The following is a 57,671-nucleotide window of genomic DNA, read 5'->3' on the forward strand; positions in this document are numbered from 1 at the left end:
TGTAGATGCTGGTTTATCATTGTCTGCTCTTACACTTCTCAACTCATCCGTATTATCTCGTAATCTTTTTCAAAAATCAAATAGGATTCCTATAGTGTCCGCAGAAACTGATTGATTACCGCGACTCATACCATTTCACTTTAATAATGATACAAATACGTTGGTAAGGGCATGGCAATGCCATGCCCCTACGAGAAATTTATGTGTATCAAAGTTTTCGTGAAGTGGTATCACTCAAGAAGACAGTCAGTGAGCAAGGCGAGAAGTTGCTAGGTGATAAGCATATTCAGAGAAAGCTGATGAGCAAGGTGGTAAATCTGCTGTTCCAGCAATTGTGTAAAATAATTTCCGTAACCTGATGTCAAAAACCCTTCATTTGGATGAAGGCTTTTAAAGTCTTGAAACTTTCAGTTACCCTGAAGTTAGTTGCCCAACTAGCATTGACTGTCCCATAAATAGACATAGATGACTCAACAAACTTCTAGAATTTGTATCCTTGGCGGAGGCTTTGGTGGTCTCTACACAGCCCTGCGCTTAAGCCAGTTACCTTGGGAATCTACGCAAAAACCCGAAATTGTTCTGGTAGATCAAAGCGATCGCTTCCTATTTTCTCCCTTACTTTACGAATTACTCACTGGTGAACTGCAAACCTGGGAAATTGCCCCACCGTTTGAAGAACTTTTACAAGGTACAGGGGTGCGTTTTTATCAAGGAGTTGTGTCTGGAATTGACATCAACCAGCAACGGGTAAATGTACATGAAGGGCCGGAAATCCCTTACGACCGATTAGTGCTGGCGCTAGGAGGTGAGACACCGCTAGATTTAGTACCTGGTGCAACAGCCTACGCCTACACATTCCGCACAATATCTGATGCCTATCGTTTGGAAGAACGCCTGCGATTTTTAGAAGAATCGGATGCTGATAAAATTCGGGTGGCGATCGTTGGAGCTGGCTACAGTGGTGTAGAGTTAGCCTGTAAGTTAGCCGACAGATTAGGGGAAAGAGGACGCTTTCGGATCATTGAAATCGCTGACCAAATTTTGCGAACTTCGCCAGAGTTTAACCGGGAAGCAGCAAAGAAAGCAATAGAAGCCCGTGGCGTGTTTCTTGATTTAGAAACCAAAGTGGAATCAATAGAGCAAAATACCATTTCCCTAGAGTACAAAAACCAGTTAGACACGATTCCTGTGGATTTGGTAATTTGGACTGTAGGAACTAGGGTTGCGCCTATAGTGAAATCTCTTCCTCTCAAGCAAAATCAGCGTGGTCAAATTAGCACTACATCCAATCTGCAAGTCTTTGATCATCCAGAAATCTTTGCCTTGGGAGATTTAGCAGACTGTCATGATGTCGAAGGACAGCAAGTCCCCGCTACCGCACAAGCGGCTTTCCAACAAGCTGATTATACCGCTTGGAATATCTGGGCAACTCTGACTAATCGCCCCCTACTTCCCTTCCGCTACCAACAGTTAGGAGAAATGATGGCACTAGGAATAGACAACGCCACTCTTACGAGTTTAGGAATTAAACTAGATGGGCCCTTGGCATACATCACCCGGCGGATTGCCTATTTATATAGATTGCCAACTTTAGACCATCAACTCAAAGTTGGTTTTAATTGGCTAGTCCGTCCGATCATAGAAACGCTTTCTCGGTAACTTAAGGTTGGGCATTAGGGAGCCAGTGCGTTGCTTTGGCGTCATTGAGCATTGGGGAGCTAGCGAGGTCTTCTCCCTACAGCCCTTCGGGCATCCTACGGCGGGCGCTAGCCTCTCCCAATGTGAGAAGGCCGCACATAGCGCAGCGTAAAGCCTTCTCTACGAGAGCCTGCGCCAACGGCATAGATTCGCTTAGAGTGAGTCCGCATACCCCTACGGGGAAGTAAGCTAGCAAGAGCGGATCGTAGAGAGCGTCTGAAGGTTTCCCCCATGAGTGATTAGCGTTATTGGGCATTGATGCCCCATTTCCTATTCAATTTTGAGTTAGTCGAGTAATAAAGCTTTTAACAAGCCAAAATCTAAAATTCAAGATTTAAAATCTTTAGACTTTGATGGAACAACCGAAAGTTATTTTTTTAGATGCTGTGGGTACACTTTTCGATGTTAAAGGCGGTGTGGGTGAAGTTTATAGTCAGATAGCACAGGAATTTGGCGTTACAGTTTCAGCCGAAACATTAAATACAACCTTTATCCAAAGCTTTAAAGCAGCGCCGCCGCCGATATTTCCAGATGCAGAACTGCAAGATATTCCCCAACGCGAGTTTGATTGGTGGCGGATAATTGCGCTGAACACTTTTGAAAGTGCAGGTGTTCTCAAGGAATTTTCTGACTTTTCGGCTTTTTTTAGCGAGCTTTACATTCACTTTGGCACTGGCGAACCGTGGTTTGTCTATCCCGATGTCTTACCAGCTTTAATCAACTGGCGGCGGTTGGGAGTTACCTTGGGGGTGCTGTCCAATTTCGATTCCCGGATTTACTCAGTATTGCAAAGTTTGGGATTGAGAGAGTTTTTTACCTCCGTTACCATTTCTACCCAGGTACGTGCAGCTAAACCCGATCCTCAAATTTTTGCCATTGCCTTAGATAAACATAAATGTTCCCCAGAGGGAGCATGGCATATTGGCGATAGCATCATAGAAGACTATCACGGAGCCAAAGCCGCTGGGCTGAGAGGCGTTTGGATCAACCGTCAGTAGATCGAAAACTCACTTTGAGACAAGCGCGATCGCTGTGAAATCCCCTCTTAATCGACAAGTTTTTATTATGTCGATAGAATTTCCGCAGCCGAAGCATTTTCAAGAGGAATATATATGGTATCAACAACTTTAAAGAAACCTCATCTATGTTGATAACCATTGATCTGAATTTAACTCCATATTATGGAGAGCCATCATCATCAGAAATTCCTTATATTTATTGAAGTCAAGCCTGCATATGGAACTTGTTCGTTTTATGCGCGATCGCTTGTCTGAAAGGAAGTTTTCGATCTACTGATATTCGTTCATCCCCATTTCATTCTCATTCGCCACTCCCTTATTCCTCATGCTGCCCCAACACTCGTATGATCAAAATATCAGGAAAACATAACAGCCAGATTTTTACCGCAAAATATGGGCAGTATTTGGGAAATCGATTTTTACTCTCGTCCGATTCTGGACGCTAATCAGAAAAAAATTTGGGAAGTCTTAGTCTGCGAAAGTCCCTTGGATATTGGCACAAAAGCAGATTCTTTGTTTCGCTATGCTGAATATTGTCCCAGTACCCAGGTAAATTCGGGCTGGTTGCGGACAGCATTGCAGGAGGCTATTAACCAAGCTGGAAAAGCACCAATTAAAATCCGCTTTTTCCGCCGCCAAATGAACAACATGATTACTAAAGCTTGCCAAGACTTGGGCATTCCCGCCCAGCCTAGCCGCCGCACTTTGGTTCTGAACCAATGGTTAGAACAGCGCATGGAGGAAGTGTATCCTCAAGAACCAGGGTATCAAGGGGGGACTAATCCCTCAGTCCGCTTGGAAAAACCTTTGCCGCAACGTTTACCAGATGCTTTGGAAGGACAGCAATGGGTATTTGTTACCTTAGATGCTGCGGATTTGGCAGAAATGCCAGAGTGGGAAATTGGCTTTGGTGAAGCTTTTCCCCTAGAGTTGGCGCAAGTTTCACCCGAAGCCCGTATTCCTGGTATTTTGATTTTCTCACCGAGAGCGTTGCCCTTGGCAGGCTGGATGTCTGGTTTGGAGTTGGCTTTCTTAAGATTTGATACCAGCGAAGAGGCGAGATTGCTTTTAGAAACTGGTGTAACTGAAAGCTGGATTGTGGCAAATATCAAAAAACCTCAAATCTTAGCAGAAGCCAAGGGTTTTGAAGAAGCCAAGCAAAAAGCTAACGGAGTGCATTTTATCGGTATACAGTCTGATCCTAAAGCAGAATCTTTTGCTGGTTTTTGGCTGTTGCAAGAGGTTAATCTCTGAAAATGGGGATTGGGCACTTGTACTGAGCGTTCGCGAGTGCGTCTCGTAGAGAAGCCGTAAAGCCTGCGGCATAGCTTCGCTTAAGGCGCAGCCTCTCCAAGAGTTGTATTGGGCAAACAGGGCATGGGGGGAGAATGACTAATGACTAAATCCGTCGAGAGATGGCGATGATTTGGGATAATTAATTGCGTCCATCAGCGTTGATCTGCGGTTCCAAATCGCAACTGCAAAGACACGCTGATGATTTTTGGATAGTTATCTGCGTCCATCAGCGAAAAGTCTAATCGTCGGCTTTTGGCGATCGCACTTTCTCCAACGTGCGTTGATATGCGGTTCAAAATCCACAATTCACTAAGGGTCATGGGTTCTGAAAATTTGTCACAAGATACACTAGCCGAACAGTTGCTGGAACTAGCTATAAAATCTGGAGCAGAAGCTGCTGAGGTGTATCAGTCGCGATCGCTTTCTCGTCCAGTGTTTTTTGAGGCAAACCGACTCAAACAGCTAGAAACCAACCAATCTGAAGGTACAGCACTACGGCTTTGGCGAAACGGGTGTCCGGGACTCACGGTGGCTTACGGTTCTGTCCTAGCCGAAGTAATGGTGGAAAAAGCTCTGGCACTGAGTCAACTAAATCAACCAGAAACAGTAGAATTAGGCTCTAACTTTCAACCTTCCTACCCAGATTTAGGGGAAAGTGTGCCGATAGAGATTTTGATCAGCTGGGGCACAGAAGCGATCGCACTCATCCGCGATGCCTATCCAGATGTAATTTGCAATGGTGACTGGGAATGTGATGTTGAAACCACTAGACTAATCAATACCAAAGGTTTAGATTGTCACTATACCGACACTACCCTCAGCTGCTACATATCAGCAGAATGGGTGCGTGGCGATGATTTTTTGAATGTTTCCGATGGACAAACTCAGCGGGGTGAACTCCACTCTGAGAAATTAGCTAATCAAATTTTACAGAGGTTAATTTGGGCCAGAGAAAATGTCTCACCTCCTACCGGTCGCGTCCCGGTTTTGTTCACTTCTAAAGCCGCCGATATGCTTTGGAGTACTGTGCAAGCAGCTTTGAATGGCAAGCGAGTTTTAGAAGTAGCTTCGCCTTGGGCAGAACGCTTGGGTAATCCAGTAGTTGCACCCAGCCTCACCCTTTACCAAGATCCGGAAGCGGGCCCTTACAGTTGTCCTTTTGATGATGAAGGCACTCCTACTCAATCTTTAGTATTTATTCAAAACGGGACTTTACAGCATTTCTATGGCGATCGCACCACTGGACACCAACTGAGTACTGACACCACTGGAAATGGTTTTCGCCCTGGTTTAGGTAGCTATCCCACCCCTGGTTTATTTAATTTTCTCATCCAGCCAGGTTCGGCATCACTACCAGATTTGATTCAACAACTAGATGATGGCTTGATTGTGGATCAAATGTTGGGTGGTGGCGGCAGTATTTCTGGAGATTTTTCAATCAACGTTGATTTAGGCTACCGCGTGCAAAATGGTCAGGTAATTGGGCGGGTTAAGGATACGATGGTTGCAGGTAATGTCTACACAGCCCTCAAGCAATTGGTTGCACTGGGCAACGATGCTGATTGGAATGGTTCTTGTTATACTCCATCTCTGATAGTAGAAGGGCTATCCACCACGGGGAGAAGCAATTAAATAATTCGTAATGACGCTCCTACGTCGCTCTAACCGAACGCGAGTAGCGTCTCTAAGAGTTGATATCCCGTTGGCGTACCCCTTCCCTACGGGACGCTCCGCGAACGGGGAAGCAAGCTACGCCTTGGTGTCGCAGACAAGCCTCTCTAAGAGTTGGCTTTACGCTACGCTAATGTAATTCGTAATTGAGGACAGTGATTGTATAGTAGCGAATTATACTCATTGGCAACTTTTCAAACATCCTCTCAGATGGCACATTTGCTGCCTACATTATTATTGTTGAATTTAGCAGACCCCTATCTTTTATTGTGGAAAAATGAATCAGATTCAGGAGTTACATAAACAGGCAATGGATTTAGCCGAAGCAGCCTTTACTGCTAAACTCAGAGGAAACGTGGAGCAAGCCAGTCAAATGTCTCAACAAGCCTTTGACAAAGAATCTCAAGCTGCTGCACTCATTGCCAACCAAATTGATGCTGAACCAACTCGTTCAGTGTTACATCGTAGTGCTGCAACTCTTGCAATTGAATGTGGGGAATTACAAGCAGCAGAACGTTTGATTGCGATCGCATTATCAGAAAATCCACCCCAAGAAATTGCCCAAGAACTAAAGGATTTATTCATTAAAATAAACTTGCGCCCGTATTTTAAACGTCAGGGCTGAGTTTTGATGAAGAAATTTGTCGCTTTTTTCTTGTGAATTCTTGCAAGATATAAATATTGAGTCTTAGAGGATGAATGAACAAGTATTATTGCTAACATCAAAAGCTCAGAAACCTAACCCCCCTAGCCCCCTTCCCTACAAGGGAATGGGGGTTTCAAAGCCTCTCAGGAGTGGGGGAGAGGTTTGGAAGCGGGGTTTTTGGTATACTTTACGACTTTTCAAACATCCTCTGAAGGATTAGTTTGCTCGATTTTTTGTTTAACTCTAGCTCTAACCCTGCTATCATCTGCTTTACGTATACCTGAAACTTCCAACCGGACTTTATTTTGAAACGGAAGTTCACCTGCTTCCTCTTCGCTACCTAACCAATAATAAAATCCAGTGCCTTTACGCGATCGCTCAATCACTGTAAACTCAGTCAATTGTCTGATGAGCATAAAGGCAATACCATAGGCTGCTTGTTCTGTGGTGAACTCTTCATCATTCCAGCAGCGCAGCATTTGCTGTGTAACAGGTTGCCAATATAGTCTGAAGGTAGTGTTAAAGTTCCCGTTAACAGTGAGTACTACACCCTGCAAATGACTTTGATCATCCAAACATACTGCATTTCCTACCAAATAACATTTACATCGTACTGCGAAATTAAAGGATCTATAGTCAGAATTGGTAGATTTTCCAGTTGGCTTTGGGCAACCAGTATTCGGTCAAATGGATCTTTATGATGACTTGGAAGATGATAAACTCTAACAGCGTGGCTTATATCTATTGGTAAGCTTTGAATAGAATTAATCAACAATTGCTCAGAAATAAACTGCTCTGGAATTTTTGGCAAAATTAACTTACCTAGCTTGGCTTTAGTCGCTATTTCCCAAGCACTAGCTGCACTGAAAAATAGCTCGTTGTTGCTATCACTGATATTTGTCCTAACCATAGATGATAAACGAGAACTATCAATGATCCACCACAGAAAAGTATGAGTGTCAAAAAGTAATCTCATCCTTCAAAACTAGCCAGTATATCATCAGGTAAAGGAGCATCAAAATCTGGAGCAATTGTGATTAATCCCTTAGCACTTCCTGGTATTCGCTTGGGTGGATTTTGATTAACAGGTACTAAACGGGCAATTGCTACTCCATCTTGAGTAATTGTAATTTCTTCGCCCCGACTCACTCGATTCAGAAGTTCAGAAAAAACAATTTCTGCTTCTTGAATATTAATGTTTACAGTCATAGCAAAGCTTCTCCTAAAAGCTAAAGCTTGCTTTTATTATTCATTTCTATTCTACAGAGGAGCAGACAACTAAGCTATAAATCCTCTGTAATGCTACTCCAGCATTAATGCAATACGCTTGGGTTAAGGCTAAAAACTCAAACTGGCGTAGGTTGGGTTGAGGAACGAAACCCAACATTATCTAGGCTTTGTTGGGTTTCGCTGTTGCTCAACCCAACCTACTATTCGAGCATAAAGGCCAGGAAAATGTACCAGGAGTAACAGAACAAACTAAGTAATGCAGACTATAAACTCCTGGTTCCAGGTGGTCGGCGTAGGCGTAGCCCGCCGTAGGCATCGCCCCTTTCAAATTTTCGCACTTCAATTACAATGCGTAGGCACAGCCCAACCCAGGCATCGCCAAAAATTATTAAAAAATGAATTACTTCCCATCTTCCAGTATTAATGTAGACTCAGCAGTACGCCCAAATTCTTCTGGTGCATATTGCAGGTGAACTTCTGCACCAGGCCAGGAAAACGCACCAGGAGTAACAGAACGGACTAAATAATGCAGGCTATAAACTCCTGGTTCCAGGTGGTCGGCGTAGGCGATAATGCGATCGCGGTACACATTCTTAAACCCAAGTTCCCAGTTATCGGCTTTTGCTTGTAATGCAGCTGTGGTAGTTTGAAAACTTGCATCCACCGCCTCAAAACCTGATGGTAGCGGATCTTTAATCACCAGATGATCCACAGGATGATCGGCAATGATTTCTAAACCAATATCAAACACCTGTCCAGAGGCTAAAGTCAAGGGTTTATCGAAAGCGTAAAGACCTGTTTTTTGTAAAACTTTCTCTTCATTTACTTGACTAATTTCTCGTGTTATGCGTAAGCCGTTAAATCTGCCTGATTGATTTCCCTGCAAGCGATAATTGTAAGCAACCAGATAGTGTAAAGTCCCATTACCTGATTTTTGCAGCGTTAAATCATTACGACCACGAGGTAATTGATTCATCGGCACATTTAGCTGTAAACTAGGATTTTGATAGCCATTAAACCGATTTTCTCCTAACTTATTACCAGCTAATTGCACTGTGGCAACAAAATTAGGCGGTGTGGGTTGCAGTTGGCTATATTCTACCAAAGCTGTTAATGCTTGGGCATTATTATAGTTAGTTTGCCATGTGCCATCCCGTCGCAATGCGAGAAGACTTTGAAATAACTTATCTATAACTTCGGGTTTACTTTGTTTGGCAATAAATAAACGTAAAGCTTCCGCCTGCGTCGCGGTAGATGAACTCATCCATCCCCAACTATCTGGTAAACTTACAACTGCTGTGCGACCAGTTTCATAGATATTCTGTTGCAGCTTGTTCACTAATTGTTGAGATTCGTCTTGCCATTCTGGGAATTGAGATAAGTATCGCGCCAATTTAATTTGAGTTACTACATCAAAATTATTACGCTGTTCATAAATATCTGCCAGGAAAGTATTGCGTTTTTCCCCAATTTGTGCCAGTGCAATTAAAGCATTAAGTTGCAGTTGCCTTTTACATAATTGCTGTTTGCAAAAATCATATTCTCCAGGATTCGCTAGAACTTTTTGCAAATAACCTTTCAGGCGAGACAGCATTGCAGAATCGGCTAAATTAGGGAATACCTGACTGGCTTTAGCTAAAGATTCAGCCGTATATGAAGAAACCCAAGGGTCAGATTTTTCTTGTCCGGGGAAAGTAGTAAAACCACCATCTGCTATTTGGAGTTTTTGTAATTTTTCAATTGCTTTACTTGCCTGTTGGCTAGGATTGAATTCTGCAAATGCTTGACCATATTTTTGGGCAATAGTTTGCAGATTGGCAGCAATGATTAACTGACTTGCAGCAGGTTCTGTAAACGGCAAATCATCATCTTCTAAAACCTGCTTTGCTGGTGCTTGAATCTCCGTTATCAAAGTACTCGCCAACTGAATATCTAAACCTCCCGCATCAGGGAAGGTATTTTTATCAACATTCAGGGGAATCTTCACCTGTTTTTCAGTGACACCAGTTTCAACGACTTGTTCTGTAATTTCAATTGGCTTAATTTCCAAAGGTACTTCAAAAGCATCTGTGGCTGTATTTAGCTGAGTGGTAAAGCGAACTTTAGCAACTCCCACACTATCCACCACCATTGGAAAGCGATAAGCATGAGTTGCAGATTCAGCTTTCGTTTGCAAAGAAGTAGTTGTGGGGTTTTTGTCAGCAAACTTGACATTACCGCTAAGTTCGCCATTAATTGAGAGATTTCCTGTATTTCCGGTGTTGTTAGTTACAGATAAACCAGCAAGGATGCGATCGCCTGGACGGGCAAACTGTGGCAAGATGGCATTAGTTAGCAGTGGCTTTGTACTGATAAACGTCGCATCGCCGTTACCAAAACGCAGATTTCCATCGGTGGCCACAGCCATCACCCGCCATGTAGTTAAGTCATCCGGCAATTTAAAGGTTATCTGTGCATTACCATTAGCATCGGTGAGGACAGAACCGTTGTAGTAAGCTAAGGCTTGAAAATCTGTGCGAGTGCGAGTATTTGCTGCACCAGTTGAGAAACCACCGCCATAACCCCAACCTTTGGGTTTAGCTACATCTTGTGGTTGTAATATTACATCCGGTCGATTATCGCTAAAGCGGGTAGATATTGGCTGTTCTGCATAAACTGTATCCACCAAATCTGGCGGACGATAACCAGAAAGTTGTAACACCGCTTCATTTACCACCATAACTGTAAACTGTCCTTTGGTGGGGTTTCCTTGATTATCCTTTAGTTCTAGTTGTACTGTTTCCTCTGCACCAGGTTCTAATGATGCTTGTACTGGCTTAACTTGCAGTTTTAAATACTTATCTTCTAAATTAACTTTAAAAGGTATAAAACCAATCTTCACCAACTTATCTAAACTTCCTGGTTCCACTTGGTTTATGGGTTTACCTTGCCTTACTAATACAGCTTCGATGGCTGCATTTGGTAGCATTTCTGGCGTGACTTGAAACTGAATTTTTGGTGTGCCTCCCTGAACTTTGATAATCTGCTGATAAAGGGGTTTGTCTTTAATCACAGCAAAGTACAATTCTGCATCTGGATAGGGAGATTGAATTATTGCAGTAGCAGTTTCACCAGGTTTAAACTCTTTTTTATCTAATTTAACTTCTAAGACATCTTGTTCTCTAGAACCCCAAAATACAGGATTTTCTCCAGTTGCCCAAATTTGTAAATCTGTGGCACTTAATTCGCTTTTGGCATCGCTAAAATTAACTCTAATCCGATATGAAGCAGATTCAGGCGCTATCAAACTTACCGATTGCGGATTGCTAGCAGATGTAATTTCTGCTTGTCCGACTGTTTTATATTCAACTTGATTTTTTGGTGTTTGGCTACCTTCAACTAATTGGGTGACGCTGCTATATTTAATCTGTTGTAATTCCAGGCGCACCCGTTGACCTGTTATCGGTTTTCCTGTAGGGTCAGTAACAATCACTTCAATTGGAAAAGCTTTGCCAGCATCAGCGATAAAATTGCTTTTTAACCCGATGAGGCGATTACTTGGTAGGGCTGTAAAAGTTTTGGAATTCCCTACAGACAGATTAGAAACATCTGCAACTTGCACATCTACCTGGTAAGTCATCGGATATGGTAAATCATTAGCCACATTTACACTTTGACTACTTTTACCATTAGCATCTAGCTGGGCATTAGTTTGCGATACATCACTAGATATAGTAGGAGTTTCTTCCGGCCATAACCATTGCCTACCAAAAGTAAATTCCTCCCAACCTTTAGGAACAAAATTAGCCTGTTGGCGAGTAATAAAGTATTTTGCTTCTCCACCTTGTACAGGCGCACCAAATAAATAATTACTTGTAGCATTAATATCCACTTTATCGTCAATAAAAGCAAATTTTTTATCTAAGTTGAGTTCGACTTTAAAGTTGGGTGGCTTAAACTCAGCTACCCGAAATTCTCCAGAAATTTCTTGCCCGTTTTTTCCCTTAGCCTGGATTGTATGGTAGCCTAAGCGCTGAGTAGTATTGATTGGCAATTCTAGAGAAAATGTGCCAAATTCATTTGTAGTTTGCGTACCTAAATTGGTCTTTTGTCCATCAGGATTTACCAAAGTTAATTGGTAAACAGCATTTTTATCTTGCTGAATTACACCATTTTGTAAGAAGTCTGCAAACCCAGTTAACCAAGCTTTTTCACCTGGTTGATACAACTGTCTGTCTGAGAAAATTACCCCGCGTGATTCTGGCTTAATATCTTGCCAACCTGTATCAATACCATAGCCATAAACGCCGCTATATTCCTCAGTTCTGGCAAATGCCCAATCTTGATTTTCACGGGCAATTACTAATAATTGTGGTGATTTGCTAGAGCTTTCATTCCCAGAATAACATTGCTGTAATCCTTTACGAACAATCCTAAAAGTTCCATTTTCATCAGTTTTACCTGTTGCACAAGGTACAGGTTCCGGGCGAGATTTGGCCTGTAATTTTGATTGATAAATTTCAATAGCAGCTGCTTTAACTGGTGAACCATCTGTAAGATGATTGACGCGAATGAAGCCTGACTCAGGAAACCACTGAGTAAATACGCCCAAATTCGTCAATTCAACCAAGCCATAAGTCGTAGGTTCACGCCACAATTCCTTACCATTCTCCTGATATTTATTAGTGCGGGCTTGCACTCCGTAAGCTAACATTCCCGTAGCTGCATTTATTTTTTCCCGGAGAGGAACAGCAACGTCAACTGATTGATTTTTCTTGCCCGATACCTTGAAGCTTTGCCAATCAGAAGGTTGGGGTAATAAATCATTACTATTATTAAAATAAACTAAATCTGTCGGTTTAACTACTCGATAAGCTGCTTTGTAGTTAGATTCTGGTAGATTTCCCGTACTAATATTTAGTTGTAAATCTTTATCTGTGGGGAAAATATTCAAATCTGATGGTACCCAGATATCCCCAGCTAAATCTCCAGTATCATATTTAACTATGACAGGTTTACCCAAAGTTTGCCCAAACTTATCTTTGAGATTAGCACCCATAGTAATTGTATAAGTCTTGGCAGGTTCTAGCGCATAAGGATTGATGCCGACAATTTTATCTTCGTCATTTATTTGCAGAATTCTCGAAATTTCTTTTGGTGCTGGATTAATAGTAATATTTTCTTTAGCTGAATCTGCTAATAAGACGTTATTAAATTCTAGCTGCGGACTGCCTTTAAGAAATCTTCCAAAAGTTCCACCTGCATCTGGCTGTCCGTAAAAGTTAATTTTCTGAAATGCCAAAGGCGAATAAGTTACTAACTTACTGGCAAATTCTTTCGCTGTAGTTAGATTACCATAAGCAGGACGTATTCCGGGAGAAAATACCAGGCGATAACTGGTTGCTTTTTCGAGATTTTGCTGTGGTATGAGATTATAAATCCAATTGCGTGCTGAAGGGTCAAATTTTTCTAAAGGGTCTTCTTCGTTTTTTAATGGTTTTTCTTCTTTGTTTAATTCTATTTTGAAGCCTACACCCTTGTTTTTTCCTTCAGGTATTAACTGTAAATGCTCTTGTACAGAAGCTAAATCTAATTCTACATTTGAAGTAAACTGTAATTTTTGTTGTAAATCAATTGGTTCAACATCAGCCTTCTCAATGGGATTGACACCAGGGAGATTAGTCAGGTTGATAGATTCGGTATTGAAAGTCCAAGGTAAATCTTTGTCTAGGCGATGATTTTTTAAATCGGCTAAACCTGCTTTGAGAGTTACTTGAAATCTTGTCGCTATTGGCAATGCTTTCTCAGCTTGAAAACCCACCATGCGCGGTGTCAAAAAGCGAAATTGACCGGGTAAAGGCGGCGATAGTGCAAATTTTTGTAATATTTTTTGCTGTTCTGGACTGTCAAGGCTTTCAACTGGGATTAAAGCTTCTTTAAAACGGATGCGGATTTGGTTAAGAGGTTTGGCATCTCCAATGGGACTAATTTGTTCAATCCAGTCTGGTAGTTTTGGTGGTGTGAGTGGGGATACTGCTGGGAGTTGTTCTTTACTTGAGTTGATACCAAAAAAATTACACCCTGTCATCGCTAGTATAAATGTAAAGAGAAGAAGAAACTGTGTTGTTCTCTTGCGACTTGAGGAATGACTAATTTTTTTTAACGCGCCGCGAAAGACGCGAAGAACGCGATACGTAATCTTATGGTGGAAACCCAGTAGAACTCTGATAATCATCTTTTTAGTAATTCAAAATTAAAAATTCACAAATTATAGCTAACAAAAGTTTGCACTCCTTCATTAAGTGGGCAATGCCAAGACTAATAAAGGACGCCAGATAACTAGTTATTTGTACCCAAGCTTTGGATTTAACTATGTTTATTTACATTGATAACTAACTCAGTGTGATTGTTCCAAAAAATAACTACAATTCTTAACTATAAAGAAGTATTTAAATTTCGCAAACATTAATTTACATCTGCTAAGTTAGTAAAAATTAATTATTAAAGATTTGACATATTTACTGATGTAGATATAAGTAAATCGGCGGGACAATTAAGGTAAGTTTTCTTAGACAGGGGATTCCCTGATGAAACTAATATCACGATCGCTAACCAAAATTAAGTACAGTAGCAAAGTTATCCTGGCTGTGCTGGTAATCTCCCTAGTGGTACGCTTACTACCTTATTTTGCACCCATTCGGGCCGCAGATATTGCCCAAAATCAACTGGCAATGCAATTTAGCGATCGCAATGGTTTACCATTAGGAACATTGCTCACCCGTGACCAAGAGCATACATCAGTAGTACCACTAAATCAGGTTTCACCCCAGTTTATCCATGCCATTTTAGCCGCCGAAGATGGTAGCTTTTACCATCATGGGGCGTTGGATATGAAAGCTGTTATCCGCGCTAGCAAAGAAGCCATCCACGCTAAAAGAGTTCTTTCCGGCGCTTCCACTATTACTATGCAATTGGCGCGGATGTTAGATCCCATCCCCCGTAACTTCTCTGGTAAACTGAGTGAGGTTTGGCTATCTTGGCGGTTAGCAGCAGGGATGAACAAAGATGAAATTCTCTCTGCATATATCAATCGGCTGCCAATGGGAGGCAATATATATGGTGTAGAAGCAGCTGCGCGGACTTATTTTTCCATCCCAGCTAGTGAATTGAATCTTGCTCAAGCTAGTTTGTTGGCTGCTATTCCCAATAATCCCACATACTTTAACCCTTATGAGCATTGGCAACGGCTGAAGCAGCGACAAAAATACGTCCTCAATCGGATGGTACAGGATGGGTATATTAGTGGGGCGATGCCTACGGCGGCAAGCTACGCAACCCGAACACACACCGAAAAGGTTGTGTTTCAGTCTCGCCAACGGGGAATTATCGCCGCACCACACTTTTTATTTTGGCTGGCTAATCATATCCCCCCAACCCCCCCTTACAAAGCGGGGAATCAAGCCCCCCTTTTTAAGGGGGATAAATCCGTTATTCGCACCACTATAAATCGCCCTTTACAGCAGTTTGTCGAAGCACAGGTGCAACAGGTAATTTCCTCCCTAGCTGCAAATAATGTCCATGATGCATCTGCGTTGGTAATTGACAACTGCACTGGTGAAGTTTTGGCTTATGTCGGTTCGCCTGATTATTTTAATGAAGCCAAACTGGGACGCAATGATGGAGTGCAAGCGCTACGTCAACCAGGATCTACCCTCAAGCCTTTTGTGTATGAATTAGCTTTAGAAAAAGGTTTAATTCGCCCGAATACCATTTTGCCAGATGTACCCGCCCATTATGCAATTCCTGGCGCGAAACTTTACAGCCCAACAGATTATACCGAACGGTTTCTTGGCCCAGTAAGGGTGCGAATCGCTTTAGCAAATTCCCTGAATGTACCAGCAGTGCGAGTGTTAGAAAAAGTAGGTGTGGAAACTTTCTTAGAACGACTGCATCAACTAGGATTTGAACACCTCAATCAAACACCAGAACATTATGGTTTGGGTTTGACTCTGGGTAGTGGCGAAGTCAGTCTCTGGGAATTAGCCCGTGCTTACCTGACCATAGCACGACAAGGAGATGCTACCCCTTTAGTAAGTACATTTTCCAATTCCCCAATCCCAAATCCCAAATCTAAAATCCGTCTTGAAAAGTTTGCTACGCAGGGAAACCCTCCTTACAACTTTTGTCTCCGACACGCTACGCGAACGCAAAATTCGACGACGATATGGCAACTAATTACCAACATCCTAAGTGACAGCCATGCTCGTGCAACAGCGTTTGGTGTAGACTCGGTGTTAAATTTACCCTTTCCTTCTGCTGTTAAAACTGGTACTTCTTCCAATTTTCGTGATACTTGGACAGTTGGCTTCACTACCGATTACACCGTCGCTACTTGGGTAGGCAATTTCAACGGCGAACCGATGCGACAAGTTTCAGGCGTTACAGGGGCTGCACCTTTGTGGAATCGGATTATGTTACACCTGCACGAACATCAAGAACCAGCAGGTTTTCCATCTCCAGAAGGTTTAGTGCAACTACCTGTTTGTGCAATTTCTGGGTTACGACCAACACCAAATTGTACTTCAGTGGTGCAGGAATATTTCTATCCAAAAGATAAAATTGCCTACGAAGGTGAAAATCAATTCAATTTACCACCAGAGTATGATGAGTGGTTGGCAAAACAACAGCAATCAAATTTTACTTCTACCAATTTGAGAATTTTATCTCCGCATCATGGTGATTTATTCTTACTGTATCCAGGTGAAGAAGCGAAGCAAAAACTCGAATTCAAGCTAGTGGGAAATAAATCTGCGCCTGTAGAGTGGTGGCTGAATGGTGAAAAGTTAGATACAAACTCAGCTAATTCTTTATTTTGGAATTTGCGTCCTGGTAATTGGACTTTGGAAGCGAAAAGCGGGGAAATGAGCGACAAAGTAAGTTTTCAGGTGGAATTAGCTAGTCTTAAACCCACGCGTCGGGGATTTTCTATTAGTAATTCTCAGGTAAAGAGGAATCGCCCCTAATTAAATAACAAGGGAATTAACAAGGATAGAATCCTGACACTCACAGCTACAGAACATAAATATAGCAATCCGATTTGATTGTTGAAAAAATCTAAGTGTATGTAGGGTGCGTTAGGACGAAGTCCTAACGCACCAAAGCCTTCGGACGGTGCTGTACTTTCGTCTAACACACCCTACGGATATTTCAAAAATCAAATATGAGTCCTATATGTACAACTTGATGAGCGTGGTATACCCATAATTGCAAGTACAACTATGAAAGTTGTTGACTTTGTAATACCATTTCACTTTAATAATGATACAAATACGTTGGTAAGGGCATGGCATTGCCATGCCCTTACAAAAAATTTATGTGTATCAAGAGACTTCTTGCATAAATCAGAAATAAGAACCCCACCCCGCTCTTCGAGAGGGGATTAAGGCTGGGGTGTTTGGGACTTTTGCAAGAGGTCTAAGGTTTTCGTGAAATGGTATAATATCATGTCCGCTTGATTGCTTATTAAACCCGAAGAACCCCACCCCGCCAAAGCTATGCTTTGTCTCCCCTCCCGAAGAGCGGGGAGGGGATTAAGGGGTCGGGTGCAATGACTGTGGGAATCGTAACTAATTATGCGGACATGATATAACTTATCAATTTGCTTATGGTTGAAGTCCTGAGGAGATTCATTTTCAACATCATGATCTCTGTATAAGCCAGATTCATTCTACAATAGCCTACTACTGTGATCATAAAGAATAAATTAATATCGAAAGATCTGTCCCGGAAAAATTATCTTCCGCGTGACAAACAGTTTAGTTTGTATTTCAACAAAAAAGTCTTGCACTGAATAATAAACTCGTACCCAAGACAATAAAGTTCTACACTCAATACCTTGGGCTAAAAAGAAGGATGAAGATAGAGGACTAATGTCAGTAAGCTAACAATAACTTGTATTTGAGTATCGCCACTTTTTGCTAAAACATAATATTAAATTCCAGCTTACGTAATTTTACCACCGTAAATTTACTCTAAGAATTTTTTATATAAAATTTAAATATTAGTGAATATACGAGTTACGTTTCACTTTTATCTCAATAGGATGTAACCAAACATAGGAATCCGACTTAATGATAAGTATACTGAGACTAAAGCCTTAATCAATCAAAGCTTTTATCTGAAAAATTTTTCATTAATTAAACCGGAGTTCTATATATGCTAGTTAAATCTAGCCCAGAGGAATATTAATCAATCAAACCCGCAATTCAGATATTTTGAGGTCAAAGTTAGACTTGTCTGCAAATTTATAACCCAGTCTGTTTAAGGGTTTTAGACAACATTTATATATATGTCTTCAAACAACACAGCAATGAGTGTTTCAGATAGTTCCTGATAGTTTGAAGACGGAAAATAGTGTTGTTTTATTTTGAGGATCTGACCGATTTTGGATGTTATTTAATCCGCACTAGTCTTTTGGAGCATTAATTTGAGTTAACAAAGATAGCATTTATTTCCTTGGTTTAGTCTCAGGAAATTTTGGGACTGGTCTATTAACTATAATCACCTTTAATCATCCATTTTAACTAAGATTATTGGCAAATAGACTCAACTCATTGCCAGTCCCATACTCTAAGAACTAGCAGAAGTTTAAAAAAGCTATCTCTGAATTGACACAAATTAATAATAAAATCTTTACTGGTTTTTTTCTTGGAAAATAAACAGTTTAAGGTTTGGAAGTCTGACTAGTGTAAGTAGGGCTACTTAACCAAGTACATAAGTATTGAGTAATTTTTCATTCACTCAGTACTTGATTCTCAGCACTCAGCACTGAGTGCAGCTAAAGCGTTTTTAGCTGCTACAACTAAGGCTCTAAACACAGTCTGAAGTGTAGTTACGTATTTTACTGCTCACATCAAAAGGAAGTTGAAAATGTCAATTCTGTTTACTCATATACAGCCGAGACAGTGGCTCGGACGGATAGTATCTGCGCCGCTAGTTAGTTTGCTCGCCCTGCTTACTACTGTGATGCACTTCGAGGTTATTTCAACGCCAGCGTTAGCCATCCCAGCAGCTGCGTCTGTTGAAACGAAGCTTAAGGTGCCTAATACAATGAGCTATTCGCCCTTCAATATTAGCCGTTACTTGAAAGTGCCGCCCAATTTCTCCATCTCCGTTTATACTCGCATTCCGCAAGCCCGCTTTATGGCAGTTGCTCCCAATGGCAATCTTCTAGTATCGCAGCCCAGTATGGGCAAAGTGCTAATTGTCAGGTCAAATGGCAGCAAAGACCCAATTATTTCTAACTTCGTGACAGGTCTACACAACCCGCAGGACATTGTGTTTCACACGATTAACAACACCACATATATCTATATCTCTGAGAGTAATCAAATTAACCGCTTCATCTACAAATCTGGAGACATAACCGCGCAGAATCGCCAAGTTGTCGTAGCTGGCTTACTAGACAGCAGCACCCCAGAACTCAAAGGTGCTTACGGTCATGAACTGAAAAATATCGCACTCGATACCAACCACAAACTATACGTGTCGATCGCCTCGACATGCAACGCCTGCCTAGCAGATACTGTGAGTAATCCACGACGCGGTGCAATTTATCAGTACAACGCTGATGGAAGCAATCAGCGGCTCTTTGCCCAAGGTTTACGCAATGCAGAAGGACTGGCATTCATTCCTGGCACAAATGAACTCTGGGTAGCCGTTAATAATCGAGATAACATCGTCTATCCCTTCAAGGATGCCACTAACAACTACGGTAAGGTTATCCCGTCCTACGTGGACAACCACCCGCCAGAGGAGTTTACGCGAGTCCGAGATGGCGGTAACTACGGTTGGCCATTCTGCAACCCCAATCCTGACACGTCAAATGGCCCCAATTATATGCCCTTCGACCGCGACTATCAGTTCAATGCTGATGGACATGTTAATTGCAATGCGATGGACAAGATTATCAAAGGTATCCAAGCACATTCGGCTCCGTTGGGACTAACTTTCTTACAAAATACGAACTTTCCCAGCCTGTACTCAAATGGGGTAGTTGTGGGGCTGCACGGTTCATGGAATCGGCAACAGAAAACGGGCTATAAAGTAGCTTACTTTCCTTGGGACAGGATGAAAAATCTCCCAGGAAACCAGATAGATTTAGTAAGCGGCTGGGTAATTGCAGCAACGCAAGAAATCTGGGGGCGACCCGTGGATATGGTAGTGGATCAGCAGGGTAATTTGTTAATCTCGGATGACTACAGCGGCACCATCTACAAGCTCTCCTACACGCCGCCACGCTGACTTGTCATGGGATGTGGAAAAGGGGGAATGTTCGCAAATGATGTTCGCGAACCACTCTCAAGATAAAAATGATTTTCAGGTTTCAGGTATTGTAGTTGAAAGGTATCAGTAACATCTGACTTTTCAGGGGATGTGGAAAAGTCAGATTTGTACATACTGACGAATTTTTTGCAATGATGATTCATTACGAATAATGTGGAGATAATCATTACGCTGCCAAATTGGTATTCCAGGGGCATTACGAGCAAGGTTGATGCGTCTAGTCGTAGCCGAGAATCCAGTAACAAATGATGATAGCGATCGCGGTCTGCGATGTAACATAGGCTTTGGTAGGAGCGCACAGATGTTCGCCCTCATAACAGATGGGGAAAATGTCAAAGTCTATATAAAAGCAACAAACTCAAACTATGACTCAGCAACCAACTGATCTAGACAATAAAGCTGTATTTGAGCAGTTGTGGGGAATTACCAAGGAACTCCACCAAAAACTGGAGGCTCGTTTTCAGTTACATCCAGACCCTTCTACACAAGATTTACAGCAATACCGCAGTCTCGATGGCAATATCAACGGATCGCTGACCACTTTTTTCGGGTCAGAAATTGACTGGCTAGTTCATTCGTGGCTAGGAAACCCTGAAAGCTCAAACTTCAGCACCATGCGTCTCACTACTTGGTTGAAGTCGCATATTCAGGTTCCTCATTTAGCCTTTGAGTTTGGCACACTTCCCAATATTTTCTTTTATATAGATTACATTCCCAGGACTGAGCTTTTAAGCGATTTGGAATATCTCGATCGCTACTATGAGCCAGTTAACCAAACATTCTTGAAGTTGCAAGAGGATTCGCGGCTCAAGTTATTTACCAGCAAAAGTGTGTATATTCGTCTATTTCAATCGCCTGTTAGCTTGTGCTACACCGGCGCACCTACTTTTGATACCCTGGAACTAACTCGCACACTTGCACATGAAACATTGGATCGCTGGCTAACTTGGGTAGATGCAGCTGAACCTGTGCCAGAAAATGTACGGGAGGCTTTGGCGGCTCGTGATTTGGCGCTGCGCCGGATCAGTGCTGAACGTGACTCAGGTAATAAATTTGCAGTACAGATGTTTGGATCGGAATTGACAGATAAACTTGTGCGATCGCTCTGGGGTGGCGATCGCAATCTATAGAATATAGTACTTCTTGTTTGAATGCAGTACACCACGATAAACGGTAAGGGCACTAGCAATGCTGTGCCCTTACGAACGTTTGTATTTGACGCAAACGAGAACGGGTATAAATGAGGGAATTTTGGATAATAACACCGATAATCTCAACTCATTCCGGGCCTTGACCACAGTGTACTAATCCGATCACAGACTCTCGTAGGTGAGTTCCGTATTTGCCCAGTTGGTTTCTGCCAGAAATTCCCTAAATGTGGTTAGAAGTCCAGGAAACTCCTCTTTTCGTAAACGCTGGACATCGGCTTGATAACCTTGTTTGCGATACCACTGAATCAAATCGAACAGTTCCCTTTGCAGCAAGAGTAAGAAAATCCAGGCGGGTGTCTCTTTGTAGACAACTTTCATCCCCTGCGCTTGGGAGAATGCCTCTGCCATCTGCTTTGGAGTCAGCATATCGCCAGCTAGCTCAATTTCTTGACCAATATACTTGGTGGGATGTTTGATTACGTAGGCAGCAACGCGGCCCATGTCCTTGGTTGTAATTAGATGAAGGGGCTTATCTGGCTGAATGGAAAATGGGAAACTACCTTTGAGGATGGAAGGTCGCGTGTACTTCTTCCAAAACTCCTCCATAAACAAGCAGGCTCGCAACATAGTAGTCGGTAAGCCAGCTTCTTTGAGAATTTTCTCTACTTGGTATTTTTGCTCAATGCGGGGGATTCCTGAATTCCTGTCCGCCCCACCTGCGGAATTGTAGACAAAGTGCTTAATGTCAGCAAGCTTTGCAGCTTGTGCAACTCGCCTCGCTCTCTCCACCTCTAGCGGGTCAATTTTAGCGGAGTCCGCAGAAGTAGCATGGCAGTAAACAGCCGAAATTCCTGCAAAGGCTGCTGTGAGGGAGCTTTCATCGTCGAGGTTGGCTTTTACCAGTTCAACTCCGGCATCGTTTAGCTTTGCAAGAGTTGGACGATTAAGGTCAATTTCTCTAGTGATGACTCGCAGGTTGGTAACTCCCTGTTCGAGAAATCCCTTAACGACATTTCCACCTGTGCCGCCAGTAACTCCGATGAGTAAGACTTTATCGGTGTTTGACTCTGTGCGATTGGGGAAATTTGACATTCTCTCTTCTACCTGGAGTTCTTTATTTAAATTAAGTTTATACAAAGACAGGAGAAGCAAACAATAGACCTCTTGCACGAATGCAAAACCAAATTGCTATGCGGCTATTTGGAGCAGAAATGACAGATAAACCTGTACAATCGCTCTGGGGTGGCGTAGGCGTAGCCCGCCGTAGACATCGCATTCTATGAATTGGTGAGGGAATTGTGGACAATAACACCGATAATCTCAACTCATTCCGGGCCTTGGCCCTCCAAGTTACCTGTCATGCAGTCAACCAAACAAGCGATCGCCACCAAGCGCGATCGCTCATGCAAAACTCTATCAACCGCCTAGCTCAACAAATTGCTGCCAGTATCGCTTTCATTGGCTTTGACTGTCGTTTAATTGTCCTGCCAGAATATTTCCTGACTGGTTTCCCGATGGGAGATTCTCTCTTAGGGTGGGCTGAAAAAGCCTGTATAGAAATGGCTGGTGCTGAGTATGAAGCACTTGGTAAAATTGCTCAAAAGCATAAAATCTTTTTGGCTGGCAACGCCTACGAAGTTGACCCCAACTTTCCCGGATTGTATTTCCAAACCTGTTTTATTCTTGATCCCTCTGGCTCAATTGTCTTGCGGTATCGGCGGCTAAATTCCTTATTTGCTCCCACCCCCCATGATGTTTGGGATAAATATCTTGACTGCTATGGTTTGGAGGGAGTTTTCCCCGTTGCCAAAACTGCGATCGGTAATTTAGCAGCTTTGGCATCAGAAGAAATTTTGTATCCAGAAGTGGCGCGGTGTCTGGCGATGCGAGGAGCGGAGATTTTTGTCCATTCCACCTCGGAAGTATATAACAAAAACCTCACGCCTAAAGACGCAGCAAAAATCACTCGCGCCGTTGAAAATTTGGCATACGTAGTTTCAGCTAATACAGCAGGCATCGCTAATATTGCCATCCCCATAGCTTCGGCTGATGGTGGCTCTAAAATCATTGACCATCGCGGAATCGTTTTAGCAGAGACAGGTGCAGGTGAAAGCATGGCAGCTTTCGCAGAGATTGACATAGCCGCATTACGCCGCGATCGCCGCCGACCAGGGTTAAATAATTTACTTGCCCGCCAACGCTTTGAGCTATACGCCGAAAGTTATCGCCTGTCACACTTTTACCCTGCTAATACTATGCTAGAAGGAGAAGTAGACCGCAAACACTTCCTCCAAACGCAGCAAGCCACCATTGAGCGGTTAGCCAAATTGGGGATAATTTGAATTAGGAAATTGGGCATGGGGCATTGGGCATGGGGTATTGGGAATTGGGCATGAGACATTGGAATACAAAGAAAATAACTCCTAACTCCTAACTCCTAACTCTTAACTCCTAACTCCTAACTCCTAACTCCTCCCTCCTCCCTCCTAATGACAAAACCAATAGAAGTCCGCAATCCCCGAACTGGCAAATTTGACTACGTAATTATCCCGCCGCCTCCCAGGCTGCTGGCACAGCAATGTAACCGCAGCCGCAGAGCGCAAGTTCGCTGGCAGCAGTTGGGTTTAGAGGGGAGAATTGAAGCTTTACAGCAGTGGAAACAAGCGATATTATCTGGACGCGATCGCTTAACGGAAGCTTTGGTAAATGATACGGGAAGATTGTCAGTCTCAGTATTAGAAATAGATTCCTTCCTCTCTAGCATTGATCGCTGGTGTAAATTAGCGCCGGAGTTGCTGCAAGAATCTGCAAAAAATACAGCCATTCCGTTTATCGCCTTGCAACAAACATCGGTTCCTTATCCCCTAGTTGGGATAATTAGCCCCTGGAATTTTCCCCTGTTACTGTCTACGATTGATACCATTCCGGCATTGTTGGCGGGTTGTGCGGTGATTGTCAAACCCAGTGAAATCACTCCCCGCTTCGTAGCACCAATGATTACAGCACTCAACGCCGTTCCCAAACTGCACGATATATTAACTTTTGTTGAAGGAGCAGGCACAACCGGATCTGATTTGATTGAAAATGTAGATTTGGTATGTTTTACAGGCAGTGTAGCGACGGGACGAAAAGTAGCAGAAGCCGCAGCTAAACGGTTTATTCCAGCTTTTTTGGAATTAGGGGGAAAAGATCCTGCGATCGTTTTAGAATCAGCCAATTTAGAATTAGCAACCTCAGCAATATTGTGGGGTTCCGTCGTCAACACTGGACAGTCATGTCTATCAATTGAGCGAATTTATGTTGCTGAATCGATATTTGAAAAGTTTTACCATCAACTAATAACCAAAGCTTATCGCCTTGGGCTTGCCTACCCTACAGTCGAAAGTGGAGAAATTGGCCCCATCATTGCCGAAAGACAAGCAGCAATTATTAGCGACCATCTCTTAGATGCAGTGGAAAAGGGAGCAGTAATTCACTGCGGCGGTGTAATTGAAGACTTAGGTGGAGGTTGGTGGTGTCGTCCGACAGTTCTCACCCAGGTTAATCATTCCATGAAAGTCATGACCGAAGAAACTTTCGGCCCGATTATGCCAATGATGCCTTTTTCCACAGTAGAGGAAGCAGTCTCTTTAGCGAACGACTCAATTTATGGATTGAGTGCTGCTGTGTTTGCCGAGTCAGAAGCAGAAGCCTTAAAAGTTGCCCACCAGATAGATGCAGGTGGTATCAGTATCAACGATGCCGGACTCACCGCCCTCATGCATGAGGGAGAGAAAAACGCCTTTAAATTCTCTGGTCTGGGTGGGTCACGCATGGGTGCAGCAGCGTTGAAACGGTTCATGCGAAAAAAAGCTATTTTGATCAAAACTAACGCTACTAATGATCCTTGGTGGTTTGATAATGAAGCTTGACACTCTCAGTTAATAAATTTAAATGTAGTACGGCACCATGAAGAGTGCTGAGTTCCTCGGCTTAGAGTGCTGAGTTAAAAGACCACCCACAAGGGGCCTTGCTCGTACCAAGTAGATAAGTGCTGAGTAGTTTTTTACTTGACTCAACTCAGCACTCAGGACTGAGTGTTGTCAAAAATTCAAGGTGCGTTAGCCTACGGCATAACACACCCTAAAAATTTATGTGGGTTCATATACATTGAATTTTTATCGCCGACTTACTTAATGCATCGACTCACAATAAGATTGTATCGACTTACAATGCTATTGCATCAATTCACAATGGCATTGTATCAATTCACAATGCCATTGTATCGACTTATAATGCAATTGCATCGACTTATAATGCCATTGTATCGATTTACAATGTTAATGCATCGACTTACAATGCCAATGCTAATATTTAGCAGTTTTTGTATGGTGAGCATTGCTTACCTGCTCAAACTGTTATTTTTACCTTGTGTTGTGCGTCTTACCTACGTTTATTGAGAGGTGAATTGCAATGTCAAATATTCGAGAAGAAATGCCCGTACTTGCCCGTCATGAAGGAGATTGGGTAGGAACTTATACATTAATTGATACAGCAGGAAAAATCCTCGACAAGTATGAGTCTCACTTAACTTGTCAATTTCCAGAAAATGGCCCTCATCCCTACTACCAAATCAATCGCTACAATTGGTCTGATGGGAAACGAGAAGAGTATGAATTTCCCGGAAGCTATAAAGATAAGAAGCTCTGGTTTGACACCGATCGCATTCAAGGAAAAGCTTGGGAAGCAGATGATTCAGTTGTGATTTTGTGGTTTGCTTATAAGACAAACCCAGAAATGACCATATATGAAATGATCTACATTAGCCCTGACAATAACAATCGTGCCCGCACTTGGCATTGGTTTAAGAATAATCAAATCTTTCAACGCACCCTAATTCAAGAAGAACGGCTAAAATAGTAATTTCTCTCCTCAGAGATAACCACTCATTTCTTTATTCTCCAGTCCGCAGGCAGTAGTTTTGTAGAGTCTGTTATGCCCCAGGCTAACGCACCATCCAAGATTTTTGGTGCATTATGGACATTAGTCCTAATGCACCCTACCAGATTAGTAAGGTACATGCATGGCAAAAGGTGACAAAATAAACTTTTCTACTCCGAGCGGTTTTCCAGAATTTCTGCCTAGTGAAAAGCGTCTAGAATTATATTTGCTAGATATCATCCGTAGAGTTTTTGAAAGCTATGGATTTACGCCCATCGAAACACCTGCTGTAGAACGTTTAGAAGTGCTGCAAGCTAAAGGAAATCAAGGCGACAATATCATTTATGGAATTGATCCCATCCTCCCACCAAATCGACAAGCCGAGAGAGATAAATCGGGCGAAACTGGTTCGGAAGCAAGAGCTTTAAAGTTTGATCAAACAGTTCCTTTGGCGGCTTATATTGCCCGTCACCTAAATGAGTTAACCTTTCCCTTTGCCCGCTACCAAATGGATGTAGTTTTTCGGGGGGAACGAGCGAAAGATGGGCGTTTTCGTCAGTTTCGTCAGTGCGATATTGATGTAGTTGCTCGTCGTGAACTCAGCTTGCTCTATGATGCTCAGATGCCTGCAATTATCACTGAGATATTTGAAGCAATTAATATTGGTGATTTTCTGATTCGCATCAATAATCGCAAAGTTCTTACTGGTTTCTTTAAGTCAGTGGGAATTGCTGAGAACCAAATTAAATCATGTATTGGTATTGTTGATACTCTGGAAAAGATTGGTGAAAATAAAGTTAAACAAGATTTAGAAAAAGAGGGAGTTTCAGGAGAACAGACTCAAAAAATTATTGATTTTATTAAAATTGATGGTTCGGTTGATGAAGTATTAGATAAGCTGAAGCACCTCGTCGAAAATCTGTCAGAAACTGAGCAATTAAGCCTGGGAGTTACTGAATTAGAAACGGTAATTGCAGGCGTGCGTAATCTCGGAGTTGCCGAAAATCGTTTCTGTATTGATTTATCCATTGCCCGTGGTCTTGATTACTATACCGGCACAGTTTACGAAACAACCTTATTAGGACATGAAGCTTTAGGTAGTATTTGTTCTGGCGGTAGATATGAAGAATTAGTCGGAGTATTTTTGGGCGAAAAAATGCCTGGTGTAGGCATTTCTATTGGCTTAACTCGCTTAATTAGTCGCTTGTTAAAAGCTGGTATTCTTAGTACCTTAGCTGCTACCCCAGCCCAAGTGATGGTAGTGAATATGCAAGATGATTTAATGCCAACTTATTTAAAAGTTTCTCAACATCTGCGTCAGGCTGGAATTAACGTTATAACTAACTTTGATAAGCGCCCCTTGGGTAAACAATTTCAGCTAGCTGACAAACAAGGAATTCAATTTTGTGTAATTATTGGTTCTGAGGAAGCAGCAACGCAAAAGTCTTCGCTCAAAGATTTGAAAACAGGTGAGCAAGTAGAAGTCCTACTGGTAGATTTGGCTGAGGAAGTCAAAAGAAGGCTTGCCTAATTAAAGGAAATGCAAATATTAACTGACTTTTCACGTCATGTAGAAAAGCTAACGCTAAACCTAACCCTTAAGTAAGCTTCCTTACTAGGGAATAGAAGCGACGTTTTTCAGATAAGAGTGAAAAGTCAGGTCTTGGGATGAGTGGAAAAAGAGATTGTGTCTGTCCTACCGCCAAGTAGAATCAATGCTCAGTTCACCTGGAACTAAGCTTAATAAATGAAGGCGGAGGGATTAACCACGACCCCAGTCGCGCTCATGCTCATAGCGAAGATTATTGTCACGAATGTTGCGAAGGTTATTATCGCGGTCATAGCGGCGGTTATTATCGCGGTCATAGCGGCGGTTATTATCGCGGTCATAGCGGCGGTTATTATCGCGGTCATAGCGACGGTTATTATCGCGGTCATAGCGACGGTTATTATCGCGGTCATAGCGACGGTTATTATCGCGGTCATAGCGACGATTATTATCGCGGTCATAGCGGCGATTATTATCGTCACGAATGTTGCGAAGGTCGTTCTCGCGGTTATAATCACCGTCTCTGTGGTAACGACTCTGACGTTCGTAGTTATCATCATCGTTGCGCTGATAACTGTAGTTATCTAACCCAGCAAGATAAGACACTGGTGTCTTAGCATCAGCTTTTGGAGAAATAGCCAAAGCTGATGCAGATGCTATCAAGCCGGCGAAAAAAATAGAGGTAAAGCGGTTCATGATGTGAGTCAAAAGTTGTTGATAGTAATTTATGCAAGTCTAGTCTGTTTAGGAAGAGCAGATTCCACAAGTCTTTGAATCAATCCTATCAGTGTTAAATAACTCGAAAAGTTTTCTTGAGTGCGGTGATTGAGAAAAGTTTTGTCGTCTGTGATACTTTCTGACTTTCTACATCCCTTCAAAAGTCAGCTTTTACAAAAGCCGCCGCTCATCCGGCCTCCCCTAAGAAAGTTGTAAATTTTAAATCCACGTTCCTAAGTGCGATCGCAATCTACTTCACCAAAACTATGATCAGCATGAATCTCAATCACTAGATCAACCGCTGTTGCATCTTTTACCAACGGCTTGATGAATAATTCGGGGTGAAGCGATCGCCTTTCTAAAAAACTGTGACTATAATTTTGCTGTAGGTTAATATTTGATTAACTGACAAATGTTCTTCATTGTAGCATAACCAAGCTGGTCAGTCAACCAGAGGTTAAAATAGGTTTTATGTAGATAATTTGGATTGGGTTGTACCTTAATCAAGCAAAAATATATGACAATTCTCAACGCTCGTAATTTATCCTTGGAAGAAGTCCAGCGTCTGTTTGGCTTTCAAGAACAATACAGTGACTCATTTTCTAATTACTTATCTCTAGAACCTCTCCTCGAAGTGGAACAACAAGAACTTCTGCAAGTTAGAAATGACTTTCGACGCTACCTTACAGCAGGCAAAGTTTCTGAAGGTCAGGTAAAGTTTCTTGCAGTTGCCCCTTTACTAAGATTAGCTGGTTTTTATCGCTATCCTATTGAGATTGTTTTAGAGGAGAATATTGCTGATATTGAAGTTGAAGATGAAGATATCAAAATTAAAGGAAGATTTGATATTTTAGCTATTAGTAAAGCTAAACATACAAAACCTCAAACATATTTTTGGGTACTTTTGATTGAATCTAAAAATTGTCAAGTTGATATATCAACAGGTTTATCTCAGCTACTCACGTATGCTTATAAAAATTTAGATAATCAAAAATCAGTTTGGGGATTAACGACTAATGGTAGAAGTTATCAGTTTGTCTATATTGAACAAGGAAATCCGCCTATTTATTATCTGTTGCCAGAATTAAATTTAATGGAAAGAGAGCGTTCAAGCTATTTGCTACAAGTTTTAAAAGCAATTTGTCAGCTTTAAAAGGGAATTTAAATATACATTTAACAATAATGTAATTACGAATTACGAATTAGTATGAGACTACCTTGGGATGAATGGGAAGCAAGTAACCAAGAAATAGAAAAAGTAGCGAGTAAATTTATCTTTGCTAATTGCTATGACATTCAAAAAGCTAGCATTGTACTACAAGCACAACAAGAAGACTTTTTTATGCCCCGTACCAGGTAACGGAAACGTAGAAACCGCACTACTTCATGTGAAATGACTTGTTTGTGAATCTTTGCCGTTCTAACATGCTCAGGTGTTTAGCTAGTTCATCCCGTAGAGCTTCATCTTTGTGAGAGTAAGAAAAGAAAAGCTGTAACGATACCTCTGGCATTTTTGGTCTAAGGAGTAGGATAAATCACGCTTTAAGCAAATTATAGTGTTTTTAGCTGATTAGCTTGAGAACTAATATCATGTCTGTTTGATTACTTATTAAACTTCAAAAACCCCACCCCGCCAAAGCTACGCTTTGTCTCCCCTCCCCGCAAGCGAGGCTACGGTGTACACACAAGTCGGAAAAACTTCATTCACCAAAGATTTGCGGTGAAGCAGCGCTGCGGGAGGGTTTCCCTCCGCAGGCGACTGCTGAACCCGTTCGCGTAGCGTCTCCGATAGGAGAAGGGTGCGTTACGCTAGCGTGACAAAGCTAAATTGTTGCAATCATGGCGTGGCGATGCCTGCGGTGTTCTCTGACTTGTACTGAGTTTGTCGAAGTGTCAAAGTAGGTTTGTCGTAAGCTGTCGCGCATTTAATTTGCACAAATAGGGCGGGCAAGATGCCCACCCCACAAGAGATTTATTTTTTTAGGGATGCAAATTCAAAGATTTTTAGCTTACCACTTCGTGGAAGCAAGCTACGCGCAGCATCTCCTAGAGAAGTGCGGGCTACACCAACTCATTTGTTATTTCGGCGAACTCATTTGTTATTTCGGCGTCTCCATAACGCACCCTACGAAACAACTAGAAGAATTGAAATCTATGCGGGTCATATTTGTGTGTACACCGTAGGCAAGCGAGGAGGGGATTAAGAGGTGGGGTGCAATGACTGTGGGAATCATAACTAATTACCCGGACATGATATTAGGAGTTAGAAGTTACGAGTTACGAATTAGCCCGATCGCAATACACTTCACCAAAGCTATGATCGGCATGAATCTCAATCACTAGATCAACCGCTGTTGCATCTTTTACCAACGGCTTGATGAATAATTCGGGGTGAAGCGATCGCCAAAAATAATTGACAAATTGCTCTATATCTGCATTGCTCATCCCCGATTTACCCGCAGAAATCATCTGCTGTTCCGCCTGTTTGCGCCACTCCAAAGAACAACGGTAATCGGTGGGATAGAGCAAAATTAAGCTGTCTAATCGCTCCCACAGTGGGAGATAATCGTGGAGGCGACGATTAATATCACGGGCAAATGCTCTATCCTCATCTGTGAGAATTGGCGGTGGTGCAGTATCAAATACATTTGGGTCGATTGGCCGCACACCCACAAACCAACCTTCAAATAGTACAATATCTACACCTGTGACCATTTCTGAAGTAGTGCGATCGCCAGCGCCTCCATAGGCAGATTTATCAAAGCGGGGAACCATAACTGGGCTTTGTGACTGGCGGATTTGGTCTAGTACATTTAAGCCTAAATCTACATCGTGGGTTCCTGGTGGGCCGCGCCAAATTAAGCGGGGATCTTGCTGGGTTAAAACCAAGCGATCGCTGTAAGTTTTATATAAGTCATCCAAAGACAAACTCAGAGTCCGGTATCCCAACTGCTCAAGAATCAAGCTGAGAACCTTGGACATTGTGGTTTTACCAGTACCTTGTCCTCCCAATATTCCCTGAATTAACGGGCGTCTCAACTGTTGGCGCACTGATGCTAGTTTGATCCCCAAAGGCAGCCACAAGTCCCACAACACCTGTAACATCTCCTTGGGTTGTACCTGAAGAGTAGTTTGGCAAAATTGGCTAAAAGCTGGCAGGATAGATTTTAGTAAATGCGATCGCCTTTCTATCACTTCATCGACATTTTCCGGCGTGATCCCAAAAGCTTTTGCTCTTAACGTATCTGCCAGCGCTGCTTCTCTTGCTTCTTGCTGCCAAGTTTCGGTGACTGTTTCTGAAACTAAAATTTCACCCAACCACAAATTCATAAATTCCCCATCTCCCTACGATCCCAGCTTAAAGGCTTCGAGAAACAGGCTGTAGATCAAACCCACTTTGAGGAGATTTAGTGAGTCTACCAAGAGCGATCGCCTTGACAAAAAGCTGCGACTATAAAATATCCTGCTGGTAATTTCCGTCAACAGTACTAAAAAAGCAGCTACTACAATGTCCAATACACCCTGTTGACCGGCTGTAGTGGAAACTGCATTTCCCAGAAAAAAACCGAACAAAAAACTAATTATTAGCAACGATAGTCGCCGCCAAGGATTTAAAAACCATTGCCCTAAGCGTTTAGCAATGGCATCGAACAAGTTATTTAGACGAGTGTTTTGCATCAAAGGGACTTCTGGGGAAAAGTCAAGATATCTTGAAATATATCTATATTAAATTAAGGAGGATATTGGTTTTAGCATCAGCTTGTTTGTTAATATTGTATATATCTACTGGGCTTCCAGTGTTTATTCAAATTTGACCATTTTATCATCTTCAGAGAAGTACAGTTTCTTAGAGGATGCTTGGCAGGCATAAATATTTAGTTTGATCCCCATAAGCAAGCCTTAAGAAGGGGGAAAATAACTGATAGTCCCCCTTTTTAAAGGGAGCTAGTCCGTTACGTGGGTTTCCTGACTTGTATCCCTATGGGGAAGCAAGCCACACCTATCGGATCGCAATAGGAGAAGGGGCTGGCATGAATTTAGGAGGATCTCAAGCACTTGCTATATCACCAGGGACTTTCCAAACATCCTCTTAAAAGGTGGCTTTTCATAGCAGAAGATAAAATATACCACTTAGATTTATCTGAGGTTTGGCAAAGGACGCCTTGTTGAGGCCGCTAACGGTTTCAGGAAACTTTTATTTTTTATACAAATGAATTGGCTGGCTTGGTATCAATTTTTTTATTTTTATCCAAGCCTACGGTCAAGAATCGAAGCAATGGGTGTCTGTATCCCTTGTTTGTCATACATAAAGGAAATAATTTCCTCCAAATGTTTTCTACTCAAAATGATACTTATAATACATTGGTATCCCTAATTTTGGGAAAGTAGATATTAGGCTACTTTCTATGATTGCCTTTTGTGATAATAGGCTACTATTTGGTCAAGCCTAGACAAAATATTTATTTCTAAAAACTATCAATATGAAATCTTCAGTGTATCGTAACGTCGGTGTTACAGCTTGTTGCTTGGGACTGCTTGTTGCTCTGGTGGGATGCTTTGGAATTAGCGTATCCTTTGAGTCCACAAACCCAGATACATCTTCACAACTGCCAACTGAAACTCAAGAGTGGGAGACAACTTCCTCTAAACCCGTTTCACCTGAAAAAAGTATTTCCGCTAACCTATCGACTCCAGGAGCAACCCCAACCAATCAAGTAGAACATAGCAGTAGAGAGAATAGTTATCCTGTCTTGGCAGAGCGTGATAAATCAGCAAGCAAAGCCAACAATCAAGGGACTTTGCGAATGAGCAATCAAACAAATCAGCCTGTGCGGCTGGCTCTACTGGCGCGACAGTCGGTAGCAAAAGGCTCTGGTACTAAACAGACTAACTATGATGTACCGGCACATTGGGATTTTGCTCCCCAAGAAGGTAGTGATAAGGGACTGATTCTATCCTTACCTCAGAATAATTTAAAGCTGGAGAAGGGAGATATTTTAGTTGCCTTTGCAGAAGATGGTTCCCGTCGTTACTGGGGCCCCTATGTTGTCGGCGAAACTGAATTACCTAAGTGGAATTCCCAAAACAGAGAATGGCAACTAGTGCTGAGTCCATAGTCCATATTTAGTAGTACTGAAGAACTAGTACGGCTTGGCTTAAATTCAGTTATCATCAACAAGACTTGGGGCTTAAGTAACTGGTGAAAGCTAGGTAAACTTTCACCAGAGTAGACCAGTGTATTGGATAACTTTCTCTGGCGACTTGGAGCAACTGGCGTTACTGAACAGGAAAAAGTGTAGAGTACTGAGGAGAAGAAAATTGTTGAATTTAAAACTCCGAAGAACAAAAGATAGATAACCAACGACTATTGATTAGTGATTGTTGACTATTGACTAATGAGCATGAAATTGAGTGTTAAGCACACTGTTGATCAGTGGTTCAACAAAATAGCAAAGAATCCAGCCCTTGGTGTAACTGTATCGATTTTGTGGTTGATATTGATTGGCTGGATAGCTTTTGGGTGGAATTTGGGCAACACTGGCTTAGTTGATGAGACAGAACCGCTATTTGCCGAAGCTTCCCGCCAGATGTTCGTCACAGGTGATTGGATTACCCCATTTTTCAATGGTGACACTCGTTTCGATAAACCTGCTTTAATTTACTGGTGTCAGGCGATCGCTTATGCAATTTTTGGGGTGAATGAGTGGGCAGTACGCCTTCCTTCTGCGATCGCTGCCTTAGGCTTAATTTCTTTAGCTTTTTATACCATACAGTGGTACACGGCTAAACAAGACGAATTAGAACAAGTTTCACGTCCGACTCGCCGCTACTTAATATCTTTTATCGCAGCGGCGCTCATGGCACTCAATCCCGAAACTATTATTTGGGCGAGAACGGGTGTCTCTGATATGCTGCTCACCGGATGTATGGCATCAGCTTTGTTATGTTTCTTTTTAGGGTACGCAGGGAAGGAAGGGAGCAGGGAGATCTTAGCAGGGGAAGCAGGGGGAGCAGGGGAAGCAGGGGAAGCAGGGGAGCAGGGGAGCAGGGGAGCAGAATTAATAACCAATACCCAATCCCCCATGCCCCATGCCCTATTCTTAAATAAGTGGTACTTAGCTTCTTATGTGCTGATTGCTGGCGCAATTTTGACTAAAGGCCCAGTGGGAATTGTTTTGCCTGGGATAATTGTTGGGGCCTTTTTGCTTTATGTGGGAAAGTTTCGAGAAGTATTGCGGGAAATGCGCCTTCTCGTGGGTATATTGATAATTATAGGTTTATCAGTGCCCTGGTATGCTTTAGTAATTTGGCGCAATGGCTGGAATTACATTAACTCCTTTTTTGGTTATCACAACCTGGAACGCTTTACAGAAGTAGTTAATGGTCACTCAGCACCTTGGTATTTTTACTTTTTAATCGTGCTGCTGGGTTTTGCGCCATACTCAGTGTATTTACCAGTCTCTATAGTAAGACTAAAGTTTTGGCAGCGATCGCACTGGCGATCCCTTGAACGTTTTCAGCAGTTTGGTTTATTCGCCTGGTTCTGGTTTGCTAGCATCTTTGCCTTTTTCACCATTGCTGTCACCAAACTCCCTAGTTACGTCTTGCCTTTAATGCCAGCAGCCGCAATCCTGGTAGCCCTGTTGTGGAGCGATCTTTTACCAAACATGGAGACAGGGGAACGCAAGGACACGGAAAATCAAGAGGGCATGGGGACATGGGAACACAGCAACACTAGTTCATCCCGTCTTCCCCTCTTACTCGTCTGGAGTGGTTGGGTGAATGTAGTGTTTTTATCATTTTTGGCAACAGCACTGTTTAACATAACCCACATATTAGGTACTGATCCAGCTATAAGTAACTTCCACGAACTAATTCAACAATCTGGTTTACCAGTAATAGCCGGCGTAATTTGGCTGGTTTGTGCGGTTTTGGTTGCGGGTTTTTTATTGAGTCGCCGTTGGAACTACATTACCAGTATTAATTTATTAGGGTTTGTGGCGTTTGTAATTTTTGTCTTAATGCCTGCTTCCTTCTTTATTGATCGAGAACGTCAATTACCCTTAAGAGAGTTGTCAGCAGTCATCCTAGAAACAAAACAACCAGATGAAGAATTGATCATGCTTGGCTTCAAAAAGCCTAGTGTGGTATTTTACAGCCACATCCACGTAAATTATTTAGGATTTCCCCAAGAAGCTGTAGAGCATATTAAAAACCAGGCTGCCAAAGGATTGAAACCTCCCTCAGTGCTGCTGTTGGCTGAACAGAAAAAGTTTTTACAAATGGACTTACAGCCAGATGATTACAAGAGTTTATCGACCAAGGGTGCTTATAACTTGGTTCGAGTTCCTTTTAAGAAAAAGAAAAATGAAAAAATAGATATATCATAATTGGGCATGGGGCATTGGGCATGGGGCATTGGGCATGGGGCATTGGGCATTGAGGAAAGAATTCTTATAACTCCTAACTCCTAACTCCTAACTCCTAACTCCTAACTCCTAACTCCCCACTCCCCACTCCCCACTCCCAATTAACATTTGCCATTGTAACCATTGACAGCTAAAGCTTGATTGATCTGGTTTAAGAGGTCTTCCATTGATATCGATCGCGGTAATATTTGAGTAGCGATCGCACTAACAACAGTTTCTATCGATTCCAAACCATTCTTCTTCTGCTTGTCAATCTCCTTGTAAGCTACCCCAGGCTGAAAAGCGGTTTTTGGGCGATTTAATCGCTGATTAAGTACCAAAATTGGTGGTAATTTGTCAGGTGAATCTCCCAATGTCTTCAGTGCTTTTAGCAGGTCTTTGTGGATAGCTGATTCTCCTAAACAAATTAGCAGTAAGTCAACGCTTTGGTGGCGAATTTGTTGTAACACTTCTGCCCAACAGGGACTTATCGCCGCTTTGAAGCCTGCTGTTTGTAGGTACTGAATTAAAGCTTGGAACCACTCAGACCCCCGTTCAACAGTTTCACTACTAATTGAGCAATTTTTTTCTGTCTGATAACCCTTAACTTGCTTGCGTCTTACCTGTGGAAAATCACGCAGCATTGTTAAATCCACTACCAAGATGTTAGGAGGACAGCAAATACCAGAAGCAATTTGCAGTACTGATAGTAAGGCATCTGTTTTCTCGGTACGACTGCTGTTGTCTTTAGCAAATGGTGTTAAGTAAGGAAATACAGATAGCTCTGGTATCTTAGAAGCTATTAGGGTGGTTGCAACATCGCAAGTAACCAGTGGTATAGCCGCCAAACGTGGGTGCCCAATTAGTTGTTGCAGATAAATTTGGGCAGTGGTACTTTCGACATCTAGCAAAATCACATCAAACTGCCATACTCGCGCCAAAAGTTCTGCCTGATCTAGGTCATCTACTTCAATCACCCGGTGTTCTCGAAGTGAAGAGTGAGGATTGACCGATTCCAACTGGGGATTCACCAACCTGAGAATTCGCAGTGGAGTCTTAGTTGGGATAATTGCGCTTTTGTCTAACCCTAGCTGCAAAACTGCTTGTGCGGTACATAATTTTTCTAGAACTGGTGCTAAAACCTGATGCTCTACTGGCAAACTTAAGAAACCATCGGCTCGGTTAGCAAATGCTTGCTCCTTTTCCGCTCCTGTCGCTGTCACAATTACAGATATATGACGGGTTGCGGTATCAGATTTCAGTAAAGTCAGCACATCCCAGCCTGATAGCAGGGGTAGCAACGGATTCAAAAATATCGCTATTGGTTGCAAGCGCCGAGCTTTTTCGACTGCTTCTGTGCCCGATCGCGCAATCACTACCCGATATCCTAAACCTTTGAGTTGTTCGGTCAAGTCTTCAATATATCGGGCTACTGCCTCGACTACCAAGACCAACCGTTGCGAACTCGCGGGATAATGCTGTGTGGCCGTATTAACATGCTGACGAACTGCTACGGGGTTTTCCCGTGTCTGTTGGTATCGCGTCTTTTCGTCTTCTCTGATTTCCATCTCTGGTTCAGAAAAGCTTGTTTTCGGAGGGCTGGGCGGCAGAAGTAGTGTAAACTGGCTACCTTTTCCTTCACGAGATAAGAAGCTGACATCTCCTCCGTGGAGACGAGCCAAGGCGCGAGTTAATACCAGCCCCAAACCAGTGCCTTCAAATTGGCGGGTGAGGGGATTTTCCAGTTGTTGAAATTTTTGAAAGATTAAGTGTTGCTGGTGTTCAGGAATGCCAATGCCTGTATCCCAAACCGTAAAAGCAATCCATCCTTCCCAACGACTTACCCGCAGCCCAATTTCGCCAGATATTTCGGTGAATTTAAAGGCGTTGGAAAGTAGGTGTACTAGCATCTGGCGTAAGCGCAATTCATCTGCCACCATCTGATCTAAGCCTAGTTCAATGGAGAGGCAGAATTGGGGGGCAGATAAACGGGCATTTTGAGTTGATGAAGCAGATGTCGTTTTGGTAGTTTGAGTGTGGATGGCTTTGGCCTCCGATAGGGCGCGATCGCACACAGCCCGAATTTTCACCGGAGTCAGCGTCAAATCCATTTGTCCCGTCTCCATCCGGGTCAAATCCAAAATGTCATTAACCACACTCATCAGGTGGCGTCCACTTTGATGAATCAGTCCTGCATAACGGGCTTGACGCTCGTTGAGTTCTCCCAACTGCTGATCCACAAGCAAGCGCGATAATCCTAAAACGGCAGTTAGGGGAGTTTTGAGTTCATGACTAATACAAGCTAAAAATTCATCTTTCAACCGATTTAGTTGAATTAAATCGGCATTTTTTGCTGCCAATTCCTTGCAAAGCTGTTGCTGTTCAGTCACATCAGTAGCTAAAACCAACCACAAATCATTGCTGAGTGTAACCTCCTCTTCAGCACTCATGACTTTAAACTCAGGACTATCTAAGGGAATTTTGGCAAACTGCCAGATTTGCTCCTGACCATTTTCCACTTGGACAACGCAGGTACAAGTACCCACCTGACTATCCAAATAGCACCGACTGTATACAGCCTCTGGTGATGCTTCTTGCTGAGTCGGTTCTTGTTCACCACCATCCTCATCCTCCCTACCATTGGGATGAACCTTGATTGCTCGTTGGGTGACATATTCTGGATTTTCGGAGGGTTTAGGGACAAGTATCGCCTCCACTTGTTGCCTAACTCCTTCTGGATCTTTCAAGCCTCCTAATTGCTGCCACCAAGCCGGATTTCGTGCTATTACCTTACCAGTAGCCGTTTGCAACATCAAAGGCCAAGGCAGTCTTTCCAGCAAGTGTACTAGTGGCTGGTGTCCCAATGATTTGGGTTCATTTGCTGTCTGCACACCAGCATCATACTCATGGCGATGCTCACCTGAGCTTTGTAACCCAGCCATCCGTTCCTTAGCCAGCGATCGCAACAGGCGTGAACTATCCAGCAGCCCCAAATATTGACCATCAGAGTCAATCAACGCCCAATCTAAGTTCTGGTGTTTTTCGGCTTGGGGATAACACAAGCGCAAGCTTAATTGCTCTACACGCTCAGAAGCTGATATTGTCTGTATTGGCTCAATTAGACCTTGACCCCAGCTAGAAAGTGATTGGTGTAAATTTAGATTTTTATCGTCACTATGTGCTAATAATTTTGGGATTAAACGGGCAGAATACAGCAATCCGATGGGGCATTGCTGTTGATTCACTACTACCAAGCGATCGCACTGCTCTTGCTCAAAAATCTCCAACACCACTGCCAGAGAACTTGTTTGAGGGCAGCTAGGTACGGTTGCCTGAAAGTCATAAAGCGGGTAATGTAGCATTAACATAGGGCTTTGGGGATCATTCTTCCTGTGGAAACTTCCGGCATCTCCATCTGCCAACTGTTGATGGTCTTTTCGCCTGAAGCCATATCCTCTAAGAAGACTCATATAAGCAACTCTGGTTATTTCAACGCTATTAAAACAACGGGATTTCTCCTAACGGACACTTCCTTGCAAACGAGTGCATTTTTCCAAGAGGCGACGTTTCTCATTTCTAGCAACTAGCTTCCCCAGTGTCTTACTGGTATTTAAACTCCTCATCGATAGCGACGGCTAAAACAATTATGGCCCCAAAGAATCGCTTTAGAACCTTGAGGAATTATAATGATTTAGAATGCGACAATCCTTTAAGTTCGTTTAAGTATCTTATCAAGGAGCAAAATAAAAAAATTTATCTATCTATTTGTATAGATATGCAAATAATAAATTAGCTACTGTGTCTTGCTATGCCAACAGATACTTCATCATCAAAGACTTACTAAGTCCTAGCACTCAGTTGCTGCACTAGTTTGTTGAGTGACTAGTACTATCTGCTAATACAGAGCGTTATTTGGGGGTGGAATCACCAGTTTACTGCACACCCACTATTACCCTAGAAGCGTTTGCCAAACTTATCAGCCCACGTTTCTTGGTCAGGGCGATGAAAGAGATAGATTCAAGAATAGATGTTATTACCGATATTGATTCTGCAACCTGATGTTAACAAATGTTTAGATAATCCAGTTGACTTAGCCAAGCAAAAAGGTTTGAGCACATGGGTATGGAAATTGATTGACGCGATTATTGCCCAATTTTGCTACCTACCTATTGCTGCAACTACCTCTGGAAAAATCAACTACTTACCAAATTGGCCGCAACAAAATCCAAGTAAGGCATACATTGGCAAATACATCTATGTATTTGCGAGTCAGATGCAAAAAAGCCAACAGCATTTCCAGGAGATGACTCCCACAGAAAGACAAGGATTATTAAGACACCTTAAATTAGATTACAGCCTGATTCTTATAAATTATTTTACCACAGACAAAACACTCAAAGAAAAAATTGATAAATTTATCAATACTATATTTTATGCTAATATTCCTGTGCCCCAAATTATCGAAATTCATATGGCAGTAATTGAAGACTTTTCTAACCAGCTAAAATTAGAAGGAAGAAGCAATGAAACGTTACTTGATTACCGCCTAACGTTGATAGATATCCTGGCTCATCTGTGCGAAGTATATAGGAGTTCGATCTCTAAATAAATTAAATTTATCGATGTTAAAGTTGGTAGAAGCTACTGCTATTAGTGACTCCCAATGTGCAAGCAAATATTGTGTTTATATGCTCACGACTAGCCATTAAGTATATGAATAAAGCCAGAAAAACCTACGTTCTCAAGCTTTACGTAGCAGGGAACACCCCTAATTCAGTCCGAGCATTAAAAACACTCAAAGATATTTTAGAACAGGAGTTTGAAGGTGTTTATGCTTTAAAAGTGATCGATGTCCTAAAAAGCCCGCAACTGGCGGAAGAAGATAAAATATTGGCGACGCCAACATTATCTAAAATCTTGCCTCCACCTGTTCGCAAAATTATTGGGGATCTTTCAGATAGAGAAAGAGTACTGATTGGATTAGACTTGCTCTATGAAGAACTGAGTGAAGAAGATTTTGAAGAGTAAAATTTTAATTATAAAAAAATTGAGTACAAAGTTTTAGTAATAAAAAACCAAGTTTCATCCTAATTTGTTATCAAGCAATGAGTGAAAACGAGCAAGTAAAATCAAAGCAACCACCGATAATTGAGGGTATAGAAAAAATTCGGACGATGATCGAAGGATTTGACGATATTAGTCACGGTGGTTTCCCAATTGGTAGAACTACCTTGATTAGTGGCACATCCGGCACAGGCAAAACTTTATTCTCTCTTCAGTTTCTCTATAATGGTATCACCTACTTTGACGAAGCAGGAGTATTTGTTACCTTTGAAGAATCACCCAGTGATATTATTAAAAATGCCCATATTTTTGGTTGGAACTTACCACGCCTAATCGAAGAAGGCAAGTTGTTTATTCTTGATGCATCTCCCGATCCTGAAGGTCAAGACATCATTGGGAATTTTGACCTTTCTGCACTCATTGAGCGCTTGCAATATGCCATCCGCAAATACAAAGCTAAACGAGTTTCAATCGACTCAATAACAGCAGTATTTCAGCAGTATGAAGCGATGGGAGTAGTGCGACGCGAGATTTTTCGTTTGGTAGCACGTCTCAAACTACTGAATGTCACCACTGTAATTACCACTGAACGTGGTGAAGAATATGGGCCAGTTGCCTCTTTCGGAGTAGAAGAATTTGTTTCCGATAATGTAGTAATTGTTCGCAACGTTTTAGAAGGAGAACGCCGCCGTCGCACAATTGAAATCCTGAAGTTGCGCGGTACAACTCACATGAAAGGCGAGTATCCCTTCACGATTACTAATGAAGGAGTTAACATCTTCCCACTGGCAGCAATGCGCTTAACTCAACGGTCTTCTAATGTCAGAGTATCTTCTGGTGTCAAAACCTTAGATGAAATGTGCGGAGGTGGTTTCTTTAAAGATTCAATTATTTTGGTAACAGGAGCCACAGGTACTGGCAAAACCCTGTTAGTTAGTAAGTTTATTCAAGATGGCTGCCTGAATGGAGAACAGGCAATATTATTTGCTTATGAAGAATCACGCGCCCAACTGTCTCGTAATGCTTCCTCTTGGGGAATTGATTTTGAAGAATTAGAAGATCAAGGTTTACTGAAAATCATCTGTACCTATCCTGAATCAACTGGTTTAGAAGACCACTTACAAATTATTAAATCAGAAATTGCTGTCTTCAAACCAGCTCGCATCGCCATTGATTCTCTATCAGCACTAGCTAGAGGAGTGAGCAACAATGCATTTCGGCAGTTTGTAATTGGTGTGACGGGTTATGCTAAACAAGAAGAAATTACTGGTTTCTTTACCAACACAACTGACCAATTTCTGGGGGCGCATTCCATTACTGACTCTCATATTTCCACGATTACCGATACAATTCTGATGTTACAGTACGTAGAAATTCGCGGAGAAATGTCGCGGGCAATTAACGTGTTTAAAATGAGAGGATCTTGGCATGATAAGGGCATTCGTGAGTATAATATCACTGCTGATGGTCCCGATATTAAAGATTCTTTCCGAAACTACGAACGGATTATCAGCGGTGCTCCTACTCGCGTTAGTATCGATGAAAAGGCGGAACTTTCTCGCATTGTTAGACGTTTTGAAGACAAACAGAGTTCCGAACCCTAAATTTAGTATCGTAGTATATTCTTTCCTAAGTTTAGTATCGTGCTATATTCTGTGGTGAAGAAAGGTTTTCTGCCGCTAGATTGATTTTCGTGTGAGGGATGCGGTGAAAGGACAGCAATTATTTTATAGCTTCTTACCTGGTGTAACGGCAGCGGTCTTAACAACTCAGCCTGCTTGGGCTGGTACTGCGAAACTAACTGGGGTACAGCCGGCGTCTTCTCCTAGTGTTTTGACTTCTACTTATGGTCAAAACTTGGTTGTGGACACCATGAATACCAAACTGCCTAACAGTGCAGATGTTAGTGTTCCAACTTTAGTACCTGCTTTTGGTTTTACTCAACTTAGTGTGAAGCCTTTAAGTAATAAGAGTATTCCAGTGTTTACGGCTGGAAATACTGGTGTGCTAATAAAACAACTACTTAAGAAAGATAAAGGTAGATTTTTCAGTTTGACACCTAGCTCTAATCCTTCCCAACAGCTTGATGTCAGCCGTTCTGCTCAAAATAACCAAAAACAGAGTAATTCAAACGCCTATTGGCAGAAATTAAAGCGGATAGTAGTTCCCAACTACACTTCAAAATCCCCTTCTGTCCAAAAAGAAATTTTGTCCCTGTCTTCTGCACAGCAGCCAGTGGTTCAAAAGATAAATACTGTTACTCAGTTGCAAAGATTTTTACAAACTTCAGCCACAAGTGGAGGAGCAGCAAAACTGTTGTCAGCGCAGACGTGTCCACAGGAGTTGGGAAAAAGCAAAACTGACTCCTTGGCTGATTTGCTACTGACCTCAAGCACCTGCTCACAACAAAATGCTATTGGCCTGGTGGCTCAGAGTAATACCCCGATTCCGACAGATTCGACGCCAACTCCCACTGTACCAGGAACCGTAACTCCTGTACCAGGGGGTTCTGTGCAACCTTTCACTGTGCCGGGAACCGTAACTCCTGTACCAGGGGGTTCTGTGCAACCTACCACTGTGCCGAGAACCGTAACTCCTGCGCCTTCAGGTCCGGTGCAAATTCCAGAAAACCTGATTCCTAGCTCAAATCCCTTGCAATTTCCCACCAAAACGGAGGAAGTGAGACTTCAGGCAAATCAGCCGATTACTTTGGCACAGGCTCTGGAGTTAGCACGGCGTAACAATCACGATCTACAGGTGTCCTTATTGGAGCTAGAACGCAATAAAGCGGCTCTACGCGAGGCGCAAGCGGCTTTATTGCCCACTCTGGGAATTAACACTGGTCTTACTCGTGGTCAGTCTTCTAGTAGTCAGCTTCAGGACGAATTAAGCGCGCGAAATGGGTTTCCCTCTAACCAAGATAAACCCAATACATCTTTTACTGGCCAAGCACAACTTTCATATAACCTTTATAGTTCTGGGAGAGTGCAAGCTACCGTCAGAGCGGCTGAAGAGCAGGTACGTTTCTATGAGTTGGCTGTAGAAACTCAGTTTGAGACAATTCGTCTGAATGTTGCCACTGACTACTACAATCTGCAACAAGCTGATGAACAAGTCCGTATTACCCAGTCAGCTGTGCTGAACTCCGAAGCTAGTTTGCGTGATGCGGAAGCTTTAGAGCGAGCTGGGGTTGGTACTCGCTTCGATGTGCTACGCTCTCAGGTGAATTTAGCAAATGCCCAACAAGATTTGACTAATGCTAGATCCCAGCAAGCAATTGCCCGTCGTCAATTAGCAACTCGGATAAATTTGCCGCAGGCGATAAATATCAGTGCCGCTGACCCTGTACAGTTAGCTGGTCTTTGGAACCCAACGTTGGAACAAAGTATTGTGCTGGCTTATCAAAATCGTCCAGAACTGCAACAGCAGCTAGCACAACGCAATACCAGTGAGCAACAGCGTCGGCAGGCCCTTGCGGAACTGGGTCCTCAAGTTAATTTGGTCGCCAGCTACGACCTGCTAGATCAGTTTAATGATAATGTCAGCGTTACTGATGGTTATTCATTCGGAGTTCAGGCAACCCTAAATTTGTATGATGGAGGAGCAGCAAGAGCAAGGGCAGATCAGTCAAAAGCTAATATTGCGATCGCAGAAACTCAATTTGCTGAACAACGCAACCAAATTCGCTTTCAGGTAGAACAAGCCTATTCTACCCAGCAATCTAATTTGGAGAATGTTCAAACCGCTAATACCGCTTTAGAACAAGCTAGAGAAGCTCTACGTTTAGCCCGTTTGCGATTCCAAGCTGGTGTAGGCACTCAAACGGATGTGATTAACTCTGAAAACGACCTCACACAAGCTGAAGGTAATCGAGTCACAGCAATTTTGAATTACAACCGCGCTTTAGCTCAGTTACAACGGTCTGTTACCCTTAGAGCACTACGCTAGTTAGCCGAAACTCAACCGTCAATACTTTTGACTGCTGTTGTGTTTTTTAATACACTTTGCATCTATCCTCAGGGCATCACATAGTCCAGTAGTATTTTTTATTAAAAGCTCCAAGAAGCCTCATTTTTCAGTGTAATTACTGAAAAATGAGGCTCTTTTGGTAATAAAAGCTATATTGAAACCAGTCTTGGCGCTAATTGTATAAATTGAAAACAGTTCCGTGGGCTAACAAGTAGAGAAGTTGCATTGCAACGTCTCTACTTGTTAGGTCATTGGTGGTGCAAATGATCTTATCTAAACCGTATTGGGATAAAAGCAGCTTATCTTCAGGTAAAGTCTCGCCCCCGGAAACTGTCTGAGTCAACATAGCGCTTCTACTGTGTGTGGTTCTAAGAGAGATTATTATTATGTCAATTTCCGATGTGCTTCGTACAGTCTCATTCTTCCACGATTCCAGCGGCAAACAGTTAAAAGTCGGCGGTTATCGACCAGATCCTATTGATTCAAGAGATAAAAAATACAGTGTTGGACGTTATCAACCACAACAGTTACCGCCAATGGTCGATTTACGTCCCCACATGACAAAAGTGGAACAGCAGGGAGAATTGAACAGTTGTACAGCTAACGCGATGGCGGGAGCTTACGAGTATCTGGCGATGCGTCAATTTGGCTCGGCAGAGTATGTGAGTCGCTTGTTTATTTATTACAATGCCAGATTGTCTGATGGAACCGTTGAGCAGGACGAAGGAACTTATTTACGCACCTGTATTAAGGTACTGCGAAAATACGGTGCTTGTATAGAGAAAACTTGGCCTTATAGTCAAAATAGGGTATTTGAAAAACCCCACGAACAAGCTTATGAGGAAGCAGAAAGCTTCTTGATCGATGACGCTGAACGAATTGACTTGGATTTGTACGCAATGCGCCACTGTTTAGCGGAAGGTTATCCCTTTGCCTTTGGTTTGCAGCTGTTCAGTTCCTTTGAGCAAGTTAAAGATAGTGGACGAGTACCGATACCAAATTCAAGCAACGAGAAACTTTGTGGCGGACACGCAATGCTGTGCGTGGGATATTCTGATCAAGACCGCATGTTTTTGGTTCGTAACTCTTGGGGGCCAAATTGGGGAGACAAAGGCTACTGTTATATTCCCTACGATTACATTACCAATTCTGAGTTAAACGGTGATTGCTGGACTATTAAAAGTGTAACCGACCTCGACTTAAGTCAGGATGTCTGGTGCGATGAAGGCTCTTTCTTTGATATGGTTCTCTCTCAGGCTATTAGTCAACTAGGGTTTGCACAGGACGAAGATGAAGATGAATCCGAGGACGAGGATGAAGATGAATCCGAGGACGGGGATGAAGATGAATCTGAGGACGAGGATGAAGATGAATCTGAGGACGGGGATGAAGATGAATCTGAGGACGGGGATGAAGATGAATCTGAGGACGAGGATGAAGATGAATCTGAGGACGGGGATGAAGATGAATCTGAGGACGGGGATGAAGATGAATCTGAGGACGGGGATGAAGATGAATCTGAGGACGAGGATGAAAATGAATAGGAGGCAATACGCTTGGGTTAAGGCTAAAACTCCTTCTCAAAGTCAATTTTTTTAATTTCCACTCCTATATCTAAAGAAGAATACTGAAGGCAGCTAAAGCCACTACCGACTTATCCATTCGTCTAAATCCATTGGCTCTGCGTCTAGTTTTTGGGTCAAAATTGGACTAACATAACTGAGTGTTCGCTCGCCTTGTCAAAGACTCATGACTAAAGTAACATCTCAAGAAATTGCACAGTTTCGCTCTCAATTGGCAGATGATCCCAGCGATATGGAAGCGCTGGATTTGATTGAAGACTGTGATGGAGATTTAGAAGATGCGGCGATGACGCTAGCTATCCGGGCAGGACAACAGCCTGAAAGAGCAAATTCCGAGTGGTTAGATGCTTTAGCTAGAAAATGGCGTGTGGTCATTTGCGAACAAGAATATCGGGAAGATTTGCTTAATACTTCACTTCAGAAGATGATGGAACATCTAAAAACAACGCCGACGTTTCCGAAGATTTTGGCAACGCCAGTTTTGATATATGTTCTCAAACAAGGCGTGAGCAATTTTTGTGAGCCACTAGATTCGCTAAAGTGACCAGCCCATGTACACTTAACTTGTGCGATCGCGGTTTGCAGTTGAGTTCAATACAGACCTAACCCCCAACCCCTTCCCTATTAGCGTTGGGGAGTAAGAATCAAAGCCTCTCCAAATTCCAAACTCCTGTACAGAGGCGATTAATCGCGTCTCTACTCCTGACTCCTACCCAATGCAAGATTGATTCGACCAGGACTGATACGCTGTTAATTAAGGCAAAACTTCTATTAGACAAATTGTAAAATCAATGAATTATCTTGTTGCCGTATTACCAGACCGCATTCAAGCCGAAGCTGCTTACTTAGCTTTAGAAAAAGATGGCATAAACAGTACTATTTTGGGGAGGGGGTATAAAACGGCTGACGAGTTTGGCTTAATTGACCCCAAAGACCAAGCCAAAAAGCAAGCACAACTGATGGCAACCTGGCTGATACCATTTGGCTTTTTTGCAGGTTTTACATTCAGCCTGATCACTGGTTTAGATACTTTTGCCTGGGCGGGTGAAGTTGGTAATCACATCGTTGGCGGACTGCTGGGTGCTGCTAGTGGTGCTATGGGTGGTGTAGTTGTCGGTGGTGGAGTCGGTTTACTCGTAGGTAGTGGTGATGCTTTACCTTATCGCAACCGCTTAGATGCGGGTAAATACTTAATTGCTGTTCAAGGCTCTGAAACTCTCACTCGCCAAGCAACCCGAATATTACGTCAGTTTGATCCAGAAAATATCCAAGGTTATGCTGACACAAATACCGTGTATTGAATGAATCATAGTTTACACATTAGGAGACAGCGACTTGAGTTGCTTCCCTGTTCTTTGGAAGTGGCGCAAGCGGTGATTACAAGAAATAAATTACAACAGTTTAACTTCTGGCGGCTCCACATTCTCCACTATTGGATTTTCTTCTTGATTATCTGACATACTCTCATTCACACAGCACTCTGAGTAGATGGCGACTTTAATGGTACTTCATCAGTCTCGGCACTAAAAGCATCTGCCAGTTCAGGACTAGCGATCGCTACGGCGCTTTCATGCCATTCATGGATGATCGCGTCAATTATCTCCCATGCTGTAGTTGAGGAATCTATCAACCGAAAACCTTCACTCAACTCCTTGATAAAGTCTTGCAGATCATCTTCTTCAAACACACTCAGCCATCCATAAGGATGTTCAAAACCGATTTCCTTTCCCAGTAACAAAGAGAAGGCGACAGTTAATGCCTCAAAAATAGCTTTACTCTGTGTTGCTGCCTTTACGAGAAAAGTCACTTCCTCCCGGCGCAACAAAGCAAAAGACTGATCATTGCGAGTAATTGTCACTGGACGTTCTAAAGCTTTGTCCAGAACTCGCCCAGGCTGACGATTCAACTCAGTGGCTGTAATTAACTCATCTGAGTAAATATTGCCGAAAGTCCCGATAGACATAGGTTATGCGTTTTTAGTCAACGCCGATTTCATAAAATTATTAGTCCCTACGTATAATTGTACGTACTATTCATCAGGGGTCAATAGGGATTAAAACTCTGGGTGCTGGAACTTCTTCCAGAAAAGCCTGAGAGATTTTTAGACTAGAGAAAATGCCGTGTCATAGTTCCACAGAAGTAAGCAAGAACTAAGCGGGGAGTTGTTCTCACTTCTTAAAGTGCCTTATTTATAAAGGTTTTAGACAGGTAGTACTGCTCACGTTTTTTGCTCCCATCGGGGTTGCCCCTGGTGACAGACTCGCTATATCGGTAAAATTTTTAAAAGTAACTTTCAATTTAAAAGCCGCCCAAAATCCAAAATAGTTTAATGTAACATAAATACTTTTGAAAAGATTAAAGAGGAAATAGAAAATTTAGAAAAGATAGCTTAGAAATTAATATAATTACATCAGAGCTTCTCTTGTTTTTTAAAATTGCACCACCAGCATTAGCCTTTAACTTTAAGGCTTATTGTAATATTTCAATAACATTATCTCTATCCTTTAAAACCCTGGCAATAAGTTTCTGTTGCTTCACACCGCGCATACCGGGGAACATTAGCCCTGGTTTGGGTTGATATTCCTTCAGGATTGCTGCAAGTCCTGGTGAGATGTCTACAATTCGGATTTTATGCTTATCTTTGGTGGTAGACTTGCGAAAAGCGATCGCACCAGATTTGATATCAGTCGTCTGGAAGTCGTCAGGAGTGCCAACGCTTCAGTAACACGACAACCACTGAACAGGCAAATCCCAAATAGAGCGCGATCGCGTGGGCTAAGTAATGCCTCCGTGAATAATCGCTTTAGAAAGTTAGAATCAAGACAGTTATAGAGCTTAATTCTCAATTCATAACTTATAATTTTTAAGAATGTTGCCACGAGAAGAACTTTTAAAAGGTGTTGAAAATCGAGATAGTGTAGCTCGTGTAATCGATCAAGCCGATCAAGCCATCAAAACTTGGGAAGTGGTTTTGACAGATTTTCTATCTCCCCCAGAATTGGCGGAAATTCAACGGGTGTTTAACCGATTAACAGAAGTGCAATTGGCGGCGTGGGGTGGATATCCGCAAGCTGAACGCCAAAGAATAGCGATCGCTCGTTCAGAACTTCCTTTAGATCAATCTCAAGTCAGCCTTGTCGCCGTGGAAATTGCTGGTAATTTCCTGTTTGATACCGCCTCTCACCGCGACTTTTTAGGCGCAATGTTGGGAACGGGAATTGTTCGGGAAAAGACGGGAGATATTATTGTCTTGGGAGAACGAGGGGCGCAGGCGATTGTCACACCAGAGTTGGTGGAATTTTTGGAAATGAGTCTTAAACAGGTGCGATCGGTTCCTGTGAAAACTCAGCGGATTGAGGTAACTGAATTAAAGGTTCGGGAACCAAAGAAAAAAGAATTAACTACTGTGGAGGCTTCTTTGCGATTAGATGCGATCGCATCTGCTGGTTTTGGCATGTCTCGCAGCAAAATGGTTGATTTCATTGATGCTGGTGATGTCCGCGTCAATTGGAAGGAAGTTACCCAAGCTAGTTCTCAAGTTAAATCAGGCGACTTAATTGCTATTCGCTCTAAAGGACGTTTAGAAATTGGGGAAATCGCCGTTACAAAAAAAGACCGTTACCGAGTTCAATTAACAAGATATATTTGACACACTCCCACGCCCTGAAGGGCTGGGGATTCTGGGAGCAAAGATTAATCCATTCAGATAAGCGCAACGATGAGCAATAACTTGAGGAACATTCTCAATTTTCCATTGCGCGCCGGAGATTTTAGTTCGACAATCAATCTGTTTAACAGTAGATTCAATCGCACCAGAGCCAATAGAACAAATAGCGATCACTGTGATTATCCTTTCAGCATCTTACATTGAACTTATCTTTATTGGAAGAATAAAAACTGGGATGCTCCCTATCAAAAGTAAACGACACCAAACCTTCTTCTTAGCATCGATGGTTTGGAGTTGATGCCGCTAATTTCGCAAATTTCTAACTTAGAGCAACTAAAAGAGATTTTACGCAGCATTGTTGTAGCAAATACAATTGAAGACTTACGGGATGCTTTATAATCAACTTGCGATCGCAACTAAACTTTAGCCAGAGTTACAATCTCTAGCTGATCTTGATACTTACCCTGTCTTGCTTCATAACTGATAGCGCATGGTTCGCCTTCTAAAAATAGCAATTGTACTACGCCTTCATTGGCGTAGATGCGACAGTCAGCACTAGAAGAATTAGAAAACTCTAAAGTTAAATGGCCCCGCCATGCAGCCTCAGCAGGCGTTAAGTTTGCTATTATGCCACAACGTGCATACGTAGATTTTCCAATACAAATCACAGTAATATTCTCAGGAACCTCTAGTTTTTCTAGAGCAACCCCAAGTCCATAGGAATGAGCAGGTAAAATAAAATAATTGCCATTGGTATCTGTGTGCAGTGCTGTTGGCTCCAAATTTTGGGGATTAAAGTTTTTCGGATCAACTACAGTTCCGGGAATGTGGCGAAAAATGCGGAACTCAGCCGGGGAAAGGCGTATATCGTAGCCATAAGAAGACAAACCGTAGCTAATTACAGGTTGAACCGCTACAGACTCATCTTTTTGTACTTTTCGGATTAAACTTGGCTCAAAGGGCGAAATCAAACCCTGTTGAGCCATTTCAGTAATCCAAATATCGTTCTTAATCACAAGTTCGCTACTAACGTTAATTTAAACAGACTTGATATATTAGCACGAACTGAGTATTTTCTTTAAGGTCGATAACTCCGACGGATTTCTGTAATTTGATCTGCCACATCCAAAAGAGATTTCGGCATCTCTGGCCCTGTGAGAATGATATCGACATGGGGAGGACGTTTTGCCAGAAAGGCTAAAACTTCGGTTTCAGGAATTAAACCAAAGTTAATCGCTAAACTCAACTCATCTAAGACAACCAGAGAATACTTACTCTCACACACTACCTGTTGTGTATACTGCCACAGCTTTTGTAAAGCTTGGTTTTCCGTATCGTCTAAATGTGGTGTATCGATACAACGAGGCAAATCACAGCGAATCCAATCTAAATTTTGTCCTAGTTGTATGGGTCTTTCCTGTCCTTGACGAATACCTCCTTTGAGAAACTGCACTATTAATACTGGCGTTCCTTGTCCAGCTATTCTCAGTGATTGAGCCATAACACTCGTAAAAAAGTTGCGATGGGAGCTAGTGAAAACTTGCACTAGTCCTTCAACTGGATATGGTAAGGTAAGGGGTGAATTTATACTTGGAGTTTCTAGCTGGGCAACCATAGGGTAAAGTTCAAAAAGTTACAATAAATTAAAGATTTGTGCTGGCAGTACTTATTACAAATTTGCCTGTATAATCAATCTGTTTTTCACAGGCGTGGTGGATTTGGCAAATTGCATTCTTAGTCAAACACTACATTTGTGCTGAAGTCAAGAGTTATTTTTGTTTTTTCTCTGAAAGCAGTTGTAAAAACGAAAACACATAAGTTAGAGTTCCAATTATTTAAAAAAGCTAGGTATAACGGCTGAAAATCGCTAAATGTTAGATTTGGCGGTTGTTTGGGCAAAACAGACTTAGCAAGTAGTGAATTTGACAGGATGAGGAGTTAATTGTTGTGAGATTGGTGATTCTGGGAGGTTCAGGATCGGGTAAAAGCACTCAAGCACAAAGGCTTTGCAGATACTTTGATATTCCCCTGATTTCTACAGGTGAGATTTTACGGGAAGCAATATCTGGCGATCAGCCCCTGCCGGAATTTCGATGGTCGGAAGCCGATCCTCGAACTTCTCTTTCGGTTTACGCTAGCCTGAGTGAACTAGGCTACCATGCACGCCCCTACATGCAAAAAGGGGAGTTAGTTCCAGACGAAATGATCATTGAATTGATCCGAATCCGCCTTACACAACCAGATATTAATTGCGATTGGGTCTTAGAAGGCTATCCCCGTACTGCCTTCCAAGCTGAAGAATTAGATTTTTTATTGGATAATTTAGAGCAAAAGCTAGATTGGGCGATTTATCTCCAAGTCCCGGAAGCAGTCATGGTTAGCCGATCCTTGGGGCGATCGCTACCAGATGATCAACCGGAAATCGTGCAACGCCGTGTAGAATTATTCTATGATCGCACCATTCCCATCCTAGAATATTACGACCGTTGTCGCCGCCTATTGACCATCAACGGCGACCAGTCACCAGATATGGTGCTGCAAAATATTTTGACTCTGCTTTCAGTTCCTTAGATGAGTCGGGAGTGGGGGGAGCAAGAATTTTAGATTTTAGATTTTGGATTTTAGATTGAAATTTAATCCCAAATTTAAAATCCAAAATCCAAAATTGAATTGCCCAATGCCCCCAAAATAATGATTTGCAACACTAAGGTAACCTTAAGGCAGTATTGTAAAACTTGAGGCAACTCTAATGGCTTGGCAGCGTCCTGACGGTCGGATTCCCTACGAACTACGTCCGATCAGCTTTTACCCTAGTTTCACCCGCTTTGCCCCCGGTTCTGTTCTCGCAAGATGCGGTGATACTCAAGTACTTTGTACTGTTAGCGTTAATAAGGGGGTTCCGAAGTTTCTCGAAGGAAGTGGTAAAGGCTGGTTAACTGCTGAGTACCGGATGCTACCATCTGCTACGCACAAACGGCAAGAAAGGGAATTATTGAAATTATCTGGACGGACGCAAGAAATTCAACGTTTAATTGGCCGTAGCTTACGCGCAGCAGTGGATTTTGAGGCACTGGGAGAACGCACGCTAACTGTGGATGCCGATGTGTTGCAAGCAGACGCTGGAACTCGGACAACAGCGATTACAGGCTCGTTTGTAGCGTTGGCTCATGCGATTTCTAAATTGTTGCAGGAGGGCGTGTTGGAGCGATCGCCTCTGTGTGGACAGGTAGCAGCAGTTTCCGTAGGATTACTGGAGGGAGAGCCATTTTTGGATCTGAATTATATCGAAGATGTAGCTGCAACAGTAGATTTTAATGTGGTGATGAATCAACACTTGGGAATCATTGAAGTCCAGGGAACAGCCGAAGAAGGCAGCTTTAGGCGCACTCAGTTGAATCAACTACTAGATGTCGCCCAAAAAGGAATTCAGGAATTGTTAATCGCCCAACGCGACGCGATCGCAGACTGGGAAACGCTGTTTGTGATTAATTAGTTTTATTAATTTTTAATAAGAATTAATAAATGTATCCTCTATAGCGTTAATCAACCAAGTATCAAGTAACTGGGTGTAAATAAAAATAATCATCAGAATAGTTAGTAGTTAGTATGACTGACTACTGACAACTTACCGTTGAAGGTGATAATGAGCGTCTGTGTTTTTCCAGCCTACCTAATCCACGATGTTAAATGTTTCAAAAGTTAAAAAGGGGGATTGTAATAAGTTCGGTATTGTATTGCTGGAAGCCAGCAATATGATGATGAAGCCATGAACAAAACCGTTGAAGTTCTACCGGATCAGCCAGCGCTGGTTGCACGAGCGCTAGAATTAATTTTGTCCAAGTTAGAAACTGCCATTGAGCAGCGGGGGCGGTTTACCATCGCTTTATCTGGCGGTAGTACACCTAAACCGTTATACGAAGCCATCGCTAATCAAAAACTGCCTTGGGATAAAATTCATATATTCTGGGGGGATGAGCGTTACGTACCACCAGATCATCCCGATAGCAATGAACTGATGACACGTCGGGCGTGGCTAGATCACGTTGATATCCCAGCAGGTAATATTCACCCCGTACCAACTTTAGAAGCCAATCCAGAACAGGCTGCCGCTAAGTATGAACAACAGATCAAAGAATTTTTCAATTCTTCTGGGGTCGAGTTTCCCTCGTTAGATGTAGTATTACTAGGAATGGGTGATGATGCACATACCGCATCTTTGTTTCCCCACACAGAGGCTCTCAAAGTACGCGATCGCCTAGTTACCGTGGGTAACAAAGACGGAAACCCCCGGATAAGTTTCACATACCCCTTCATCAACTCTGCTCGTAGCGTGATTTTTCTGGTTGCTGGTGCTAATAAACGACCAGCTTTGGCGCAAGTCTTTGCACCTGTAGCCGATGACTTCACTTACCCATCCCGCTTAATTCAGCCCCAAGGAGAACTTTGGTGGCTGCTGGATGCGGCAGCAGGTTTAGAACTCCAACATTGAACAATGGGGCAAACAGGGCAATTCAATTTTGGATTTTGGATTTTAAATTTGGGATTAAATTTCAATCTAAAATCCAAAATCTAAAATCTAAAATTCTTGCTCCCCCTGCTCCTTTCTCCGTGTCCAAAATTCATCGTTTGATCAGCAGTAATTGCTAGAATTTAAAGCTAGGGCCGCCCTCTGCTTGCCAGTCCTACCTATATTTATGATGATCTTGAACAAAGGCTAAATATCGATGATCGTCTGCCCTAATTGCAATCATCCCAACCCTGACGGCGCTGTCCAGTGTGAAGCTTGCTATACACCCTTACCCGCGACTACTAACTGTCCCAGTTGTGGGGCAACTGTGCAGGCAGATGCTGCATTCTGTGGTCAGTGTGGCTATAACCTACACTCCGCAGGAGTTCCACACGTTCATACTGCGGTAGCTGCGACAGTTACTCCCGATATTCCTGTGGAAGTACCGGCGTTAGTTCCACCCGATCCACTGTTAGAACTTTTAGAACCAGATGCCTTGGGAATTAGCGGTTCTACTAACTCCCATCCCTCTAGCTCATCTTTACCACCAACTGCGATCGCAGTTCCCTCAGCAGCGCCACAAGTACCTGTTACAGAAAACAGCGCCCCAGAACCAGCGCCAGCCGTCGCAGCTCAACCCGTAGTCTCTGGACAAAGTATTCCTACTCCACCACCTTTGGAACCAGCGCCAGCCTCTGAAGCCGAACTACCCCCGCCAGCAGCACCAGCACCAACTGCAACTGCTTCTAGAACGCAATTACAGCAGGTTACAGCGCGGTTAATCCACGTTCAAAGCGATCAGTTAATTGAATTGCCGCAAAATCTCTCTGTGATTCATATCGGCAAGCTCAATGACCGGATTCCCCCAGATATAGATGTTTCCGGATTTCCCAATTCAGAAATTGTCTCGCGGATTCATGCAGATATTCGCGTCGAGGGAGATGCTCATTATGTAGAGGATGTGGGTAGTTCTAATGGCACCTACATTAATAATTTGCCGCTTTTACCGGGGAATCGCCACCGCTTGCGACCGGGCGATCGCATCAGCTTGGGTAAAGGAGACTTAATGACATTCCTCTTTCAACTTGCTTAACTGATTCTCGATTAATTGTGATATCAGTCTAGGCATTTTCTGCCCATCCTCCGACATCCTTTTGGAGGAGAAACAAATGAACCGCATCAGACAAGCGACGGATAACTATGTTGTTTTTGATCGCGCCATAGTTTACAGCCGTCGCTTTGATGTGCGAATTGTTGCATTGCCCAGCAACCCCACTACCTTAATAATTACACTAGGATGGATGAAAATACACTCCAGCAGTTAGGGTAATTACCTTCAGGAAAGTGACCGATGAGGGAACCAAGCAAAAATTTTGAAACCTTGCTCACCAAAGAAGCCCCGCTAGTTGTTGAACGTATGGGGCTAACCTGGCTAATTGCAGCAGCGATCGCAACTGCTTTACTGTGGCAAGTACCAGGAGGTGATTATATCTTATATCCGTTTACAATTCTGGCAACCTGGTTTCATGAAATGGGTCACGGCTTAATGGCACTCCTGTTAGGGGGACAGTTTCAGAAATTGCAGATTTTTAGCAATGGTTCCGGTGTCGCAACTTATGGCATCCGGTCGTCATTGGGGCCATTTGTCCCGGCAATGGTGGCAGCAGCAGGGCCAATGGGGCCGCCTCTTGCCGGTGCAGCTTTGATTCTAGCTTCCCGCAGTTTTAAAGCAGCAAACCTCTGTTTGAAAATTTTAGGGAGTTTTTTGCTGTTTTCCACATTAATTTGGGTCCGTTCCTGGTTTGGATTGGTGGCAATTCCCTTGTTGGGTTTAATAATCTTGGGTATCGCCCTGAAAGCGCCTCGCTGGGCACAAGGGTTTGTCATTCAATTTCTGGGTGTACAAGCTTGTGTAAGTACGTACCATCAACTCGATTATCTATTTAGTAGCTCTGCTGGCCCCCTTGGAATTTCTGATACAGCGCAAATGCAGCGGTATTTGCTTTTACCTTACTGGTTTTGGGGTGGGTTGATGGCGATCGCATCTCTGGTGATTTTAGTCCAAAGTCTCCGCGTTGCCTATCGTTCAGAATGAATATTATAGATGAGCGATCGCCCTCTTGCAGTCACGAATTCAACCCTCAGTACCTTGATTGCTGAATTAGGTACAGAATGCCTGAAAGTACAAGCCTTAGTTAACCAGTTACAGTTAACTAGTTTAACTGCTAACCAACAAGCTGAAATTCTCGCAGAACTCCTAGCTGCTGCGATTCATCTGCATAATCATTGTGACGAAGATTTTCAGACGCTAATTACTGAGGAAATGGAGAATTTGCCCGATGATCAGGATTGACTGGTGATTTTAGTCCAAAGTCTTTGCGATCGCCAACCTTTACCTAAGCTGACGCTTGAGCGCGAATTTCATTAGCACAAGGACGACCCTTTTCAACATCAGCAATATTAGCAAAAGTTGTTTCTGCAATATTGTGGAGAGCTTCTGCTGTAAAAAAGGCTTGATGTCCGGTAATCAGTACATTGGGGAACGTCGTCAGACGCTGGAAAATATCATCTTGAATAATTTCACCAGACAAATCCTCAAAGAACAAATCCGATTCTTGTTCGTAGACATCCACACCGAGATAGCCAATCTTACCAGACTTCAATCCCTCAATCACTGCTTGGGTATCAATCAGCGCTCCTCGGCTAGTGTTAATTAGCATCACGCCTGACTTAATATGCTCTATAGCCTGAGCGTTAATCAAGTGATGCGTTTCGGTAGTCAGGGGGCAATGCAGGGAGATGATATCAGAGTTGGCAAATAACTCAGGTAGTTCTACATACTTTCCACCTAGCGCCTCCAATTCTGGATTGCGATAAACGTCATAGGCGAGTAGGTGACAGCCAAATCCCTTCATAATCTGTCCTAAAATCAGACCGATTTTGCCGGTGCCGACAATCCCCACTGTGCGCTCATGCAAATTAAATCCCAACAGTCCATCTAGGGAAAAATTGCCTTCTCGGACACGGTTATAGGCACGATGAATTTTGCGATTCAGACTTAAAATCAATCCCACGGCATGTTCTGCTACCCCGTAGGGTGAATAGGCAGGAACGCGCACAACAGTAATTCCTAAATCCGCTGCGGCTTGTAAGTCTACATTGTTAAACCCTGCACAGCGGAGGACAACCAGCCGAGTTCCCCGTGAGGCGAGAAGCTCTAAAGTTGGGGCATCAACCTGATCATGCACAAA

47 protein-coding genes and 2 pseudogenes (1 of these 49 running past the window's edge) are annotated in these 57,671 nt (G+C 42.7%); 32 read left to right on the forward strand and 17 right to left on the reverse strand.

The window, feature by feature from the left end:
* Positions 1-465: 465 nt before the first annotated feature.
* From V7K30_RS29850 to V7K30_RS29860, 3 genes are all read left to right on the forward strand, one after another.
* Positions 466-1,659, forward strand: coding sequence for an NAD(P)/FAD-dependent oxidoreductase (locus V7K30_RS29850; protein ID WP_335005582.1), 1,194 nt, complete (start codon positions 466-468; stop codon positions 1,657-1,659).
* A gap of 392 nt (positions 1,660-2,051) precedes the next feature.
* Positions 2,052-2,696 (forward strand): HAD-IA family hydrolase, encoded by a 645-nt coding sequence (locus V7K30_RS29855; protein ID WP_335005584.1) that lies wholly within the window; start codon positions 2,052-2,054, stop codon positions 2,694-2,696.
* A gap of 414 nt (positions 2,697-3,110) precedes the next feature.
* Entirely contained in the window at positions 3,111-3,971 is an 861-nt protein-coding gene (locus tag V7K30_RS29860; protein WP_335005586.1) for a Tab2/Atab2 family RNA-binding protein, read from the forward strand.
* Positions 3,972-4,165: 194 nt separating this feature from the next.
* On the opposite strand, the gene V7K30_RS29865 is transcribed toward V7K30_RS29860, so the two are convergent.
* A complete protein-coding gene (locus V7K30_RS29865) occupies positions 4,166-4,333 on the reverse strand; it encodes a hypothetical protein (protein ID WP_335005587.1) in 168 nt (55 codons plus the stop codon).
* Between V7K30_RS29865 and V7K30_RS29870 the strand changes: the two genes are divergently transcribed.
* Together V7K30_RS29870 and V7K30_RS29875 are read left to right on the forward strand one after the other, a co-directional pair.
* The gene (locus V7K30_RS29870) at positions 4,332-5,645 is read left to right on the forward strand and encodes a TldD/PmbA family protein (RefSeq protein WP_335005589.1); all 1,314 of its coding nucleotides are present in this window, start codon (positions 4,332-4,334) and stop codon (positions 5,643-5,645) included. The two genes, V7K30_RS29865 and V7K30_RS29870, sit on opposite strands and share 2 nt — an antisense overlap.
* Positions 5,646-5,961: 316 nt before the next feature.
* Complete coding sequence (locus tag V7K30_RS29875; protein ID WP_335005591.1) at positions 5,962-6,309, forward strand: hypothetical protein; 348 nt, start codon at positions 5,962-5,964, stop codon at positions 6,307-6,309.
* A 218-nt stretch (positions 6,310-6,527) separates the two neighbouring features.
* On the opposite strand, the gene V7K30_RS29880 is transcribed toward V7K30_RS29875, so the two are convergent.
* The 4 genes from V7K30_RS29880 to V7K30_RS29895 form a co-directional block, all read right to left on the reverse strand.
* On the reverse strand, positions 6,528-6,905 hold the full coding sequence (locus V7K30_RS29880; protein ID WP_335005593.1) for a hypothetical protein: 378 nt from the start codon (positions 6,903-6,905) through the stop codon (positions 6,528-6,530).
* Positions 6,906-6,919: 14 nt separating this feature from the next.
* The gene (locus tag V7K30_RS29885) at positions 6,920-7,306 is read right to left on the reverse strand and encodes a type II toxin-antitoxin system VapC family toxin (protein WP_335005595.1); all 387 of its coding nucleotides are present in this window, start codon (positions 7,304-7,306) and stop codon (positions 6,920-6,922) included.
* A complete protein-coding gene (locus V7K30_RS29890; RefSeq protein ID WP_335005597.1) occupies positions 7,303-7,539 on the reverse strand; it encodes a type II toxin-antitoxin system Phd/YefM family antitoxin in 237 nt (78 codons plus the stop codon). Before V7K30_RS29890 ends, V7K30_RS29885 begins: the two co-directional genes overlap by 4 nt.
* A 421-nt stretch (positions 7,540-7,960) precedes the next feature.
* Positions 7,961-13,627 (reverse strand): alpha-2-macroglobulin family protein, encoded by a 5,667-nt coding sequence (locus tag V7K30_RS29895; RefSeq protein ID WP_335005599.1) that lies wholly within the window; start codon positions 13,625-13,627, stop codon positions 7,961-7,963.
* 499 nt (positions 13,628-14,126) lie between these two features.
* On the opposite strand from V7K30_RS29895, the gene pbpC reads away from it, so the two are divergent.
* Positions 14,127-16,562: a penicillin-binding protein 1C gene (gene pbpC / locus V7K30_RS29900; protein WP_335005600.1), complete on the forward strand. Its 2,436-nt coding sequence runs from the start codon at positions 14,127-14,129 to the stop codon at positions 16,560-16,562.
* A gap of 1,906 nt (positions 16,563-18,468) precedes the next feature.
* Positions 18,469-19,842, forward strand: coding sequence for a PQQ-dependent sugar dehydrogenase (locus V7K30_RS29905; RefSeq protein WP_335005602.1), 1,374 nt, complete (start codon positions 18,469-18,471; stop codon positions 19,840-19,842).
* A 141-nt stretch (positions 19,843-19,983) separates the two neighbouring features.
* Here V7K30_RS29905 and V7K30_RS29910 read toward each other — a convergent pair whose 3' ends face one another.
* Entirely contained in the window at positions 19,984-20,163 is a 180-nt protein-coding gene (locus V7K30_RS29910; protein ID WP_335005603.1) for a hypothetical protein, read from the reverse strand.
* Between the two features lie 86 nt (positions 20,164-20,249).
* Here V7K30_RS29910 and V7K30_RS29915 point away from each other — a divergent pair, with 86 nt between their 5' ends.
* Entirely contained in the window at positions 20,250-21,014 is a 765-nt protein-coding gene (locus tag V7K30_RS29915; RefSeq protein ID WP_335005605.1) for a red chlorophyll catabolite reductase, read from the forward strand.
* Positions 21,015-21,197: 183 nt separating this feature from the next.
* Here V7K30_RS29915 and V7K30_RS29920 read toward each other — a convergent pair whose 3' ends face one another.
* Positions 21,198-22,127, reverse strand: coding sequence for an NmrA/HSCARG family protein (locus tag V7K30_RS29920; RefSeq protein ID WP_335005607.1), 930 nt, complete (start codon positions 22,125-22,127; stop codon positions 21,198-21,200).
* Between the two features lie 206 nt (positions 22,128-22,333).
* Between V7K30_RS29920 and V7K30_RS29925 the strand changes: the two genes are divergently transcribed.
* The 4 genes from V7K30_RS29925 (at position 22,334) to hisS (ending at position 27,486) form a co-directional block, all read left to right on the forward strand.
* The gene (locus V7K30_RS29925; protein WP_335005608.1) at positions 22,334-23,377 is read left to right on the forward strand and encodes a nitrilase-related carbon-nitrogen hydrolase; all 1,044 of its coding nucleotides are present in this window, start codon (positions 22,334-22,336) and stop codon (positions 23,375-23,377) included.
* A 147-nt stretch (positions 23,378-23,524) separates the two neighbouring features.
* A complete protein-coding gene (locus V7K30_RS29930; RefSeq protein ID WP_335005610.1) occupies positions 23,525-24,946 on the forward strand; it encodes an aldehyde dehydrogenase family protein in 1,422 nt (473 codons plus the stop codon).
* A 541-nt stretch (positions 24,947-25,487) separates the two neighbouring features.
* Positions 25,488-25,934 (forward strand): DUF3598 family protein, encoded by a 447-nt coding sequence (locus V7K30_RS29935; protein WP_335005611.1) that lies wholly within the window; start codon positions 25,488-25,490, stop codon positions 25,932-25,934.
* 163 nt (positions 25,935-26,097) lie between these two features.
* Complete coding sequence (gene hisS, locus V7K30_RS29940; RefSeq protein ID WP_335005613.1) at positions 26,098-27,486, forward strand: histidine--tRNA ligase; 1,389 nt, start codon at positions 26,098-26,100, stop codon at positions 27,484-27,486.
* Between the two features lie 231 nt (positions 27,487-27,717).
* Here the strand turns inward: hisS and V7K30_RS29945 are convergent, their stop codons facing one another.
* Together V7K30_RS29945 and V7K30_RS29950 are read right to left on the reverse strand one after the other, a co-directional pair.
* Entirely contained in the window at positions 27,718-28,200 is a 483-nt protein-coding gene (locus V7K30_RS29945) for a hypothetical protein (protein ID WP_335005615.1), read from the reverse strand.
* Positions 28,201-28,454: 254 nt separating this feature from the next.
* Positions 28,455-28,574 (reverse strand): annotated as a pseudogene (locus V7K30_RS29950) (glycerate kinase); the annotation flags it as partial.
* A 164-nt stretch (positions 28,575-28,738) separates the two neighbouring features.
* Here V7K30_RS29950 and V7K30_RS29955 point away from each other — a divergent pair.
* Positions 28,739-29,374, forward strand: a complete 636-nt coding sequence (locus tag V7K30_RS29955; protein WP_335005617.1) for a restriction endonuclease subunit R — start codon at positions 28,739-28,741, stop codon at positions 29,372-29,374.
* A gap of 54 nt (positions 29,375-29,428) precedes the next feature.
* Positions 29,429-29,581, forward strand: a complete 153-nt coding sequence (locus tag V7K30_RS29960; protein WP_335005618.1) for a hypothetical protein — start codon at positions 29,429-29,431, stop codon at positions 29,579-29,581.
* A 917-nt stretch (positions 29,582-30,498) separates the two neighbouring features.
* Here V7K30_RS29960 and V7K30_RS29965 read toward each other — a convergent pair.
* Both V7K30_RS29965 and V7K30_RS29970 read right to left on the reverse strand, forming a co-directional pair.
* Positions 30,499-31,551, reverse strand: coding sequence for a glycerate kinase (locus V7K30_RS29965; protein ID WP_335005620.1), 1,053 nt, complete (start codon positions 31,549-31,551; stop codon positions 30,499-30,501).
* 15 nt (positions 31,552-31,566) lie between these two features.
* On the reverse strand, positions 31,567-31,899 hold the full coding sequence (locus V7K30_RS29970; RefSeq protein WP_335005622.1) for a DUF565 domain-containing protein: 333 nt from the start codon (positions 31,897-31,899) through the stop codon (positions 31,567-31,569).
* 803 nt (positions 31,900-32,702) lie between these two features.
* Here V7K30_RS29970 and V7K30_RS29975 point away from each other — a divergent pair.
* Both V7K30_RS29975 and V7K30_RS29980 read left to right on the forward strand, forming a co-directional pair.
* Positions 32,703-33,338: a hypothetical protein gene (locus tag V7K30_RS29975; protein WP_335005624.1), complete on the forward strand. Its 636-nt coding sequence runs from the start codon at positions 32,703-32,705 to the stop codon at positions 33,336-33,338.
* A 279-nt stretch (positions 33,339-33,617) separates the two neighbouring features.
* Positions 33,618-35,612, forward strand: a complete 1,995-nt coding sequence (locus V7K30_RS29980) for an ArnT family glycosyltransferase (protein ID WP_335005626.1) — start codon at positions 33,618-33,620, stop codon at positions 35,610-35,612.
* Between the two features lie 140 nt (positions 35,613-35,752).
* Here V7K30_RS29980 and V7K30_RS29985 read toward each other — a convergent pair whose 3' ends face one another.
* The gene (locus tag V7K30_RS29985; RefSeq protein ID WP_442941121.1) at positions 35,753-39,100 is read right to left on the reverse strand and encodes an ATP-binding protein; all 3,348 of its coding nucleotides are present in this window, start codon (positions 39,098-39,100) and stop codon (positions 35,753-35,755) included.
* Positions 39,101-39,657: 557 nt separating this feature from the next.
* On the opposite strand from V7K30_RS29985, the gene V7K30_RS29990 reads away from it, so the two are divergent.
* The 7 genes from V7K30_RS29990 (at position 39,658) to V7K30_RS30020 (ending at position 47,547) form a co-directional block, all read left to right on the forward strand.
* Positions 39,658-40,239 carry a KaiA family protein gene (locus tag V7K30_RS29990; protein ID WP_335005628.1) on the forward strand — a complete coding sequence of 194 codons (582 nt, stop codon included), beginning with the start codon at positions 39,658-39,660 and terminating at the stop codon, positions 40,237-40,239.
* A gap of 104 nt (positions 40,240-40,343) precedes the next feature.
* Positions 40,344-40,658 (forward strand): circadian clock protein KaiB, encoded by a 315-nt coding sequence (gene kaiB / locus V7K30_RS29995; protein ID WP_099099291.1) that lies wholly within the window; start codon positions 40,344-40,346, stop codon positions 40,656-40,658.
* A gap of 77 nt (positions 40,659-40,735) precedes the next feature.
* Positions 40,736-42,298, forward strand: coding sequence for a circadian clock protein KaiC (gene kaiC, locus V7K30_RS30000; protein ID WP_335005630.1), 1,563 nt, complete (start codon positions 40,736-40,738; stop codon positions 42,296-42,298).
* 103 nt (positions 42,299-42,401) lie between these two features.
* Positions 42,402-44,642 carry a TolC family protein gene (locus V7K30_RS30005; RefSeq protein WP_335005631.1) on the forward strand — a complete coding sequence of 747 codons (2,241 nt, stop codon included), beginning with the start codon at positions 42,402-42,404 and terminating at the stop codon, positions 44,640-44,642.
* 407 nt (positions 44,643-45,049) lie between these two features.
* Complete coding sequence (locus V7K30_RS30010; RefSeq protein ID WP_335005632.1) at positions 45,050-46,207, forward strand: C1 family peptidase; 1,158 nt, start codon at positions 45,050-45,052, stop codon at positions 46,205-46,207.
* 205 nt (positions 46,208-46,412) lie between these two features.
* Positions 46,413-46,790, forward strand: a complete 378-nt coding sequence (locus tag V7K30_RS30015; protein WP_335005634.1) for a hypothetical protein — start codon at positions 46,413-46,415, stop codon at positions 46,788-46,790.
* 247 nt (positions 46,791-47,037) lie between these two features.
* Positions 47,038-47,547 carry a hypothetical protein gene (locus tag V7K30_RS30020; RefSeq protein ID WP_335005636.1) on the forward strand — a complete coding sequence of 170 codons (510 nt, stop codon included), beginning with the start codon at positions 47,038-47,040 and terminating at the stop codon, positions 47,545-47,547.
* Positions 47,548-47,714: 167 nt separating this feature from the next.
* Here V7K30_RS30020 and V7K30_RS30025 read toward each other — a convergent pair whose 3' ends face one another.
* Positions 47,715-48,209, reverse strand: a complete 495-nt coding sequence (locus V7K30_RS30025) for a hypothetical protein (protein WP_335005638.1) — start codon at positions 48,207-48,209, stop codon at positions 47,715-47,717.
* Between the two features lie 668 nt (positions 48,210-48,877).
* Between V7K30_RS30025 and V7K30_RS30030 the strand changes: the two genes are divergently transcribed.
* Complete coding sequence (locus tag V7K30_RS30030) at positions 48,878-49,078, forward strand: hypothetical protein (RefSeq protein ID WP_335005640.1); 201 nt, start codon at positions 48,878-48,880, stop codon at positions 49,076-49,078.
* A 37-nt stretch (positions 49,079-49,115) separates the two neighbouring features.
* Complete coding sequence (locus V7K30_RS30035) at positions 49,116-49,895, forward strand: photosystem II S4 domain protein (protein ID WP_335005641.1); 780 nt, start codon at positions 49,116-49,118, stop codon at positions 49,893-49,895.
* On the opposite strand, the pseudogene V7K30_RS30040 reads toward V7K30_RS30035, so the two are convergent.
* The 3 genes and pseudogenes from V7K30_RS30040 to V7K30_RS30050 all read right to left on the reverse strand — a co-directional run.
* Positions 49,878-50,078 (reverse strand): annotated as a pseudogene (locus tag V7K30_RS30040) (hypothetical protein); the annotation flags it as partial. The gene V7K30_RS30035 and the pseudogene V7K30_RS30040 sit on opposite strands and share 18 nt — an antisense overlap.
* Before the next feature lie 251 nt (positions 50,079-50,329).
* On the reverse strand, positions 50,330-50,899 hold the full coding sequence (dcd, locus tag V7K30_RS30045; RefSeq protein WP_335005700.1) for a dCTP deaminase: 570 nt from the start codon (positions 50,897-50,899) through the stop codon (positions 50,330-50,332).
* Positions 50,900-50,991: 92 nt separating this feature from the next.
* Positions 50,992-51,528, reverse strand: coding sequence for a P-loop NTPase family protein (locus V7K30_RS30050; RefSeq protein WP_335005643.1), 537 nt, complete (start codon positions 51,526-51,528; stop codon positions 50,992-50,994).
* Positions 51,529-51,860: 332 nt separating this feature from the next.
* Here V7K30_RS30050 and V7K30_RS30055 point away from each other — a divergent pair, with 332 nt between their 5' ends.
* The 7 genes from V7K30_RS30055 to V7K30_RS30085 all read left to right on the forward strand — a co-directional run bounded on the left by V7K30_RS30055 (position 51,861) and on the right by V7K30_RS30085 (position 56,773).
* Positions 51,861-52,484, forward strand: coding sequence for an adenylate kinase family protein (locus V7K30_RS30055; RefSeq protein ID WP_335005645.1), 624 nt, complete (start codon positions 51,861-51,863; stop codon positions 52,482-52,484).
* A 178-nt stretch (positions 52,485-52,662) separates the two neighbouring features.
* Positions 52,663-53,406 carry a ribonuclease PH gene (gene rph / locus V7K30_RS30060; RefSeq protein WP_335005647.1) on the forward strand — a complete coding sequence of 248 codons (744 nt, stop codon included), beginning with the start codon at positions 52,663-52,665 and terminating at the stop codon, positions 53,404-53,406.
* Between the two features lie 273 nt (positions 53,407-53,679).
* The gene (gene pgl / locus V7K30_RS30065) at positions 53,680-54,402 is read left to right on the forward strand and encodes a 6-phosphogluconolactonase (protein ID WP_335005649.1); all 723 of its coding nucleotides are present in this window, start codon (positions 53,680-53,682) and stop codon (positions 54,400-54,402) included.
* 235 nt (positions 54,403-54,637) lie between these two features.
* The gene (locus V7K30_RS30070) at positions 54,638-55,513 is read left to right on the forward strand and encodes an FHA domain-containing protein (RefSeq protein ID WP_335005651.1); all 876 of its coding nucleotides are present in this window, start codon (positions 54,638-54,640) and stop codon (positions 55,511-55,513) included.
* A gap of 76 nt (positions 55,514-55,589) precedes the next feature.
* On the forward strand, positions 55,590-55,745 hold the full coding sequence (locus tag V7K30_RS30075; protein ID WP_335005653.1) for a hypothetical protein: 156 nt from the start codon (positions 55,590-55,592) through the stop codon (positions 55,743-55,745).
* Between the two features lie 26 nt (positions 55,746-55,771).
* Entirely contained in the window at positions 55,772-56,515 is a 744-nt protein-coding gene (locus tag V7K30_RS30080; RefSeq protein WP_335005654.1) for a M50 family metallopeptidase, read from the forward strand.
* A 9-nt stretch (positions 56,516-56,524) separates the two neighbouring features.
* Complete coding sequence (locus V7K30_RS30085) at positions 56,525-56,773, forward strand: hypothetical protein (protein ID WP_335005656.1); 249 nt, start codon at positions 56,525-56,527, stop codon at positions 56,771-56,773.
* A 43-nt stretch (positions 56,774-56,816) separates the two neighbouring features.
* On the opposite strand, the gene V7K30_RS30090 is transcribed toward V7K30_RS30085, so the two are convergent.
* On the reverse strand, positions 56,817-57,671 hold the 3' portion of the coding sequence (locus V7K30_RS30090) for a 2-hydroxyacid dehydrogenase (protein ID WP_335005658.1). The gene runs 150 nt beyond the window's last position; only the last 855 of its 1,005 coding nucleotides appear in the window; its start codon lies off the right edge, out of view — the gene reads right to left on this strand; its stop codon occupies positions 56,817-56,819.

It is taken from the genome of Nostoc sp. (assembly GCF_036917655.1).
Classification (GTDB): Bacteria; Cyanobacteriota; Cyanobacteriia; order Cyanobacteriales; family Nostocaceae; genus Nostoc.

Excerpts from the sequence above, each read along its gene's own strand:
- V7K30_RS29850 (WP_335005582.1), top strand. The coding sequence starts at position 466 with ATGACTCAACAAACTTCTAGAATTTGTATCCTTGGCGGAGGCTTTGGT.
- V7K30_RS29855 (WP_335005584.1), top strand. The coding sequence starts at position 2,052 with ATGGAACAACCGAAAGTTATTTTTTTAGATGCTGTGGGTACACTTTTC.
- V7K30_RS29860 (WP_335005586.1), top strand. The coding sequence starts at position 3,111 with ATGGGCAGTATTTGGGAAATCGATTTTTACTCTCGTCCGATTCTGGAC.
- V7K30_RS29870 (WP_335005589.1), top strand. The coding sequence starts at position 4,332 with ATGGGTTCTGAAAATTTGTCACAAGATACACTAGCCGAACAGTTGCTG.
- V7K30_RS29865 (WP_335005587.1), bottom strand. The coding sequence starts at position 4,333 with ATGACCCTTAGTGAATTGTGGATTTTGAACCGCATATCAACGCACGTT.
- V7K30_RS29875 (WP_335005591.1), top strand. The coding sequence starts at position 5,962 with ATGAATCAGATTCAGGAGTTACATAAACAGGCAATGGATTTAGCCGAA.
- V7K30_RS29885 (WP_335005595.1), bottom strand. The coding sequence starts at position 7,306 with ATGAGATTACTTTTTGACACTCATACTTTTCTGTGGTGGATCATTGAT.
- V7K30_RS29890 (WP_335005597.1), bottom strand. The coding sequence starts at position 7,539 with ATGACTGTAAACATTAATATTCAAGAAGCAGAAATTGTTTTTTCTGAA.
- V7K30_RS29895 (WP_335005599.1), bottom strand. The coding sequence starts at position 13,627 with ATGACAGGGTGTAATTTTTTTGGTATCAACTCAAGTAAAGAACAACTC.
- pbpC (WP_335005600.1), top strand. The coding sequence starts at position 14,127 with ATGAAACTAATATCACGATCGCTAACCAAAATTAAGTACAGTAGCAAA.
- V7K30_RS29905 (WP_335005602.1), top strand. The coding sequence starts at position 18,469 with ATGTCAATTCTGTTTACTCATATACAGCCGAGACAGTGGCTCGGACGG.
- V7K30_RS29910 (WP_335005603.1), bottom strand. The coding sequence starts at position 20,163 with ATGTTACATCGCAGACCGCGATCGCTATCATCATTTGTTACTGGATTC.
- V7K30_RS29915 (WP_335005605.1), top strand. The coding sequence starts at position 20,250 with ATGACTCAGCAACCAACTGATCTAGACAATAAAGCTGTATTTGAGCAG.
- V7K30_RS29920 (WP_335005607.1), bottom strand. The coding sequence starts at position 22,127 with ATGTCAAATTTCCCCAATCGCACAGAGTCAAACACCGATAAAGTCTTA.
- V7K30_RS29930 (WP_335005610.1), top strand. The coding sequence starts at position 23,525 with ATGACAAAACCAATAGAAGTCCGCAATCCCCGAACTGGCAAATTTGAC.
- V7K30_RS29935 (WP_335005611.1), top strand. The coding sequence starts at position 25,488 with ATGTCAAATATTCGAGAAGAAATGCCCGTACTTGCCCGTCATGAAGGA.
- hisS (WP_335005613.1), top strand. The coding sequence starts at position 26,098 with ATGGCAAAAGGTGACAAAATAAACTTTTCTACTCCGAGCGGTTTTCCA.
- V7K30_RS29945 (WP_335005615.1), bottom strand. The coding sequence starts at position 28,200 with ATGAACCGCTTTACCTCTATTTTTTTCGCCGGCTTGATAGCATCTGCA.
- V7K30_RS29955 (WP_335005617.1), top strand. The coding sequence starts at position 28,739 with ATGACAATTCTCAACGCTCGTAATTTATCCTTGGAAGAAGTCCAGCGT.
- V7K30_RS29960 (WP_335005618.1), top strand. The coding sequence starts at position 29,429 with ATGAGACTACCTTGGGATGAATGGGAAGCAAGTAACCAAGAAATAGAA.
- V7K30_RS29965 (WP_335005620.1), bottom strand. The coding sequence starts at position 31,551 with ATGAATTTGTGGTTGGGTGAAATTTTAGTTTCAGAAACAGTCACCGAA.
- V7K30_RS29970 (WP_335005622.1), bottom strand. The coding sequence starts at position 31,899 with ATGCAAAACACTCGTCTAAATAACTTGTTCGATGCCATTGCTAAACGC.
- V7K30_RS29975 (WP_335005624.1), top strand. The coding sequence starts at position 32,703 with ATGAAATCTTCAGTGTATCGTAACGTCGGTGTTACAGCTTGTTGCTTG.
- V7K30_RS29980 (WP_335005626.1), top strand. The coding sequence starts at position 33,618 with ATGAGCATGAAATTGAGTGTTAAGCACACTGTTGATCAGTGGTTCAAC.
- V7K30_RS29985 (WP_442941121.1), bottom strand. The coding sequence starts at position 39,100 with ATGAGTCTTCTTAGAGGATATGGCTTCAGGCGAAAAGACCATCAACAG.
- V7K30_RS29990 (WP_335005628.1), top strand. The coding sequence starts at position 39,658 with ATGTTATTACCGATATTGATTCTGCAACCTGATGTTAACAAATGTTTA.
- kaiB (WP_099099291.1), top strand. The coding sequence starts at position 40,344 with ATGAATAAAGCCAGAAAAACCTACGTTCTCAAGCTTTACGTAGCAGGG.
- kaiC (WP_335005630.1), top strand. The coding sequence starts at position 40,736 with ATGAGTGAAAACGAGCAAGTAAAATCAAAGCAACCACCGATAATTGAG.
- V7K30_RS30010 (WP_335005632.1), top strand. The coding sequence starts at position 45,050 with ATGTCAATTTCCGATGTGCTTCGTACAGTCTCATTCTTCCACGATTCC.
- V7K30_RS30015 (WP_335005634.1), top strand. The coding sequence starts at position 46,413 with ATGACTAAAGTAACATCTCAAGAAATTGCACAGTTTCGCTCTCAATTG.
- V7K30_RS30020 (WP_335005636.1), top strand. The coding sequence starts at position 47,038 with ATGAATTATCTTGTTGCCGTATTACCAGACCGCATTCAAGCCGAAGCT.
- V7K30_RS30025 (WP_335005638.1), bottom strand. The coding sequence starts at position 48,209 with ATGTCTATCGGGACTTTCGGCAATATTTACTCAGATGAGTTAATTACA.
- V7K30_RS30030 (WP_335005640.1), top strand. The coding sequence starts at position 48,878 with ATGCTTATCTTTGGTGGTAGACTTGCGAAAAGCGATCGCACCAGATTT.
- V7K30_RS30035 (WP_335005641.1), top strand. The coding sequence starts at position 49,116 with ATGTTGCCACGAGAAGAACTTTTAAAAGGTGTTGAAAATCGAGATAGT.
- dcd (WP_335005700.1), bottom strand. The coding sequence starts at position 50,899 with ATGGCTCAACAGGGTTTGATTTCGCCCTTTGAGCCAAGTTTAATCCGA.
- V7K30_RS30050 (WP_335005643.1), bottom strand. The coding sequence starts at position 51,528 with ATGGTTGCCCAGCTAGAAACTCCAAGTATAAATTCACCCCTTACCTTA.
- rph (WP_335005647.1), top strand. The coding sequence starts at position 52,663 with ATGGCTTGGCAGCGTCCTGACGGTCGGATTCCCTACGAACTACGTCCG.
- pgl (WP_335005649.1), top strand. The coding sequence starts at position 53,680 with ATGAACAAAACCGTTGAAGTTCTACCGGATCAGCCAGCGCTGGTTGCA.
- V7K30_RS30070 (WP_335005651.1), top strand. The coding sequence starts at position 54,638 with ATGATCGTCTGCCCTAATTGCAATCATCCCAACCCTGACGGCGCTGTC.
- V7K30_RS30075 (WP_335005653.1), top strand. The coding sequence starts at position 55,590 with ATGAACCGCATCAGACAAGCGACGGATAACTATGTTGTTTTTGATCGC.
- V7K30_RS30080 (WP_335005654.1), top strand. The coding sequence starts at position 55,772 with ATGAGGGAACCAAGCAAAAATTTTGAAACCTTGCTCACCAAAGAAGCC.
- V7K30_RS30085 (WP_335005656.1), top strand. The coding sequence starts at position 56,525 with ATGAGCGATCGCCCTCTTGCAGTCACGAATTCAACCCTCAGTACCTTG.